This is a genomic window from Streptomyces erythrochromogenes (assembly GCF_040684695.1).
In the GTDB taxonomy this organism is placed as follows: Bacteria; Actinomycetota; Actinomycetes; order Streptomycetales; family Streptomycetaceae; genus Streptomyces; species Streptomyces erythrochromogenes_C.
In genome coordinates this window covers 57,414-112,775 of record NZ_JBFBGM010000010.1, presented here as the reverse complement: position 1 = coordinate 112,775, position 55,362 = coordinate 57,414, and the positions used below count along the sequence as shown (strand labels likewise).

Genomic DNA, 55,362 nt, shown 5'->3' with positions numbered 1-55,362 from the left:
GCGACACCGAAGGCCGTGGCCAGCGAGGCGTCGTCCGTCTGCTCACCGCGGACGATCTCCAGCAGCGGGAGGATCGCGACCGGGTTGAAGAAGTGGAAGCCGACCACGCGCTCCGGGTGCTGGAGCTTCGAGGCCATCTCCGACACCGACAGCGAGGAGGTGTTGGTGGCGAGGATCGCGTGCGCCGGGGCGACCGCCTCGACCTCCGCGAACACCTTCTGCTTGACGGACATCTCCTCGAACACGGCCTCGATGATGAAGTCCGCGTCCGCGAAGCCCTCGGCCTTGTCCAGGACACCGGTCACCAGGGCGGTCAGGCGGTTGGCCTTGTCCTGGTTGATGCGGCCCTTGCCGAGCAGCTTCTGGATCTCGGCGTGGACGTAGCCCACGCCCTTGTCCACGCGCTCCTGGTCGATGTCGGTGAGGACCACCGGCACCTCCAGGCGGCGCAGGAAGAGCAGCGCCAGCTGCGAGGCCATCAGGCCCGCGCCGACGACGCCGACCTTGGTGACCGGACGGGCCAGGGACTTGTCCGGGGCACCGGCCGGGCGCTTGGCGCGCTTCTGGACCAGGTTGAAGGCGTAGATGCCCGAGCGCAGCTCGCCGCCCATGATGAGGTCGGCCAGGGCCGTGTCCTCGGCGTCGAAGCCGGCCTGCAGGTCGCCGTCCTTGGCCGCGGCGATGATGTCCAGGGCGCGGTAGGCGGCCGGAGCGGCGCCGTGCACCTTGGAGTCCGCGATGAAGCGGCCCTTGGCGACGGCCGCGTCCCAGGCCTCGCCGCGGTCGATCTCCGCGCGGACGACCTCGGTGGTGCCGTTCAGGACGTTCGCGGTCCACAGGAGCGACTGCTCCAGGAAGTCCGCGCCCTCGAAGATCGCGTCGGCGATGCCGAGCTCGAAGACCTGCTTGCCCTTGAGCTGGCGGTTCTGGTTCAGCGAGTTCTCGATGATGACCGAGACCGCGCGCTCGGCGCCGATCAGGTTCGGCAGGATGGCGCAGCCGCCCCAGCCCGGAACCAGGCCGAGGAAGACCTCGGGCAGCGAGAACGCCGGGATGGCCTTGGAGACGGTGCGGTAGCTGCAGTGCAGACCGACCTCGACGCCGCCGCCCATCGCCGCGCCGTTGTAGTACGCGAAGGTGGGGACCGCCAGCGCGGAGAGGCGCTTGAAGACGTCGTGGCCGCCCTTGCCGATGGCGAGCGCCTCGTCGTGCTTCTTCAGCAGCTCGACGCCCTTGAGGTCGGCGCCGACCGCGAAGATGAACGGCTTGCCGGTGATGCCGGCGCCGACGATGGTGCCGGCGGTGGCCTCCTGCTCGACCTGGTCGATCGCCGCGTTCAGGTTGGCGAGGGACTGCGGGCCGAAGGTGGTCGGCTTGGTGTGGTCGAAGCCGTTGTCCAGCGTGATGAGCGCGAAGCGCCCGGCGCCGAACGGCAGGTCCAGGTGGCGGACGTGCGCGGACGTGACGACCTCGTCCGGGAACAGCTCGGCCGCGCCCTTCAGGAGCTCAGCGGTGGTGCTCACTTGGAGTCTCCCTCGGCGTTGAAGTTCGGGTTCTCCCAGATGACCGTGGCGCCCATGCCGAAGCCGACGCACATGGTGGTCAGGCCGTAGCGGACGTGCGGCTGCTCCTCGAACTGGCGGGCCAGCTGCGTCATCAGGCGCACGCCGGAGGAGGCCAGCGGGTGACCGAAGGCGATGGCGCCGCCGTACTGGTTCACGCGGGTGTCGTCGTCGGCGATGCCGTAGTGCTCCAGGAACGCGAGCACCTGGACCGCGAAGGCCTCGTTGATCTCGAAGAGACCGATGTCGTCGATCGTCAGACCGGCCTGGGCCAGGGCCTTCTCGGTGGCCGGGATCGGGCCGTAGCCCATGACCTCCGGCTCGACACCCGCGAAGGAGTACGAGACGAGGCGCATCTTGACCGGGAGGTTGTTCTCGCGGGCGAAGTCCTCGGACGCGATGATCGCGGCGGTGGCACCGTCGTTGAGACCGGCGGCGTTGCCCGCGGTGACCCGGCCGTGCGTACGGAACGGGGTCTTCAGGCCGGCCAGGTTCTCCAGCGTGGTGCCCGGGCGCATCGGCTCGTCGGTGGTGACCAGGCCCCAGCCCGTCTCGCCCGCGGCCTCGTTGGTGTTGCGCACCGAGATCGGGACCAGGTCCTGCTGGATCTTGCCGTCGGCGTACGCCTTGGCGGCCTTCTCCTGCGAGCGCACGGCGTACTCGTCGGCGCGGAGCTTGGTGATCGTCGGGTACCGGTCGTGCAGGTTCTCGGCGGTCATGCCCATGAACAGGGCGGACTCGTCGACCAGCTTCTCGGAGACGAAGCGCGGGTTCGGGTCGACGCCCTCGCCCATGGGGTGGCGGCCCATGTGCTCGACACCGCCGGCGAGGGCGACGTCGTACGCACCGAAGGCCACACCGCCCGCGACGGCGGTCACGGCGGTCAGCGCGCCGGCGCACATGCGGTCGATGGAGTAGCCCGGGACGGACTGCGGGAGGCCCGCGAGGATGCCGGCCGTGCGGCCCAGCGTCAGGCCCTGGTCGCCGATCTGCGTGGTCGCGGCGATGGCGACCTCGTCGATCTTCTTGGGGTCCAGGTCCGGGTTGCGGCGCAGCAGCTCCCGGATCGCCTTCACGACGAGATCGTCGGCGCGGGTCTCGTTGTAGATGCCCTTCGGGCCCGCCTTGCCGAACGGGGTGCGGACGCCGTCGACGAAGACGACGTCCCTGACGGTACGAGGCACGTTGGCTCTCCTCCAGGTGCGGGATGGCACTGCTGCGCGGGGGCGCGTTCGGCATACGTTGCTGAGCGCCCGCTCACCCGACCATGCTACTTGCGGGTAACCAATGTGCACACCCCCTCCCCGAGGAGCGGCGAAGGTCACACTCGGCCCGCGCCGCCGTGGCGGGCGACGCAAGAGCCCCCGGCCGGGGGCCGGGGGCTCTCGTGCTGCGCGGGAGGGGGTCAGGCCGTGGCCGCCAGGGCCGTGACCAGGACCGGGGTCACCTGCTCGATCTGCCACGGACGGGCGCCGTGCAGGGCCAGGGCCTGGGCCACCGCGTCCGCCTCGGGCCGCTGCGGGGGCTCCCAGCACAGGCGGCGGACCGTGTCCGGGGTGATCAGGTTCTCCTGGGGCAGGTTCAGCCGCTCGGCCAGCGCCGAGACGGCCGTGCGGGCCGCGGCCAGCCGGGCCGCGGCGGCCGGGTCCTTGTCGGCCCAGGAGCGCGGCGGGGGCGGGCCGGCCGGGGTCGCACCCGGCTGCGGCAGCTCGCTCTCGGGCAGCGCCTTCGCCCGGTCCACGGCGGCCATCCACTGGTCGAGCTGGCGGCGGCCCATTCGCTGCCCGTAGCCGGGCAGGGCCGACAGGGTGTGCACGTTGGTGGGCAGGGCCAGCGCGGCCTCGACGATCGCCGCGTCGCCCAGCACCTTGCCCGGCGACACGTCGCGCCGCTGCGCGATCCGGTCCCGGGACTCCCACAGCTCCCGTACGACGGCCATCTGCCGGCGGCGGCGCACCTTGTGCATGCCGGACGTACGGCGCCAGGGGTCCTTGCGGGGCGGGGCCGGGGGAGCGGCGGCGATGGCGTCGAACTCCTGGTGGGCCCACTCCAGCTTGCCCTGCCGGTCCAGCTCCTCCTCCAGGGCGTCGCGCAGGTCCACCAGCAGCTCCACGTCCAGGGCGGCGTAGCGCAGCCACGGCTCGGGCAGCGGGCGGGTGGACCAGTCGACGGCGGAGTGGCCCTTCTCCAGGGCGTAGCCGAGAACGCTCTCGACCATCGCGCCGAGGCCGACCCGCGGGAAGCCGGCGAGCCGGCCCGCCAGCTCGGTGTCGAACAGGGAGGTCGGGACCATGCCTATTTCGCGCAGGCACGGCAGGTCCTGGGTGGCGGCGTGCAGGATCCACTCGGTGCCGGAGAGGGCCTCGCCCAGTGCGGACAGGTCGGGGCAGCCCACCGGGTCGATCAGGGCGGACCCGGCACCCTCGCGGCGCAGCTGCACGAGGTAGGCGCGCTGGCCGTAGCGGTATCCGGAGGCGCGTTCGGCGTCGACGGCCACGGGGCCGGTGCCCGCGGCGAAGGCCGCGACCACTTCGGCGAGGGCGTCCGCGTCGGCGACCACCGGTGGAATCCCCTCGCGGGGCTCCAGCAAAGGAATCGGCACCCCACCGGGCGGAACAACGACGTCGTCCGGGGGGCCGCCCCCGGTGGTGGTGCGCAGGTCTGCTGCGGTCTCTTGGGCGTCGGTCACCGGTCAAGGGTATCCGTGTATACGACGCGCCCGTCGCCGGAACGTTCCGTCGACGGGCGCGATCAGTATGCGGGGTGTTTTCCGGGGGTATCCCGGACGTCTATCCGGGCGCTCCGGCCCGTGCTCAGTGGATGATCCCGGTCCGCAGGGCCACGGCGACCATTCCCGCGCGGTCACCGGTGCCCAGCTTGCGGGCGATGCGGGCGAGGTGGGACTTGACGGTCAGGGCGGACAGGCCCATCGAGACGCCGATGGCCTTGTTGGACTGGCCCTCCGCGACGAGGCGCAGGACCTCGACCTCGCGGCCGGAGAGCTCGCGGTAGCCGCCCGGGTGGCTCGGGGCACCCGGGGGGCGGCGGTGCATACGGGCGGCTGCAGCGCCGATGGGGGCGGCGCCGGGCCGGGTGGGGAGCCCGATGTTGGTTCGCGTACCGGTGACGACGTAGCCCTTCACGCCGCCCGCGAGGGCGTTGCGCACGGCGCCGATGTCGTCGGCGGCGGACAGGGCCAGGCCGTTCGGCCAGCCTGCGGCACGGGTCTCGGAGAGCAGGGTGAGACCGGAACCGTCGGGCAGGTGTACGTCGGCCACGCAGATGTCGCGCGGGCTGCCGACGCGGGGGCGGGCCTCCGCGATGGACGACGCCTCGATCACGTCACGGACTCCGAGGGCCCACAGATGGCGGGTCACGGTGGAACGGACGCGCGGGTCGGCCACGACGACCATGGCCGTCGGCTTGTTCGGGCGGTAGGCGACCAGGCTTGCGGGCTGCTCGAGAAGAACGGACACCTAGGCCTCCTGGGGGAGTGGCGGGACGGCCGGCTCGGGGAAGGGAAGCCGGTGCGAACCGTGCGGATGGTCACTGACTCCTTCGGCACGTCACCCGCCCGGCTTTAGAGAATGATCACGATTTGGTGAGTAACAATTCGGGCAATTCGGACGCACGATCGATCATCGGGTGATCAGAAGCCCGCAACGGAGGCCGGGTTGTGACACTCCGTTGCGGGCTTCGGCCGGGCGTTCCCCGTCCCGGCGGGGCCGTACGGCCCCGTGCCTACGGGTGGTGCGGACCGCGGCGCTGTGGCAGGGAGACCACACCCGTCGCCGTGTCCGTCGGACCCACCGGCGGCAGCCCCGCGATCTGGCAGATCAGTTCGCACCACGCCGACAGGTGCGCCGGGGTGTCCGGCACCCCGCCCACGCCCTCGCGCGGCGTCCAGGAGGCCCTGATCTCGATCTGCGTCGCGGGCCGCCGCTCCGCGAGCCCGCCGAAGTAGTGCGAGCTCGCCATGGTCACCGTCCCGCTCGCCTCGCCGTAGGCCAGCCCGCGTGCCTCCAGGGCCCCCGTCAGCCAGGACCAGCACACCTCGGGCAGCAGCGGGTCCGCGGCCATCTCGGGCTCCAGCTCCGCGCGTACGAGCGTCACCAGCCGGAAGGTCCCGTGCCAGGCGTCGTGCCCGGCCGGATCGTGCAGCAGGATGAGCCGGCCGTCGGCCAGGTCGTCCTCCCCGTCCACCACCGCGGCCTCCAGCGCGTAGGCGTACGGGGCCAGCCGCTGGGGCGGCTTCGTCGGATCGATCTCGACCCCCGGGCGCAGCCGGGCCTTCTTCAATCCTTCGACCGCCCGGCGGAACGGGAGTGGGACGGAGCTCTCCTTCGCACTGTCCGTACCGTCGGCGCCATCTGAAAATCGTCCCTGAGCCGCAGCCATGCGGGGAAGACTAGGCGGTATGTGCGGCCGTACGGCGCAGGGACACCCGTGCCGGGACGGGCACTTCTTCATACGTGCGAAGATTTGGGTCGTGAGCGCCAACGACAGCCCCCAGGGCCAGCCGAGCCAGACGTACGATTCCGCCTTCCTGAAGGCGTGCCGGCGGGAGCCGGTGCCGCACACGCCGGTGTGGTTCATGCGGCAGGCCGGGCGCTCCCTCCCCGAGTACCGCAAGGTCCGCGAGGGCACCGCGATGCTGGAGTCCTGCATGCGGCCCGACCTGGTCACCGAGATCACCATGCAGCCGGTGCGGCGCCACAACGTCGACGCGGCGATCTTCTTCTCCGACATCGTGGTCCCGCTCAAGGCCATCGGCGTCGACCTGGACATCAAGCCGGGCGTCGGCCCGGTCGTCGCCCAGCCGATCCGCCGCCGCGAGGACCTCGCACAGCTGCGCGACCTCACCCCTGAGGACGTCTCGTACGTCACCGAGGCGATCGGCATGCTCACGGGTGAACTGGGCTCCACGCCGTTGATCGGTTTCGCGGGCGCGCCCTTCACCCTCGCGAGCTACCTGGTCGAGGGCGGCCCCTCGAAGAACCACGAGCACACCAAGGCCCTCATGTACGGGGACCCGCAGCTGTGGGCCGACCTGCTCGACCGCCTCGCGGAGATCACCTCCGCCTTCCTCAAGGTCCAGATCGAGGCCGGCGCCTCCGCCGTCCAGCTCTTCGACTCCTGGGTCGGCGCGCTCGCCCCGGCGGACTACCGCCGCTCGGTCATGCCCGCCTCGGCGAAGGTCCTGCAGTCCGTCGCCTCCTACGGGGTCCCGCGCATCCACTTCGGCGTGGGCACCGGCGAGCTCCTCGGCCTGATGGGCGAGGCCGGCGCGGACGTCGTGGGCGTCGACTACCGGGTCGCGCTCGACGAGGCTGCCCGCCGCGTCGGTCCGGGCAAGGCCCTCCAGGGCAACCTGGACCCGGCCGTGCTCTTCTCCACCACGGAGGCGGTCGAGGCCAAGACGGACGAGGTCCTCGCGGCGGCCGCCGGCCTGGAGGGACACGTCTTCAACCTCGGCCACGGAGTCCTGCCGACGACCGACCCCGAGGCGCTGACCCGCCTGGTGGACTACGTCCACACCAAGACGGCCCGCTGAGCGGAAAACCGCACCCGAGCAAGATCGAAACGTCGGTACCGTGCCCTGCATGACATGGCACGGACCGACGTTTCGCATATCCGACGGAGAACACATCGACGGGGCCTGGTGCCTCGTCCGGCGCAGGCACGACCTGCTGGACGAGCACTTCGTCGAGCACCTCTTCGTCTACGCGGACGGCCTGATCACCCGCGGCGGGTACGAGGCGACCGACCTCGCCGGGCTGGAGCGGCTGCTCGCCACGGGGAGGCTCGCCCTGGACCCGCCGCACGCGCGCGAGCGGCACGACGAGCCGCCGAAGCCGCCGAAGCCGCCGCAGCGGTCGAAGTGGGAGACCCGGTACCCCGAGCCGCGGACCGACGAGAGCTTCCTCGCCGAGGTCGCCGACAAGATCTCGGAACTGGCGGGCCGGCCGAGGGCCCGTGACCTGCTGTGGGACGCCCTCGGCGCCTGGTGGCGGGACCCGGCGGAGGCCACCCTGGCATCGCTCCGGGACGCCTACCTCGCCGTCCCCGCCCACATGCGCGTCTACGTCCTCGGCGACATGGACCAGCAGGACCGGCCGCTGCGGATGCTGCTGACCGGCCTCGGGGAGGCCGTGGACGGGGACGGTCCGGTGGCCACCGAGAAGGGGCACGAGTGGGCCCGTGCCTACTTCGCCGGCCTCTTCGAGGGCGAGTCCGCCGCCCTGGAGCGGCAGGCCGTTCTCCACGCCGACGACCCCGAGGGCGCACCGCGGCCCCCCGTCGTCCTGTACGAGGCGGTCCACCCGGGCGGATGGCCGGCCGAGCCCGGTGACTTCGTCCTGCGCAACGACTACGACGCGCCCTTCACGTACGCGGGGCGAACCTGTCCCACCGTGGCGCACGGCTACTGGGCGCTGTCGGCCGCCGACCCGGCCGACCACGATCGGATCCTCGGCGCCGCCGGTGCCCGTGAGGCGCAGGAAGCCGGCGGGCGCGCGGCCCGGCGGGCCGACTGGCCCGGCGTGCGGCTCGCCGTCATGGCCGGGCTGCTGCGGGCCAAATTCGACCAGCATCCCCGCCTCGCCGAGGTCCTGCTCGCCACGGGAGAGGCTCCGATCGTCTACACGGGGTCCTCCGATGCCCGCTTCTGGCGCGACGAGGGCCGCGGGGGCGGCCGCAATTGGATGGGCCGCCTCCTGGAACTGGTCCGCTCGGAACTGCGCGCCGCGGGCACGGTTCAGACGCCCGCCGCGCGGACCGCGGAGACCGCCTTGCGGGCCGCCACCAGGACCGGGTCCCAGACCGGGGAGAACGGCGGCGCGTAGCCGAGGTCGAGGGAGACCACCTGCTCCACCGTCATGCCCGCCGTCAGGGCCACCGCCGCGACGTCCACCCGCTTCGCGGAACCGGCGCCGCCGACGATCTGCACGCCCAGGAGGCGGCCCGTACGCCGTTCCGCCAGCATCTTCACCGTCATCTCCACCGCGCCCGGGTAGTAGCCCGCCGTGTTGGTCGAGGTGATGGTGGCCGTCACGAAGCGCAGGCCCGCCTCCAGGGCGTCCCGCTCGCGCAGCCCCGTACGGGCGATCTCCAGGTCGCAGACCTTGCTGACCGCCGTGCCGACCACCCCCGGGAAGGTGGCGTAGCCGCCGCCCGCCCCGGAGCCGATGACCTGGCCGTGCTTGTTGGCGTGCGTGCCCAGCGGGATGTGCCGGGTGCGGCCCGCGACCAGGTCGAGGACCTCCACGCAGTCGCCGCCCGCCCAGATGTCCTCGTGACCGCGCACGCGCATCGACAGGTCCGTGAGGATCCCGCCCGAGGGGCCGAGCGGCAGGCCGGCGGCGCGGGCCAGCGCCGTGCGCGGCTCCACGCCGATGCCGAGCACGACCACGTCCGCCGGGTACTCCGCGCCGGCGGACGTCGCCACCGCGCGGGCCCGCCCCTCCTCGTCGGTGAGGATCTTGGTGACCTCGGCGCCCGCCACCGTGACGATCCCCATGCGGTTCATCGCGGTGTGCACCAGACCGCCCATGTCGGGGTCCAGCGTGGCCATCGGCTGCTCGCCCCGGTGCAGGACGGTCACCTCGTAGCCCCGCAGCACCAGGGCCTCGGCCATCTCCACGCCGATGTAGCCCGCGCCGACGACCACCGCCCGCCGGCCCCGCGTGCGCTCCAGCGAGTCCATGAGCCGCTGGCCGTCCTCCAGGGTCTGCACGCCGTGCACCCCGTGCGCGCCGATGCCGGGCAGCCGCGGGCGCACCGGCCGGGCGCCGGTGGCCAGGACGAGCTTGTCGTAGGGCGTCCAGTATTCGGATCCGCCGTCCAGATCGCGGGCGCGGACCCGCGACCCGGCCGGATCGATCTCCACCACCTCCGTGCGCGTGCGCAGGTCGATGTCCCGCGCCCGGTGCTCCTCGGGCGTGCGGGCGACCAGGTCGTCGCGCTCGGGGACCAGGCCGCCCACCCAGTACGGGATGCCGCACGCCGAGTACGAGGTGAAGCGGCCGCGCTCGAAGGCGACGATCTCCAGCTCCCGCGGACCCTTCAGCCTGCGGGCCTGCGACGCGGCGGACATCCCCGCCGCGTCGCCCCCGACCACCACAAGTCGTTCCGTCGCCATCACCCGTACCGCCCCTTCACCGCCGTCGAATGGTGAACACGCTACGGGCGAACGCGCGTTCAGTCCCGCACGTCGGCCCCGGCGTCCCCGGCCGGGGCGGCGGCAGCGGCTCCGGCCTGCTGCGCCTTCCGGGCCGCCGGCACCGGCACCCGCTTCGGGGTCAGGCCCGTCTTCGGCCGCGCCGGCCGCCACCGCCGGTACAGCCGGACCAGCAGTACCACCACCGCGGCCGTCAGCAGGAACGGCAGCAGCGCCCCGAGCGCCACCAGCAGGTAGCGCAGGATCTTCGTGAAGACCTCCCAGCCGCTGCTCAGCGCACCGAGGAAGGTGGGCTCCTTCTTCTTCGCCTCCTCCGCCGCGGGGGCCGGTTCGGAGACCTCCAGCGTGATCGTGCCCATCGAGGTCTGGTCCTTCAGCGCCGTCTGCTGCGCCAGCAGCGACTCCAGGTCCGACTGACGCCGGCTCAGCTCGCCCTCCAGCATCACCACCTCGCTCAGCGCCGAGGCCTTGCCCATCATCTCCCGCACCCGGGCCACGCTCGCCTGCTGCGAGGAGACCCGGCTGTTGATGTCGGCGACTTTCTCGGTGACGTCCTGCGCGTCGACCTTGCGGTGCAGCAGCTTCCCGCTGCCCTCCATCGCGCCGAGCACCGCGTCGTAGCGATCGCCGGGCACCCTCAGGATCACCGTCGAGGTCATCCGGCCGCTCTCGCCGCGCTTGGTCGACTCGCTGCCGACGTAGCCGCCCGCCCCGTCGGCCGCGCTGCGGGCGGCCGCCAGGGTCTTCTGGACCTCGGCCGTCTCGATGCCGAGCGTCGCCGTACGGATCACGTTCGGGCGGACCGCGACCGGCGCCCCGTCGTTCTTGGCGGCCGCCCCCGCCGACCCCGCCGGTGCCGGGGCCGCCGCGGCGCCCGCCGCTCCCTCCGGGGCCTTCCCGTCCGCCGCGGGCGGCGCCACCGCCGCCTTGTCGGCCGCCGCGCCCTGTCCGTCCGCGCCGCAGCCGGTGAGCGCGAGCACCCCCACGAGGGAGAGGGCGGCCAGGGCCGCGGCGGAACGCTGTCTGCTGATGCTGTGCATCGCTGTGAAACCCCCCAAGATCGGCTGGTGTTGCCGTTTCGACGTACGCAGGCCCGTCGCGGGTTGCGCACGCCCGGTTCCGAGCCGGTCCCGATGCGGTCACGGTCCGGCCTCGGTGATCGGTCTGAGACGATGTGTCCATGCACGAAGCGGACATGCGTACGGACCGGCCGGGGAGCCCCACCCGGCCCGCCGGCTCCCCGGGCCACGTCGTGGTCGTCGGCGGCGGCATCGCGGGCCTCGCGGCGGCCCACCGGCTGCTCGCCGAAGGCGCCCGCGTCACCCTGCTGGAAGCCGGACCGCGGCTCGGCGGAAAGCTGTACTCCGGCGAACTCGCCGGCGCCCCCGTGGACCTCGGAGCCGAGTCCATGCTCGCCCGCCGCCCCGAGGCCGTCGCCCTCGCCGAGGCCGTGGGCCTCGCCGACGCCGTGCAGCCGCCCGCCACCGCCACCGCCCACCTGTGGACCCGGGGCGCGCTGCGGCCGATGCCGCGCGGCCACGTCATGGGCGTCCCCGGCGACCTCGGACCGCTCGCGGCCTCCGGGGTCCTCTCCGCCGAGGGCCTGGCCCGCATCGAGGCCGAGCGGACGCTGCCGCCCGCCGAGATCGGCGAGGACGTCGCCGTCGGGGAGTACGTGGCCGCCCGCCTCGGCCGCGAGGTCGTCGACCGGCTGGTGGAACCGCTGCTCGGCGGGGTCTACGCGGGCGACGCCTACCGCATCTCCATGCGCGCCGCCGTGCCCCAGCTCTTCGAGGCCGCGCGCACCCACGCCCTGCTGGGCGACGGCGTACGGGAACTGCAGCGCAGGGCGCAGAGCGCGCCCCAGCAGGCCGGACCGGTCTTCGCCGGCATCGACGGGGGCATCGGACGCCTCCCGCTCGCCGTGGCCGAGGCCTGCCGCACGGCCGGTGCGCGGATCGTCACCGGCGCCCCCGTGCGCGAGGTCCTCCGTACGGCCGGGGGCTGGCGGGTCGTGGCCGCCGCGGAGACCTTCGAGGCCGACGGCGTCGTCCTCGCCGTCCCGGCCGGTCCCGCCGCCCGGCTGCTGGACGCCCTCGCGCCGGCCGCCGCGGCCGAACTGGACCGGGTCGAATACGCCTCCATGGCGCTGGTCACCATGGCCTTCCGGCGCCGCGACCTGCCGGCGGCCGTCACCGGCGGCGGCGCCAGCGGCTTCCTCGTACCGCCCGTCGACGGCCGGACCATCAAGGCGTCCACCTTCTCCAGCAACAAGTGGGCCTGGGCCGGGCGCGACCCCGACCTCTTCCTGCTGCGGACCTCCGTCGGCCGGTACGCCGACGAGCGCGACCTGCAGCGCGAGGACGGCGAACTCGTCGAGGTGTCCCTCACCGACCTCGGCGAGGCCGTGGGACTCGCGGCCCGGCCGGTCGCCTCCACCGTCACCCGCTGGGACGGCGGCCTGCCGCAGTACCCGGTCGGCCACCTCGACCGGGTGGCCCGGATCCGCGGCACCGTCGAGGCCCTGCCCGGCCTCGCCGTGTGCGGCGCGCTCTACGACGGGGTGGGCATTCCGGCCTGCGTCGCGAGCGCCGGCCGGGCCGCGGACGCGGTGCTCGCCTCGCTCGGTGCGCCTACGGCACCCCTGGCTCCGACCACTGATCAGCGCACGGGACAATAGGCACATGACTGCACCAGAGAAGATTCCCAACGCGGGGAAGAAGGCGAAGGACCTCAACGAGGTCATCCGCTACACCCTGTGGTCCGTCTTCAAGCTGAAGGACGTCCTGCCGGAGGACCGCGCCGGTTTCGCCGACGAGGTCCAGGAGCTGTTCGACCAGCTGGCCGCCAAGGACATCACCGTCCGCGGCACCTATGACGTCTCCGGCCTGCGTGCCGACGCCGACATCATGATCTGGTGGCACGCGGAGACCGCGGACGAGCTGCAGACCGCGTACAACCTGTTCCGCCGCACCAAGCTGGGCCGCGCTCTGGAGCCGGTGTGGTCGAACATGGCCCTGCACCGCCCGGCCGAGTTCAACAAGTCGCACATCCCGGCCTTCCTGGCCGACGAGGTCGCCCGCGACTACGTCAGCGTCTACCCCTTCGTCCGCAGCTACGACTGGTACCTGCTGCCCGACGAGGACCGCCGCCGCATGCTCGCCGACCACGGCAAGATGGCCCGCGGCTACCCCGACGTGCGCGCCAACACCGTCGCCTCCTTCTCGCTGGGCGACTACGAGTGGCTGCTGGCCTTCGAGGCGGACGAGCTCTACCGCATCGTCGACCTCATGCGTCACCTGCGTGCCTCCGAGGCCCGTATGCACGTCCGTGAAGAGGTGCCCTTCTACACCGGGCGCCGCAAGTCCGTCGCCGACCTGGTGGCCGGGCTCGCCTGATACCTCCCCTGGGGGGAAGGACCGGAGGACGACCACACCGTCAGGTGAGTGCCTCCGGTGGATCGGGAGGCACAGCCCCCGAAACGACGCAGCCGGAGACCCCGCCCGGAAGTTCAGACGACCGGCGGCAGCAGCGCCCTGCGGGCGCCCGCCGCCCCGTCGTCCAGCGACACCGGTGCGGGCTCCGGATGCGGCGCGCATCCCACGCGCCACCCCGGGGTGGCGCCCGTCAGCAGATACCGCTCCACGTGCCGGTCCACGCAGCCGTTGCGTCCGCCGACCACGCCGTGGGAGCCGGCCACCGTCTCCGTCACCAGTGACGCCCCGGTGCCGAGCCGCCGCTGCAGTTCCAGCGCGCCCGCGTACGGGGTCGCGCCGTCCCGTTCCGCCGCCACCACGAGGGTCCGCGGCAGCCGCTCCGGCTGGGACCCGACCGCCACGGGCGTGCGCCGCCCGGCTGCCGGCCAGGACGCGCACGGCAGGTTGAGGAAGGCGTTGGCCCAGGTCTCGAAGGGTGCCGTGCGGGCCAGTTCGGTGTTGTCGCGGTCCCAGGTCTCCCAGTCGGCGGGCCAGGGGGCGTCGTTGCACAGCACCGCCGTGTAGACGGCCGTCGCGTTCTCCGCCTCGGCCGCCGACGCCGGGTCGGGCGCGGCCTGGGCGGCCAGCAGCGAGGGGTCGCCGCGCAGGAACGCGGCCAGGGCCGCCGCCCGGTCCGGCCAGACGTCGTCGTAGTAGGCGGCCTGGAGGAAGGCGGCCCGCAGCTCCCCGGTCCCGACGGTCCCGCCGGCCGGGGTACGGGCCACCGCGTCCCGGACCCGCTCGTAGCCGGCCTGCACGGCCGCCGGGGTGGTGCCGAGCCCGTACGTGTCGTGGTGGCGGGCCACCCAGGCGCGGAAGTCGTGCCAGCGGCCCTCGAACCCGCGTGCCTGGTCGAGGTTGTTGCGGTACCAGACCCGGCGCGGGTCGGGATCGACCGCTGAGTCGAGGACCATCCGGCGGACGTGGCCCGGGTACAGGGTGGCGTAGACGGCACCCAGGTAGGTGCCGTACGAGGCGCCCATGAAGGTCAGCTCGTCCTCGCCGAGCGCGGCGCGCAGCACGTGCAGGTCGCGGGCGTTGTTCAGGGTGGTGTAGTACGGCAGGGCGGCGCCGGCCCGGCGCGCGCAGCCGTTCGCGTACTCCCGGGCCTGCGCGCGCCGTTCCGCCTTGTACGCGGGGGAGGGGCGGACCGGCTCCTGCACGGGGCCCTGCGGGCGCGCCGCCGGGTCCGCGCAGGACAGCGGGGCGGAGCGCCCGACCCCGCGCGGGGCGTAGCCGACGAGGTCGTAGGCGGCGGCGATCCGCTCCCAGCCGGGGAGGCCGGCGACGAGTGGGAAGGACATCCCGGAGGCTCCGGGGCCGCCGGGGTTCTGGACGAGCGCGCCCTGGCGGGCGGCGCCGCCGGCCCCGGTGGCGGCGGCACGGCTGACGGTCAGGGAGAGCTGCGGGCCGTCCGGACGGGCGTAGTCGAGCGGAACGCGCAGGGTGGCGCACCGGACGCGGGACGGCAGGTCCTCCACGGCGGGGCAGGCCCGGAAGTCGAGACCGGAGGCGCCGCCGCCCCGGGAGGCGGCGGCGAGGGCCGCCCGGCGGGCGACGAGCGCGGCTCCCGCGCTCTCGGCGGCGTCGGCTTCGTCGGCGGTGTCGGCGGTGTCGGCGGTGTCGGCCGTGCTGGGGGTGCGCGGGACGGGTGCGGCCACGGCGGTGGGCGCGCACAGGGCGAGGAAGAGCGCGGCCACGACGGGGCCACGGCGGGCGGTTCTCGTTCGCATGGCACCCCTGCCTCTCATCCGATGAACCGATGAGAGGCCTGGGCGCCGCACTTGTAAAGGATCACCGGCCGGTGTCGGCGGCCATGACCCGGTTGCCGTATCAGGAACTGCTGGAGCAGCTGGAACTGCTCGAACTCGAACAGCTGGAGCCGCTCGAACCGGAACAGCTCGAGCTGCTCGAACCGCAGCTGGAGCCGGAGGAGCCACCACAGCTCGAACCGCTGCTGCCCGAGCAGCCGGAGCCGCCCCCGCAGCTGCTGCCCGAGGACCCGCAGCCCGAGCCGCTCCCGCCGCCCCCGTCACTCGCCGCACACCACATCACCGGCAGCAGCTCGGGAGAGGAGTCGGAGGACGACGAGTGGGTGTGCGGGCGGTGGTGGCGCGCACCCGACTGGGCCGCGGCGAGCCGGGTGCCGCGCGCGGCGGGCACCAGCTGCCGGCGCAGGAAGGGGTCCCGCAGGCCGCGCAGGCCGAAGAGCGCGGTCTGCACGTGCGGGGTGCGGTCGTTGACGTACGCGGAGCGCAGCGCGAGCAGCGCCCGCCGCCCGGCCCGGGTGACCCGGTTGCCGGCGCGGGACATGCAGATCAGGCCCAGGACGATGCCCGCCAGCAGCACGGGCGCCACCATCGCGATGAACGGCACGCCGGGGTCGGGGTCGAGGGCGAGGCCCACGATGGTCAGCGGGATCGACGCCACCAGCCAGACCACGCACGCCACGGCCTGGACCAGCCCCCAGCGGCGCCCGCGCCGGGCGCTGCCGGGCGGGGCGATGAGCCCCCGGTCGGCCAGGGCGTCCCCGATCTCCTGGACGGCGGGGTCGCACATGGCGCCGTAGCGCACCTGGTAGAGCCAGCCCGAGGGAGCCGCGGCGTGGGCCTGGAGCACGGCGCGCTCGGCCGGGTCGGCGGCCCGCGCTCCCGGGCGCACCTGGACGATGCCGGGACCGCCGACGACCAGGCGGCCGTCCCCGAGCATCGAGACGAGTGCGGCGTCCACGACGGTGCCGGGGCCGCCGACCAGGAACGCGGCCTCGGACAGGTCGTGGAGGGCGGCCGACGCGGCAGCGGCTCCGGGGCGGGCGCGGCGCAGCCTGAGCAGGAGCAGGACGGAGGAGACGGCGACGGCGATCCAGATCGCGACGGCGAGGATGTTCACGCGGCCCTCCCCGCGAGCGTCCGGGCCCAGCGCACGATGCGGCGTGGTGGCCTGGCCCCCGCCCGCTCCCGCCACCATGCGGTGAGCCGGCGCCGGGCGGCCGGGTCGGCCGGCAGGTCCTGGATCAGCAGGTGCTCGGCGAAGTCCAGCGCGTCCCTGCGGTATCCGGCGGTCATGGGGCGGCCCTTCGCGTAGGCGAGGAACGCCGTGCGGTAGGGGGTGCGGCCGCCGAGGATCCCGGGCAGCTCGGGAGCCACCTTGGCGACCACGTCGGCCCGCTTGGCCGCCAGCGCCCGCACCTGCACCCGGATGCGCGCGCGGTCGAAGCCCTCGGGCACGGGGGTCCCGGCCACGAGCGCCGACAGCAGCGCGGCCTGCCCGAGCGCCACCCGAGTCCGAGCCCCCTCCCCGGCTTCGGGTTGCGCCCCGGCTTCGGGCTGGGCCCCGGCCGGCGCCCCGGCGTCGGCTCGTGCCCCGGGCTCGGTCCGTGCCTCGGGCTCGTGCTGCGCCCCGGCCTGGGCCTCGGTCCCGGCCTGGGCCTCGGCCCCGGTCTTCGGCTGTGCCCCGGCCCCGGCCCGCGCCTCGGCTCCGGCCTCGGCCCGTGCCCCGGCCCCGGCCCCGGCTTCGGGCCGTGCCTCGGCTCCGTCTCGTGCCCCGGCTTCGGGCAGCGGCGCTGCCTTCGGCGCGCTCGGCTTCGGGCGGGCCGCCGCCGTGCCGCCGGCCGTGACGACCTCGCGGATCGCGGCCAGTTCGCCCGCGAGTTCCGCCTCGGGCGGGAAGTCGTCGTCCCGCTCCAGCAGGACGCCCGCCGGCTCCACCCGCGAGCGCAGCTCGGCCAGCAGGTCGAGCACGACCGGCGGTACGGGGTGCGCGTGCGTGTCGTGCCAGACGCCGTCCCGCTCGACGCCGCCCGCGACGTGGACGTACGCCAGTGCCTCCAGCGGGATCGCGTCCAGGACGGCCGCCGGGTCCTCGCCCCGGTTGACCCGGTTGGTGTGCAGGTTGGCCACGTCGATGAGCAGCCGGACCCCGGTCCGCTCGACCAGCTCCGTCAGGAACTGCCCCTCCGTCATCTCCTCGCCCGGCCACGAGAACAGCGCGGCGATGTTCTCCAGCGCCAGCGGCACGGGCAGCGCGTCCTGCGCGATCCGCACGTTCGCGCACAGCACGTCCAGCGCGTCACGGGTGCGCGGCACCGGCAGCAGGTGCCCGGCCTCCAGCACCGGCGAGGAGGTCCGTACGAAGGCGATGTGCTCGGTGACGAGCGGCGCCCCCAGCGCCACCGCCCGCTCCCCGAGCTCCGCCAGCTTCTGCGGATCCGGCCGGTCGGCGCCGCCGAGGCCGAGCGAGACCCCGTGCGGCACGATGCGCGTGCCCCGCTCGCGCAGCCGCCGAAGGGCCTCGGGCAGGTGGCCCGGGCAGATGTTCTCGGCCACCACCTCGACCCAGTCCAGGCCGTCCAGCCGGTCGACCGCGTCCGCGATCTCCGGCCGCCAGCCGATGCCCACCCCCAGGTGTGCCATGGGCTTCATGTCCCCTCGCCCCCTCTCAAAGCACTGTGTGCGGATGTCATGCACCCGACGCGGTCACGCCAACCCGCACGAGGGGACGTTCAGAGCAACATTTGAGGTTCCCGGCAGGTCGGAGGTGGCTGCCGAGCCGCCGCCGGGCAGGCGTCGGGCAGGCACCGACCAGGCGTCGGGGCAGCCGTCAGAGCCGGGCCCGCAGCGCCGGGTGGTCGGCCACGACCGTCGCGCTGCCCGGGGCGATCTCGGTGAACCCGGCGTCGCGGACCACCGGCAGCCCGCTCCCGCTCAGCTCCGCCCACCGCTCGCGCGGGGCGGTCCGTACGGCCAGGCGGAAGCCCGACTCCTGCCAGGCGGCCCGCTCCGCTCCCGTCAGCTCCCACCACGCCAGCTGGGCCGCGTGCCCGGCCTGGGCCATCGCCTTGCCGGCCGACATCTCCAGAGCGGGGTTGAGCCACAGCACCGGCAGGGCGGAGCCGTCGGCCGCGGGGACCGGTTCCGGGTCGTCGAGGTCGGTGCCCGACACCTGGAGCTTGGCCAGCTCCTTGGGCCAGCCGTCGAGGGGCACGGGCGGGAAGACCCGTACCTGTGCGGCGTCGCCGCCGACCGTGATGCCGGGCAGGGTCTCCGCCTTGCGCCACTCCGCCCCGCGCGCCCGCCGGACCACCTTGCGGATCCGCGCGTCCTGCCAGTCCCGTACGGCCTGCGCCCACTCGCCGTCGCCGTGCGCCCGTTCGTCGGTGAGCAGGACCAGTACGGCCCGGGCCGCGGTCTCCAGGGCGTCGGTCCGGGCCGGCGGCTCCGCCTTCTCGATGCGTACGACCAGCGGCAGGACGAACTGCGGGGCCTCGTCGCGCAGTACGTGCTCCCGCCGGAAGGCGCTGTCGGCCCCGACCGCGGGTACGCCTGAGGTGTCGTTCGTGTGCTGGCTGCTCATCCCGCCAAGGATGCCAGGCTCCGCCCTGAGGAGGATGTCCCGGGTGGCCGGCCCGGGTGAGGATCGGGGCCATGAAGAGTGATCTTTTCGCGTCCGAGAACCTGGCGCAGGCCGCCGCCACCCCCGGCATGAGCCTGCAGAACGCCAAGTCCGTGAAGTACAACGTCAACGGGGAGATGCTGGCCCGTCAGGGATCGATGGTCGCCTTCCGCGGCAATCTGCAGTTCGAGCGCAAGGGGCAGGGCATAGGCGGCATGCTCAAGCGCGCCGTCACGGGCGAGGGCCTGGCGCTGATGTCCGTACGCGGCCAGGGCGAGGCCTGGTTCGCCCACCAGGCGGGCAACTGCTTCATCATCGACATCGAGCACGGGGACGCCCTCACCGTCAACGGGCGCAACGTGCTGTGCTTCGACCCGACGCTGTCCTACGAGATCAAGATGGTCAAGGGCGCCGGCATGACCGGCGGCGGCCTCTTCAACAGCGTCTTCACCGGCACCGGCAGGCTCGCCGTCGTCTGCGACGGTCACCCGATCATCATCCCGGTCACCCCGCAGGCCCCCGTCCACGTCGACACGGACGCGGTCGTCGGCTGGAGCGCCCAGCTGGAGACCGGCCTGCACCGCTCCCAGTCGGTCGGCTCCATGATCCGCGGCGGCTCCGGCGAGGCGGTCCAGCTGAAGCTGAGCGGCGAGGGCTTCGTCATCGTCCGCCCGAGCGAGCTCACCGAGACGGCGGCCGCGCACTGAACCTCACCGGAGTGGGCCGCCGCTACGGCCGGCGCCGGCCCTGGGTGCTGCGCGGCGTCTGCCTGGAGGTGCCGCCCGGCGCGCTCGTCCGGGTCGAAGGCGGCAACGGGGGCGGGAAGTCCACGCTCCTGCGGCTCGTCGCCGGGATCGACGCACCCACCGAGGGGCGCGTCCGCGGACGGCCCCGCCGTACGGCCTACGTCCCGGAGCGCTTCCCGGTGGCGCTGCCGCTGACGGCCCTGTCCTACCTGACGCACCTGGGGCGGGTGCACGGGCTCGGGCGGGCCGAGGCGGCCCGGCGGGCGGCCCATTGGCTGGAGCGGTTCGGGGCCGCCGGGCACGCCCGCACCCCCATGGCCGAACTCTCCAAGGGGACCAGCCAGAAGGTCGCCGTCGCCCAGGCGCTGCTCGCCGGACCGGAGCTGCTGGTCCTCGACGAGGCCTGGACCGGACTGGATGCCCCCGCCCGGCGCGAACTCGACCTCGCGGTGGCCGAGCGCACCGCGGCCGGGGCCGCCGTGGTGTTCGTGGACCACGACCCGGCGCGGCTCGCGGGGGCCCCCGACGCGCACCACCGGGTCGAAGGAACGTCACTGGTGCCGGTCGCGCCCCCGCCCCGGACGCCCCCGGCCCCGGCGGGCCCCCGCGTACGGATCCGGGCCGCCGCCGCGCCCGGCACCGTCCTGCCGCCGGGCCTGCCCGGCCGGCCGGGCCCCGACGGCGTCGTGGAGCTGACCGCGGACGCCGCCCGCTCCGACGAGGTCCTGCGGACCCTGCTCGGCGCCCACCCGCCCTGGCACGTGCGGACCGTGGAGGAACTGCCGTGACCGCCCTGCTCCGCTACCGGGCCGCGCTGCTGCTGCGCTCGCAGCGGTGGCTCGCCCCCTTCGTCGCGTACGCGGCCTTCGTGGCCGTCGGGATCCGGCCGGGCGATCCCGTGCTGGACTCGCTCGGCTACGCGGCCGCCGGCCTCGTTCCGTTCGCCGCCTGGCTGGTCCGTGTCTGCGTCACGGCCGAGCCCGCCGCCGCCCGGGACTGCGCTGCCGCCGCGGCCGGTCCGGTACGGGTGCACGCGGCGGCCCTGCTCACCGGCCTCGCCGGGGCGCTCCTCACCGGAGCCCTGGCGGCCGGCGCGGCGCTCCTGGTCTGCGACCGGGCCGCGGCCGGCCCCGCCGCTGCCGCCGGCGCGGGCGGGCTGGTGACGGCGGTGTGCGCCCTGACCGGGGCCACCGTCGGCGCGCTGTGCGCCCGGCCCCTGGTCCGGCGCCGGGGCCACGGGGTCCTGGCCGCGGCGCTCGGCTCCCTGCTCGCCCTGGTCCTCGCGCCCTCACCGGCCCACGGCGCGGTGTCCGCCCTGGTCACGGCAGGGCGATCGGGCCCGGCACCGCTGCCGTTCACGGCCCTGGCGGCCGCGCTCGCGCTGGCCGCCGCCGCGGGCACGGCAGCCTCCCTGGCTGCCGCCCGGCGGAAGTGATGTGAATCACACGGGAGATCCGTCGATTCTTTGCCGTTCGGGTGCCCGGCCGGGCCAAAGGAGTAGGACCCGAATCGACGAACGGCAAGGAACGATCATGATCACCCTGAGGTCTTCGCGGCTGTGCCTCGACTGCCTGCCCCGGCCGGTGCCCGCGGATCCGGGCCTGTCGGAGCATCTGCTGAGCCTGTTCCACTTCTGGCACCAGACACAGGGCGAGGCCTTCACCTCCGCGACGGTCAGGGCGTTGGGCCGCATCTCGGCCGCGGCCGCCGAACTCGTCCCGCTGGAGCACCCGGAATGCCCCACCTGCCGGCGTGCTTGGGCGACCCCCTTCGCCTGCATCCTGCTGGACCTGGCGGAGGAGCTGCGGCACTGCATCTGCTGGCCGGACCGCTCTGCCATGAGGTCGGCGTTAACGGCCCGGAACGCCGCGATCGAAGGGGACAGGGTGGAGGTCGACACCTTCAGCCGGCTCTGGCTGAGGCTGGACAGGCCGGCCTCGTGGCGCCCGGCGGTGGAGATGGCCCTGCTGGGGAACTGGGTGAGCACGCTGGGCGACGGCACCGCCGACACCCACGCCCTGATCGGCCGACTGGTGCCCCGGGTGCAGGCCGAGCACCGGGACCTGCAGCCGCTGTGGGACCGCAAGGTGCGAGGAGCCCGCACGATCCTGCTCGGCAGTCCGGTGGGTGACGGCCTGGTCCTCGGTGATCTGCTCGTCACCTCGACGACTCCGGAGCACGTCGTGCTGGCGGAGGAGTTCACCGACCTGCGGATCCCCGCCGTTCTGCGGCAGCTGAGACCTTCGGAGCGGCTCGTCGCCCTTCACTGGGCCCGTCCCGGCAGCACGAGCTGGTCCGAGGCGGCGGCCCGCGTGATCGCCCTCGATGCGGACCGGCTTCGCGGCACGGCCCCCTTCGCCCTGGGGGAGCGCGTGCGCCGCAAACTGAAGAGGCTCGGGGCCCGGCACACCGAGCGGACCTCGGCCGGGTCGGGTACGGCGCGATGAGCGCGGTGCTCCACGCGATGCTGCCCGAGTTCCTCGGCAGCATCGGCGCCTCCGCCACCCTGATCGTCGGAGCCCGGATCCTCCGGCGGGTCCGAGCGGCTCTCGCCGCGTGGCGACAGGGGCGTCGGCCGGTCCGCCGGCCCCTCGACCACGACGGGGCCGACGCCCCCGGGCCGCCGGCGGGATGAGCCGCCCGGGCCTGCGCCGGACCGCCCTCCGACCGCATGCGGGCACTGGGCCCGAGGGGTTACGTACCGATCAGCTCGGACACCTTCACGAACCGGTAGCCGCGCTTGCGCAGTTCCGGGACGATCTTCTGGATGGCCTCCTCGGTGACCGGGGCGGCGCTGCGCGTGCAGTGCATCACCACCACCGAGCCGGGCTTCACCCCGGCGAGGACCTGTTCGGCCACCGCGTCCGGGTCCGAGGCGAAGGCGTCCCCGCTGACCACGTCCCACTGCACGGCCGTGACCTTGGCCGTGGACAGGGCCCGCAGCGCCGGGTCGTCGTAGCAGCCGCCGGGGAAGCGGAAGTACGGGACGGTGTTGACGGCGCCGGCCCGGTGGAAGGCGGCGAAGGCCCGGTCCACGTCGGCCCGGGCGGCGGCGCCGTCGAGCGCGGGCAGTCCGTAGCAGGGGGACTTGAAGGCGTGGTGGCTGTAGGAGTGGTTGGCGATCTCGAAGTTCGCGTCGGTCCCGATGGCCTTGGCCTGGTCCGGGTACTCCTCCGCCCAGCGGCCCGTCATGAAGATCGTCGAGGGCACCTTGAGGGTGCGCAGGGTCGAGATCAGCTGCGGGTTGTCGAAGCGCTCCCCGCCGGCGGCGCGCGGCCCCTGGTCGGAGGTCATGTCGGCGTCGAAGGTCAGCGCCACGGTCTTGTCCGTCCGCTGCTTCGCCCGCTCGAAGACGGGGGTCAGGCCGTTCGGGCCGGGTGCCAGGGTCGGAGCCCTGCCGGGCGCGCCGGCGAGCGGGGCGCCCGGGGCGCCGGGGGAGGAACTCGGGGAGGAGCTCGGGGAGGAGCTTGCGGAGGCGGCCCCGGCGCCGGGGGCGGAAGCCGCTGGGGCGGAGGCCGCGGGCGTGCCCAGGCGGGCTTCACGGGCGGCGTCCTTGGTGCCGGAGCCGCCGCCGCAGCCCGCGAGGGAAGCGGTCAGGGCGGCACTGAGTGCGGCGGCGGCCGCAACCTTGCGCACAGAAATGGTCACGCACGCAAAATATATGACTATGTGACAAGTGGACGTCTGCGGCACTCCTCCGCGTGCCGCAGGCCCCCGGTCAGTGCCGCCAGGGGCCGCTCACGGCGAAGGTGGTGCCCGGCGCGTAGGCGTTGACGTACATCGTCCGCCCGTCGGGGGAGAAGGTCACCCCGGCGAACTCCCCCCACTCCGGGGCGCCCGGCCCGCCGATGTCGTCGGCGTTGCGGGCCACCGGATAGACCTCGCCGCCCGCCGTCACCCCGAACACGTACTGCGCCCCGCCGCCGTCCTCGCACACCATCAGCCCGCCGTCCGGGGCCAGGCAGATGTTGTCGGGGGAGTCCCCGGGCAGCCGGACGTCGGTGGCCGGCCCGAAGAGCACGTCCAGGCGGAGCCGGGACCGGCGCGGATCGTAGAACCACACCTGTCCGTGGTGGTCGGCGGGCGCCCCCTCGCCCCTGCGGGCGTAGCTGGACACGAAGTGGACGCCGTCCCCGCCCCAGTAGCAGCCCTCCAGCTTCTGCGCGTGGGTGATGCCGCCCGGCCCGAAGTCCTGGTGCCGGATCGGGGTGACGGCCGCCGAGGGGTCCGGTACGGGCACCCACTCCACCGGGAACTCCGCCCCGGGCTCGTCCACCGCGGCCAGGTCGGCCAGGCCGGGGACCCTCAGGGCCTCCAGGGCGCCGCCGGCCCGCAGCGAACCGGTGCCGCCGAGCGGGCGCTGCGGCAGGAAGCGGTAGAACAGCCCGAAGGGCCGCACGAAGGCGTCCTCGGTCTCGTAGACCACCCCGCGGTACGGGTCCACGGCGACGGCCTCGTGCGCGAACCGGCCCATCGCGGTGAGCGGGACCGCGCCCGTGCGCCGCGGGCGGGCCGGGTCCACCTCGAAGACGTAGCCGTGGTCCCGGTCGTAGCCGGAGGTGCCGGCCCGGTCCTCGGTCTCCTCGCAGCTCAGCCAGGTGTTCCAGGGGGTGCGGCCGCCCGCGCAGTTGACGGCCGTGCCGGCGAGGGCGACCCGCTCGCCGGTGAGCCGCCCGTCCGGGGCGAGGTCGAGGGCCGTGCAGCCGCCGAGCGCCCCCGGGTCGTACGTCAGCCCCGCCACGGCGGGGACGCGCAGGGCGGCGGTGGCCCGGTTCTCGTGGTTGCGCACCAGCCGGACCCGGCCGCCCCCGGCGTCGAAGGCGGCCATGCCGTCGCAGTTGGCGGGTACGGGGCCCTCACCGGAGCGCAGTGGTTCGCCCGCCCGCGAGAGCACCCGGTAGGTGAACCCGGCGGGCAGATCGAGCAGCCCGCGCGGGTCGGGGAACAGCGGCCCGTACCCGCCCCCGGCCCGGGCCGCCCGTGAGGAGGCGGGGGAGCCGCCGGCGAACAGTGCGCCCAGCGCTCCGCTGAAGGCGATCGCGCCGGCGGCGAGCAGGCTGCGTCGGGTGACGGACATCGGCGGCTCCGGAGGACGTCGGGCCCCGTGGGGCGTGTCCCGCCGATCATGCCGGTCCCGCCGCGGCCCGGCCGTCAGGACACAGCCGCCGGAAGACCCTTACGGCCGGGTGGTGCCGGGGAGGCAGGTCACCGCCTGGTTGAAGGTCTCGTGCAGGCCGCGGGGGTTCTTCTTCCAGAGCCACAGGTGCAGGGCGTAGTGGACCGGCTGGCCGGGGAAGTTGCCCGGCTTGGGGCCCTTGAAGGCCGTGCCGAACATCGTGGGGCGGTCGTCGTCCGTCGTCAGCTTCTGGTCGCGGTCGTAGACCAGCCACTGCACGCCGACGAGGCGCTTGCCGCCGCGCCCGTCGTCCTCGTAGTACAGCGCGGCGGGCTTCGTCGGGTCGACGGAGTTGTCGTAGGCGTGGTTGAAGTGCGGGTAGCCGAGCGCTCCGGTCTTCCCCACCCGGTCGTACACGCAGTACTTGTCCGGCACGTAGCCGGCCGCCACCGCGTTGGCGTGCACCTGGAACCGGGCGGTCGCGGCGTACGCGGCCGCCCGGTCGGCCAGGGCCCGGCCGGCGTCCGGGCCGTGGCCGGCGGACGCCGGCGGCGCGGCGACGGCCGCCAGGACGAGCGCGGCGGCTGCGGTGAGGGCGGGGGCGAGACGTCGGGCCATGCGCGGGCTCCTCGTGACGGGCTGGCTGGTGGCACAGCAGCCCTTCCCGCGGGCCGCCGCGCCCGCCCCGCGCCCGCCCCGTACACGGCACGGACGGGCGACCGCCGATCGGCCGACGGCGGGCGGGCGGGCGGCTCACCCGAACGGGAGCCGGGCCGTTTCGCGGTGCACCGGCACGGGGAACCGGTGAGTCCGCAGACGGCCGTTGCGACGGCCACGGCCACAGCCACGGCGGAGTGCGACGGAGGGTGCGGAACATGGCGCAGCGGGATGCGGCACCGAACGGCGACGGAGAACTGCACGACATCGTGTCGGCGGTCTCCAGGGGCGCGCCGGAGTACCGGCAGTGCCCCCACCCCCTGTACGCGGCCCTGCGCGAGCAGGCCCCGGTGTGCCGGCTGACCCCGCCCCACGGGGTCGACACGTACCTGATCACCCGCCACGACGACGCCCGCGACGCCCTGTCGGACCCCCGTTTCAGCAAGGACATGCGCGGCGCCATCGACACCTACCACGCGGTGTACGGCAGCTTCTTCGACGCGCTCGACGACAACGTCCTCTTCTCGGACCCGCCCCGGCACACGCGGCTGCGCCGCATCCTGCGCAGCGCCTTCACCCCCCGGCGGGTGGAGCAGATGCGTCCCCGGATCACCGAGATCGCGGAGTCGATCCTCGCCGAGTGCCGCCGGGCCGGCACGGTCGACCTGATGGCCTCCTTCGCCTTCCCGCTGCCCGTCGCGGTCCTGTGCGAACTGATGGGCATCCCGCCGGAGGACCGCCCGGAGATCCTGGAGCAGTTCGCGGTGGTGACCCGCTCGCGGTTCGACCCCAGCCGCAGGGCGGAGCTGAAGGCGGCCGAGGAGCGGCTCCAGCACCGGCTGGAGCGGCTGATCTCGGACACCCGCGACAACCCCTCGGACACCTTCCTCAGCGACCTCCTCCGGGCGGAGGAACGGCTGGAGGACCCCGAACTGGTCGCGTCGCTGTGGGTCCTGTTCTTCGCCGGGCACAAGACCACCGCCTACCAGATCGGCAACTCCGTCCTCAACCTGCTGCTCCACCCCGACCAGGCGGCCAGGCTCCGCGAGGACCCCCGGCTCATCCCGGGGGCGGTCGAGGAGATGCTGCGCTTCGAGGGCTCGGTGGAGACGTCGACCTTCCGGTACGCGGCCGAGGAGGCCCGGATCCGGGACACGGTGATCCCCAAGGGCTCCCTGGTGCAGATCGCGATCTCCTCGGCCAACCGCGACCCGGAGAGGTTCGACGCGCCCGACGAGTTGGACGTGACCCGCGAGGGACTCCAGGGCACCCACCTGGGCTTCGGCCACGGCACCCACTACTGCCTGGGGGCGCCGCTGGCGCGGCTCGAACTCGAGATCGCGCTCGCCTGCCTGCTGCGGGAGTTCCCGGACATGGAGCCCGCCGACCTGGAGGAGACCCGGGGCGCCTGGCTCAAGGGTCCGGTGCCCGCCTTCCGGGGACTCGAACACCTCAGGATCGTCCTGGAGCCCTCGCGAACGCGCCCGGACGCGGCCTCCGACGCGGCCCCCGACGCGGCCTCCGACGCGGACCCGGACGAGCCGACCCTGGCCTCCGTGGCCTCCGGAAAGTAACCAGAGCCGATGGGCGGTGGATTGGCATGACGGATTCCGTGAGTACCCCGGCACTGCGCCTCCTGGGGACGCCGGCGGACGAACTGCGCATCGCCGCGGTGGGCACCAGCGAGGTCATCCGGATCGCCCGGGGTCCCTCCGCGCCTGCCGCGGACACGGCGGGCACGGTGCACTCGAAGATCGACATGCACCATCACTTCTGCGCCCCGGAGTGGCGCGAGTGGGCCGTGCACCACGGTCTGATCAAGCCGGAGCAGCTGCCCCCGTGGACCCGCCTCGACACCGCGGCGGCGATCCGCTTCATGGACGGCGCGGGCATCACCACGGCCGTCCTCAAGCCGATGCTGCCGGCGCGCTACCGCTCCTCGGCCCAGCTGCGCGAGGCCATCAACATCACGCTGCGGTCGATGATCGAGGTGGCGGCCTCGCACCCGGGACGGTTCTCGTACTACGTGCCGCTCTTCCTCGACGACCAGGAGGCCTCGTCCTGGGCGGTGCGCCGCGGTCTCGGGCAGCTCGGCGCCGTCGGCGTCAACGTGACCGCCAACTACGGGGGCGTCTACCTCGGGGACCCCGCCTACGACCGGCTCTTCCACGAGCTGAACGAGCACTCCGCCGTGGTGGACACCCACCCGCACAACCTCCCGGGCGGCCCGCCCGGCCCGCCCGGCGCCCCGACCGTCCCGGGCATCCCGAACTTCATGTGCGACTTCCTGCTGGACACCACCCGGGCCGCGGTGAACATGATCAGCCGCCGGACCCTGGACCGCTTCCCGGACATCTCCGTGGTCCTGCCGCACGCCGGGGGCTTCCTGCCGTACATCGCGACGCGCCTGCAGGCGCTGGGGCGGTTCTGCGAGCCGAGTGTGGAGCCCGCCGCCGTCCGCGACCACCTGAGCCGCTTCTACTACGACACCGCCGGTCCCATGGCGCCCGCCGCGACGCTGCTGGAGCACGTGCCGGCCGATCACGTCCTGTTCGGCACGGACTGGCCCGCCGCTCCCGCCGACACGGTCATGGACCTGGCCCTGCCCGCCCTCGACGCGGACCCGGCCTTCACCCCGGAGCAGCTGCGGGGGATCTACCACGACAACGCCATGCGGCTGATCCCGCAGCTGGCGACGGCCTGACGGCCCGAGGGACACGCCGAGGGGGTGCGGACCGCGCAGTGCGGCCCGCACCCCCTCGGCGGTGCCGGTGTGATCCCGCGGTCAGACGAGCTTGGCGCTCAGGGTGATCGTGGTGCCCGTCAGGGCCTGGCTCACCGGGCAGTTCTTCTTGGCGTCCTCGGCGGCGGCGAGGAAGGCGGCCTCGTCCAGACCCGGGACCGTGCCCTCGACGGACAGGTGGATGCCGGTGATGCCCTCACCCGGCTGGAAGGTGACGTCGGCCTTGGTCTCCAGGCGGGTGGGCGGGTTGCCCGCGCCCGCGAGGCCGTGCGAGAGCGCCATCGAGTAGCAGCTGGAGTGGGCGGCGGCGATCAGCTCTTCCGGGCTGGTCTTGCCGTTCGCGGCCTCGGAGCGCGCGGGCCAGGAGACGTCGTACGAACCGATGCCCGAGGAGTCGAGGCTGACGACGCCCTTGCCCTTCAGCAGGTCGCCTTCCCAGACGGTGTGCGCGTGACGCGTGGTGGCCATGGTGATCCCTTCGCAGAGGTGGGGAAACGGCCGGGCTCCCGAAAGGGTGCCCGGCGCTCCCAAACCTACTGGGACACCAGGGGTTTCGCGTCGCGCGCCAGCGCGGTGAGCCGCGATATGGCGCGGAAGTACTTCTTGCGGTACCCGCCGTTCAGCATGTCGTCGCTGAACAGCTTGTCGAAGGGGACCCCGGAGGCCAGGACGGGGACCTCGCGGTCGTAGAGCCGGTCCGCGAGGACCACCAGCCGCAGCGCCGTGGACTGGTCCGGCACCGGGCCGACGTCGGTCAGGCAGACGGCCGTGATCGAGTCGGTCAGCGCGCCGTACCGGCTGGGGTGCACCCGGGCCAGGTGCTCCAGCAGGCCGGGGAAGTCGTCCAGGCTCGCGCCCTCGGTCGCGTACGCGGCCTTGGTGACCTGCTCGTCCGAGAACGGCGCCGGAGCCTCGGGCAGGCCGCGGTGGCGGTAGTCCTGGCCGTCGATCCGCAGCGGCCGGAAGTGCGCCGACAGCCCCTGGATCTCCCGCAGGAAGTCCGCGGCGGCGAAGCGGCCCTCGCCGAGCTTGCCGGGCAGCGTGTTGGAGGTGGCGGCCAGTGCCACGCCCTGCTCGACGAGACGGCTGAGCAGGGAGGACACCAGCACGGTGTCGCCCGGGTCGTCCAGCTCGAACTCGTCGATGCACAGCAGGCGGTGCCCGCCGAGCGTCTGCACGGTCTGCTGGAAGCCGAGCGCGCCCACCAGGTTCGTGAGCTCCACGAAGGTGCCGAAGGCCTTGAGCGCGGGCTCGGCCGGGGTGGCGTGCCACAGGGAGGCGAGCAGGTGGGTCTTGCCGACGCCGTAGCCGCCGTCGAGGTAGACCCCGCGGGGAGCGGCGGGGGCCGCCGGCTTCTTGGAGAACCAGCGCTTCTTGCCGGAGCCGCTCGCGTGCGCCCCGCCCAGGCCCGCGGCGAAGCCGCTCAGCACGGTGACGGCCTCGGCCTGGCTCGGCTGGGCCGGGTCGAGGTTGTAGGTGTCGAAGCGGACGGAGTCGAACCGCGGCGGCGGCACCATCTCGGCCACCAGCCGCTCGGCGGGAACCCGCGGCTCGCGCGCGCACAGGGCCTGCGGCCCGGCGTCGGCTATCGGGGGCCGGCCTGAGCTGTAACCGGAGGTGGAGAGTGATGTCGACACAGCCCTTAACTCTACGGGGCGTGGCACACTGCACCGATGCGACGCCTGTTCCCTGTGACCGATCAGACATCAGCCCGCAGCCAGGAGGGGGCGGACCGGGAGTGGTCGCTCGACGAGCTCGCGGACGCCTACGCCTACCCCGCCCTGGCGGCGGACGGGCACTGGCTGCGGGCCAACATGGTCTCCACCCTGGACGGCGCGGCCCAGCACGAAGGCCGCTCCCAGCCCATCTCCGGCGAGACCGACATGCGGATCTTCGGCACCCTGCGGGCGCTGGCCGATGTGGTGGTCGTCGGCGCGGAAACGGTTCGCCAGGAGGGCTACCGCCCGGCCCGCGCCCGGGAGGCCTTCGCGGCCCGCCGCGAGGCCGCCGGACAGGGCCCGGCCCCCGCCGTCGCCGTGGTCACCGCCGGCATGGACCTGGACTTCTCGCTGCCCCTGTTCACCTCCCCGCTGGTGCCGACCCTGGTGGTCACCGGCGCCGCGGCGCCCTCCGACCGGGTGGCCGCGGCGAAGGCCGCCGGCGCCGAGGTGGTGGTGGCCGGCGAGGGCGCGGCCGTGGACGCGGCCCGGGCCGTACGGGAGCTCGCCGCGCGCGGGCTGCGCCGCCAGCTCACCGAGGGCGGGCCCCGCCTGCTGGGCCAGTTCGTGGCCGCCGACGTGCTGGACGAGCTGTGCCTGACGATCTCCCCGACGCTCACGGCGGGCGGTGCCCAGCGCATCGCCGGAGGCCCTTCCGTCACGGTTCCGCACCGGCTCGCGCCCGCCTGCGTACTGGAGGAGGCCGGGTTCCTGTTCACGAGCTACCGTCGGATCTGACAAGGGGCGGAATTTCTCGTTCCGCTTTGCTTCCGCTGGGCACATATACCTGCGCAGGCCCCGTGCGAGAGCGGGGCAGGATGGTTTCCGCAGGGGCCGGCCGGCCGGCCTCGGCCCATGAAGGAGAGGGCGTCCGTGTTCACGAGCGTATTGATGATCGAGCAGCCGCTGACCACGGTGGACGTGGACTTCGTCACCAGCCTCCACGGAGACGACCCGGTCTCCTTCGTCGTCCTCATGCAACCCCGTGGTGACCAGGACCGACTGCTGCGCGCCATCGACGACGTAGCGCTCGGTGAGCTGCCCGAAGCCATCCGTGAGGGTGACGAGCCCGAGGGCGAGGACGCGCTCGGCCCCGCCGCGCACGCCCTCGCGCACTCCCTGAACGCCCTGCGCCAGAAGGGCGCCAAGGCCGTGGGGCAGATCGTCGGGAAGCACCCGCTCGACAAGCTGCAGTCCGTCGTGGACGAGACCGGCGCCGACGAGGTGATCGTCCTGACCTCCCCGCACTTCGTGGAGGAGTTCTTCCACCGGGACTGGGCCTCCCGGGCGCGCCACAAGGTGGGCGTTCCCGTGCTCAAGCTCTTCGCCCACAACGAATAGGCTTGGGTCCCGCAGCCCCACAGCCCGACGTACACAAGCACCGCACTCGATCCTGGAGCGACCTGAATGAAGCCCGGCCTGCCGACCGCCATGGAACGGCCCCACTTCATCGGCATCGGCGGCGCCGGAATGTCCGGCATCGCGAAGATCCTGGCCCAGCGCGAGGGGAAGGTCGCCGGCAGCGACGCCCGCGGCGACTCCGAGACCGCCGAGGCGCTGCGCGCCCACGGCGTCACGGTCCACGGCGGGCACGCGGCCGGCAACCTCGCCGCCGACTCCACCTGCGTGGTCGTCTCCAGCGCCATCCGCGCCGACAACCCCGAGCTGGCCCGCGCCGCCGAGCTCGGCATCCCCGTCGTGCACCGCTCCGACGCCCTCGCCGCGCTGATGGACGGGCTCCGCCCGATCGCCGTGGCCGGCACGCACGGCAAGACCACCACCACCTCGATGCTGGCGGTCTCCCTCTCGGCCCTGGGCCTGGACCCCTCCTACGCCATCGGCGGCGACCTGGACGCCCCGGGCTCCAACGCCCACCACGGCGAGGGCGACATCTTCGTGGCCGAGGCCGACGAGAGCGACCGCTCCTTCCACAAGTACGCCCCGCAGGTCGCGATCATCCTCAACGCCGAGCTCGACCACCACGCGAACTACGCGTCGATCGAGGAGATCTACGAGTCCTTCGAGACCTTCGTCGGCAAGGTCGTGCCCGGTGGCACCCTGGTCGTCGCCCACGGCCAGGAGGGCGCCGCCGAGATCGCCCGCCGCGTCGCGGGCCGGGAGGGCCTGACCGTCGTCACGTACGGCGAGGAGGAGGGCGCCGACATCCGGATCACCAAGGTCACCCCGCGGGGCCTGACCAGCGAGGTCACCGTGGTCCTGGACGGCCGGATGCTCACCTTCACCGTCTCCGTCCCCGGCCGCCACTACGCGCACAACGCCGTCGCGGCCCTCGCCGCGGGCGTCGCCCTCGGCATCCCCGCGCACAACCTGGCCTCCGCCCTCGGCAAGTACACCGGCGTCAAGCGCCGCCTCCAGCTCAAGGGCGAGGCCGCCGGCGTGCAGGTCATCGACTCCTACGCGCACCACCCCACCGAGATGAACGCCGACCTGGAGGCCATCCGCGGAGCCGCCGGGGACTCCCGCATCCTGGTCGTCTTCCAGCCGCACCTCTTCTCCCGCACCCAGGAGCTGGGCAAGGAGATGGGCCAGGCCCTGGCCCTCGCCGACGCCTCCGTCGTCCTGGACATCTACCCCGCCCGCGAGGACCCGATCCCCGGCGTGACCAGCGACATCATCATCGACGCCGCCCGCGCCGCGGGCGCCGACGTCAGCGCCGAGCACGACAAGGCGGCCGTCGCCGACGTCATCGCGGGAATGGCCAAGCCCGGCGATCTCGTTCTCACCATGGGCGCGGGCGACGTCACGGACCTCGGTCCGGCCATCCTCGCCCGCCTTTCCAGCTGACGGAACGAGGGAGCGGAAGAGTCATGTCGTACGAGGTCGAGAAGACGGACGAGCAGTGGCAGGCGGAGCTGACCCCGTCCGAGTACCAGGTGCTGCGCCTCGCCGGCACCGAGCCGGCCTTCCGCGGTGAGTACACCGACACCAAGACGGAGGGCGTCTACTCCTGCCGCGGCTGCGGGGCCGAGCTGTTCCGCTCCTCCGAGAAGTTCGAGTCGCACTGCGGCTGGCCGTCCTTCTTCGACCCGAAGGACACCGACGCCGTCGAGCTGCTCGCCGACACCTCGCACGGCATGGTCCGCACCGAGGTCCGCTGCGCGAAGTGCGGCTCCCACCTGGGCCACGTCTTCGAGGGCGAGGGCTACCCGACCCCCACGGACCAGCGGTACTGCATCAACAGCATCTCGCTGCGCCTGACCCCGGCCCCGGACGCGGGCTGACGGCCGGACGCACCGGGGCCGCTCGGGGCGGATCCGAGCCGCACGGGACATCGGTGGGCCCTCCCGGCCCCGCACGGGGCCGGGAGGGCCCACCCCTGTGTGCGCTCAGCCGCTGCACTGGGTCAGTTCGCCGCCCTGGCGGACGCTGTACTGGCCGGGCGGCACGTTCATGACCTGGAAGCCGCCGTTCTGGGCTATCTCGACCGTCCCGCCGAAGCCGGCCGACCCGTACACGTAGGCCGGGCCCGGGGTGAAGCCGCCGCCCGACAGGTGCACCTTCCCGTTCTCCAGCACCCCGGAGGTCGAACACGACGCGGCCGGGACGGCTGCCGGCGGGGCGTCCGGGACCGCCGCGAGGGCGGCGGGAGCGGCGACGAAGGAGGCGGCCACGAGGGGGCCGAGGACGAGGAGCCGTGTGCGCCGGTTCATGAGTCTTCCTTACTCGGGAGGAAACACCGAGGCCACTCGGGAGGAAACACCGAGGCCGCGGACCGCGGGCGCAGGCCGCGAGGACCTTGCTTCCATCGTCACCCCGCCCCCTGCCCGGTGCGACCGGAGCGGCGGCTGGCCGGAACCGGACGGGGATGGTGTCGAGGACGTCGCGTTTCGATTCCGATCCGGTCTCTGGCCTGGGGTGATCCGACGGAGATAGCACGGTCGGCGTGTGAAGACACCTATCCGTTTCTTCCGTCTGTCTGGTTATGATCGGCCCCTCACATCCCGTCACAACCACACCGGTTGTGACCGTCCCCTCCGCAGTGCCGTGCCCGGTCCGGCCGTTCGGCCACCCCTGACGTCCCCACGCCCCCGCTCCCGAGGACCGATGTCTCCCATAGAACCCGAAGGCGAAAGAGGGCGGTCGACGCCGCGTCGGTGGCGCAACGTGCGCCTGCGCACCCTCCTCATCTGGCTGGCCGTGGTCCCCACCGTGGCGATGGGCGCCCAAGTCACGGTGACCGCGCAACGGTTGCTGGAGCAGTCGGCCCAACTCCGGGCCGACGTGGAGGCCGCCGAACGGGTCGGCGCCCCGCTCTACACGCTGATGGTCGACATGCAGGCGGAGCGGACGGCGACCGCCTCCCTGTGGGCGGGCACCGACGGGTCCGAGGGCGAACTGCGCGTGCGGCGCGCCGCCACGGACTCCGCCGCGGCCGAGTTCCGCGCACTCGCCGACGATCCCTCGCGGTCCTTCACCGAAGTGACCCGGCAGCTCGACAAACTGACCGCCCACCGCCAGCGCGCGGACACCCGCAGCGGCGCCGCCGACAGCACCCTCGCCTACTACTCCGAGGTCATCGGCAAGGTCATCCAGGTCTACCAGCAGGAGTTCAGCCACGCGGAGGACGCCGAACTCGCCCAGGCGAGCCGCCCCGTCGTCTCGATGCTCCAGGCCACCGAGATGGTGGCGCGCGAGGACACCGTCCTGGCCCTCGCCGGGCCGTCCGGAGAACTGAGCTTCGTCGGCTACGACCAGTTCGTCAGCTCCCTGGGAGCCCAGCGCTACCTCCACGAAGCCCTGATCGTGCCGCACCTGACGGCGCGGGACGAGCGCTTCTACGAGCGGGTCGTCGGCTCCGAGGACTGGCAGGAGAAGACGCGCATCGAGAACGCCGTCCTCTCCGGGCACAAGGACACCGTCTCGGGCATCAAGCTCCCCGGCGAGGTCAGCGGCTGGTCGTCCGCGCACGCCAACTTCTCCGTGCAGATGACCACCCTCAACATCGACCTGGCCCGCTCGGTGCTCGCCCGCGGCGAGGCCAAGGCGGCGGAGCTGCAGGCCGAGGTCGCCTGGCTGATAGCCGGCAGCGGCGGCGGGCTGCTGGCCGTCGTCGTCGTGGTCTTCTTCACCACCCGGTCGGTCCTGCGCCGCCTGCACGACCTGCACGAACGCACCGTCACCGTGGCCGAGCAGACCCTCCCGGACGTCGTCGCCCGCCTCCAGCGCGGACAGACCGTCGACCCGCAGGCCCTGCCCGCCGTGAGCGGGGACCGGGACGAGGTCGGCCGCATCAGCGACGCGTTCGCCCGGGCCGTCGCCGTGTCGGTCGACGGACACCGTCAGCTCGCCGCCGAGCGCCACGGGTTCGGCCTGTTCGCCTCGGGCATCGCCTCGCGCACCGGAAACCTCGTCAGCCGCCAGCTGAGCCTCACCGAGGACCTCCAGGACACCTTCGGCCACGACGAGGCCCTGCTCGCCCAGCTGATGCGGTCCGACCAGCTGACCGTCGGCATGCGGCGGCAGATCGAGAACCTCCTGATCCTGGCGGGCGGAGAGGTCCCCGACCCGCACACCGAGCCCATGCGCGTCGCCGACCTGCTGCGCGAAGCCGCCGCGGAGGTCGAGGACTTCCGGCGCATCGAGCGCCAGGCCCTGGACGAGACCAGCGTGGAGCCCAGCGCCATCAGCCAGATCAGCCACCTGCTGGCCGAGCTGCTGGACAACGCCACCCGGTTCTCCCCGCCCAGGTCCAAGGTGGTCATCCGCGCCGAACTGGTCGCGGACGGCCTGTCCGTCGAGATCGAGGACCGCGGCCCGCGGGTCACCCCCGAACGCTACGAGGAGATGAACGGGCGCCTGCACCAGGCCCCGCCGTACTCCGTCCTCGCGCAGAACGCCCACCGGCTCGGCCTCTTCGTGGTGGGCCACCTCGCCGACCAGCTCGGCGCCACGGTCACCCTGCGCCGCTCGGTGTACGGGGGCACCTGCGCCGTGGTGGTCCTGCCCGCGCAGCTGCTGCTGCCGGGGGAGGGGGAGGCCCCGCGCGAGCCCGCCCGCCGCGAACCCGCGCTCGTGGCCGCCGTACCGGCTCCTGCCGCGGCCCCGGCAGCCGAGTCCGCTTCCGCTGCGGCAGACCCCGTACCGGTCCGCGCGCAGGAGCCGGAGCCCGAGCCGGAGCCCGAACCGGCCCCCGAGCCGGAGCCGGTGGCCCACACGAGCGCCGGACTGCCCAGCCGCCGTACGAAGACGCCCCGGCACGCGCCCGCCACCGCGCTCGCGGCCCGGCCGGCCCCGACGGCCGCCCCCGCGCGGCCGGCCCTCCCCGAGCGCGTCCCGCAGACCCACATAGCCGACGAACTGCGCGCGCCCCACGCGCCGGAAACACAGGTCCCCCAGGACACCGCGACACCCGAAGAGGTCGCCGACGCCTGGGCGGACTACGAACAGGGGACCCAGACAGTGGAAGAAGAGCTCCGACGGGATCAGCCATGACCACCTCATCGAACACCGCGGCCAACGACGCCATCTACAGCGTCCTCGACAACAACCTGAGCAGGATCGCCGGCATCCAGGGAGCCGTGCTCCTGTCCAACGACGGCATCCGGCTCAGCGACTACCTGCTGGACCAGCCCCAGGCCGAGCGCATGGCGGCCGCCGCCTCCGGCATCGCCTCCACGATGAAGGCGATATCCCGGGAGATCGACGGCGGCCGCGTCATCCGCCAGCTCGTCGAGATGGACGACAGATACCTGTGCATCGTCGGCTGCGGCGAGGGCAGCACGCTCATCGTCGTGACCTCCCGCAAGGCGCGCCTCGGCGAGCTGGGCGGCGAGGCCGTACGCACCGCGCAGGCGCTCGGCGAATGGCTGGGCACCCCCGAGCGCGGCCAGGCGCCGAACTCGTAATGCCGCAGGACGAGCCGCCACAGCCCGCAGGCCGCCGCCGAACGCGGCTGTACGCCCTCACCGACGGCCGTACCGCCGCTGAGCAGACCGTCCTGACCATGGACACCACCATCACGGCGGCGGTCGCCGGCGACGCGCACGGGGGACTGCCCACCGAGTGGCAGGAGATCCTCGTCATGTGCGCGCCGCCGGGCGGGCGCGCGGTCGCGGAGATAGCGGCGCGGATGAACATCCGCCTCACACCGATGACGCTGCTCCTCGGCGAACTCGCCGACCGCGGACTGATCACCCACCGGCCGCCGCTGGCGGCGTCCGACACCACCGACGTCAACCTGCTCATGAGAATCAGGGACAACCTTGCCCGGATATGACACGCCCGCCCCGCCCTCCTCCCGGGAACCGGCCCCGGTCAAGATCCTCATCGCCGGCGGCTTCGGAGTCGGCAAGACCACCCTGGTGGAGACGATCTCCGAGATCGAGCCGCTGCGGACGGAGGAACGGCTGACGGCCGCGGGCGTCGGCGTCGACGACCTGGGCGGCATCGAGTCCAAGACCCTCACCACCGTCGCGATGGACTTCGGCCGGATCACCCTCACCGACGCCGGAGTCGTCCTCTACCTCTTCGGCACACCGGGCCAGGAACGCTTCTGGTTCATGTGGGACGACCTCCTGGGCGGCGCCCTCGGGGCGATCGTGCTCGTCGACACCCGGCGCCTCGACCGCAGCTTCCCCGCCGTCGACTTCTTCGAGAGCCGCGGCCTGCCCTTCGTCGTCGGCGCGAACTGCTTCCACGGCGAACAGCCCTACACCGCCGAGGAGATCGGCGCGGCACTGCACCTGCGCGACCCCGACACCCCCGTCCTCATGCTCGACGCGCGCTCGCGCACGGACGTCCGCGCGTCCCTGCTCTCCCTCCTCGACGTGCTCATCGACAAGGCGGAGCACCCGCGGGCGGCCGTCACCGGCTGACCGCCCCCGGCCCGCCCGGCAGCGCCGCCGTACGGGCCGGCCGCAGCGGCAGGTGGGGGATGAGGGCCCGGACACGCGCGCCGTCCGTTCGCCAGGTGTACGGCGCGGCGTCACGAGGGCATCTCCGTCCGGTACCCGGGGGCCGCTGTCCTTGGGGCGCCCCTCGACTCCTCCCCTCACCCCCAGAGGTCGTCACCCCATGGCAGAACTCAACCGCCGCCGGTTCCTGCAGATAGCCGGCGGCACGGCCGCCGTCGCGATGCTGAACGAGAGCATCGCGCGGGCCGCCGCCATCTCGGCGCAGGGCACCACCGGAACGATCCAGGACATCGAGCACGTCGTCGTCCTCATGCAGGAGAACCGGTCCTTCGACCACTACTTCGGGGCCATGAAGGGCGTTCGCGGTTTCGGCGACCCCCGGCCGGTGCTCCAGGACAACGGCAAGACGATCTTCCACCAGTCGAACGGGACGAAGGACGTCCTGCCGTTCCACCCGCAGATCGCGGACCTCGGGATGCAGTTCCTGGAGGGGCTCAACCACGACTGGGCCGGCGGCCACCAGGCCTACAACAACGGCAAGTACGACAAGTGGATCCCGGCCAAGACGGCCACGACCATGTCGTACATGACGCGGAACGACATCCCGTTCCACTACGCCCTCGCCGACGCCTTCACGGTGTGCGACGCCTACCACTGCTCCTTCATCGGTGCCACGGACCCGAACCGCTACTACCTGTGGACGGGGTACACCGGCAACGACGGCGTGGGCGGCGGCCCGGTCCTCGGCAACCAGGAGCTCGGCTACGGCTGGAAGACCTACCCCGAGCGGCTGGAGGCGGCAGGGATCTCCTGGAAGGTCTACCAGGACGTCGGCGACGGCCTCAACGCCGCCGGCTCCTGGGGCTGGATCAACGACGCCTTCCGCGGCAACTACGGCGACAACTCGCTGCTCTACTTCAACAGCTACCGAAACGCCCAGCCCGGCAGCCCCCTGTACGAGAAGGCCCGCACCGGCACCAACGTCAAGGCGGGCGACGGCTACTTCGACCGGCTGCGGGCCGACGTGACGGCCGGCACCCTGCCCCAGGTCTCCTGGATCGCCGCCCCCGAGGCGTTCAGCGAGCACTCCAACTGGCCGACGAACTTCGGCGCCTGGTACATCTCGCAGGTCCTGGACGCGCTGACCGCGAACCCGGCGGTCTGGGCGAAGACCGCCCTGTTCATCACCTACGACGAGAACGACGGCTTCTTCGACCACGTCGTCCCGCCGTACCCGCCGGCCTCCTCGGCCTGGGGCCTGTCCACCGCCGACGTCTCGAAGGACCTCTACGCCGGTGGCGGCGGCTACGCGGCCGGACCGTACGGGCTCGGCCCGCGCGTCCCGATGATCGTGGTCTCCCCGTGGAGCAAGGGCGGCTACGTCTGCTCCGAGACCTTCGACCACACCTCGGTGATCCGCTTCATGGAGAAGCGCTTCGGGGTGCAGGAGCCGAACATCTCGCCGTGGCGCCGCGCCGTCTGCGGCGACCTGACCTCGGCTTTCGACTTCACCCGGGCCGACGCCGCGCCCGCCGCGCTGCCGTCCACGGCCGGCTACGTCCCGCCGGACAAGGACCGCCACCCCTCCTACCACCCGACGCCGCCCGCCACGGGCGCCCTGCCGCCGCAGGAGGCCGGGTCCAAGCCCACCCGCGCCCTCGGCTACGTCCCGTACGTGGACGGCGCCCGCACCGTCTCCACGGGCAGGTTCACCCTTACCTTCGCCTCCGGCCCGACCCTGGGCGCCCACTTCCACAGCACCTCGGGCAACCGTACGGACGGCCCCTGGCCCTACACGGTCGAGGCGGGCAAGACCCTCTCCGACACCTGGTCCACCAGCAGTTCCACCGGCAACCAGATCAACCTGACGGTGTGGGGCCCCAACGGCTTCCTGCGCACCTTCAAGGGCCCGGCGAAGAAGGCCGGACCCGAGGTCACGGCCCGCCACGCGAGCGCCACCGGAGACCTGGCCCTGACCATGACCAACTCCGGCACGGCCGCGGTCAACCTCACCGTGACCAACTCCTACGGCGGCGCGGCCCAGACCTTCCGGGTCGCCGCCGGCGGCACGCTCACCCACACCGTGAGCCTCGCCGCCACGGGCCGCTGGTACGACGTCAGGGTCGTCTCCGACCTCGACACCACCTTCCTGCGGCGCTTCGCGGGGCACGTGGAGACCGGCGCCCCGGGCGTCTCCGACCCGGGGATCAGGACCGCTTGATCCGGTCCTCCGGCGCGCGCAGCAGCCGCCGTTCCAGGACCGCGAGGTCCCCGGGGCGGTGGCTGCGGGCGTGCCGGAGCAGCAGGTCCCGGGCGGTGTCCGGGACCCGGCGCCGCTTCGGGTGGCGGGTGGTGAACTCCTCGCCCGCGAAGAACCGCACGGCTCCCTCCAGCCCGGCGCGGTCCGACTCCCGCACCGCCCAGGCCAGTTCCGCGGTGGCGGCCCCCGCCAGCAGCCCCATCGGGGCCCGTTCGGCGAGCAGCCACGCCGCGTCGCGCGGCTCCTTGCGTACGGCGCCCAGCCAGCCGAAGGCCACGCTGAGCGGCACCCCGCGCGGCGGCGCCGGCTCCCCGGCGCCCGCGGCGAGGGCCCCGGCGTACGCGCGCAGCGCCCCGGGGGCCGCGGCCACCCAGCGGGCACGGTGGCGGGCCGGGATCCCGTCCGGGGACAGCGGGTCCAGCAGCCGGTTCGACTCGGGGGTGGCGTGCCGGGTCCCGTCGTCGTCCCCGCACGAGCAGCCGAACACGTCGTCGCCGGCCGCGGCGGCGAGGCTGCGGCCGAGTTCCCTGACCGCCCGGACCTCACCTGCCTCGGCGGGGTCGGTGATCTCGTAGGTGCGCGGGTGGTGGGGGTGCCGGGCCCCGTCCGGCCGCGAGAAGTCCCCCATGACCAGCCGGTCCGTGCGCGATGTCGGGCTCACGGTGTGATGGTAGGCGCGGTGGGCATTGCTTACGGCGTCGGTAGTCACCAGCCCCGTCACCGAGGGAGAACGCATGGCCATCGCCCACCGCCGGATCGGCACCGGACCCGTCCGCGTCATCGTGCTGCACGACTGGTTCGGCACGTCCGCCAACTGGGGCTCGGTGCTGGACCACCTGGATCCGGAAGGGTTCAGCTACGCCTTCCTCGACTACCGCGGCTACGGCGAACGCCGGGACGTCGCCGGCCGCCACACCCTTCCCGAGATCGCCGACGACGTCCTCGAACTCGCCGACCAGCTCGGCTGGGACACCTTCTCCCTGCTCGGCCACTCCATGGGCGGCAAGGCCGCCCAGCAGGTCCTCGTCCGCGCCCCCGAACGGATCGAGAAGCTCGTCGGGATCAACCCGGTCCCCGCCGCGCCGTACGAGATGGACGACGCCGCCCACGCGCTCTTCTTCGGCGCCGCCGAGAGCCCCGAGCACCGGCGCGCCATCCTCGACCTCGTCACCGGCAACCGGGCGAGCGCCCACTGGATCGACCGGATGGTCGCCCACTCCCTGGAGGTCTCCCGCCCGGAGGCCTTCGCCGACTACCTCGCCAGCTGGCAGTCCCTGGACCTGTCCGCCGCCGTCAAGGGCAACACCGTCCCGGTGCTCGTCCTGGTCGGGGAGTACGACCTCGCGCTCACCGCCGACGTGATGCGCGCCACCTGGCAGGTCTGGTACCCGAACTGCCGCATCCGCACCCTCCCCGGCGCCGGGCACTACCCGCCGCACGAGACCCCCGTGGCCTTCGCCACCGAGGTGGAAGCCTTCCTCCGCGACTAGCCGCGGGGGACGGAAGGGGGACGGAAGGGGGACGGAAGACACGAAAAACCCCGGGGTACGAGGAGACCTCGTACCCCGGGGGATCAGGGTGAGTGACGGGACTTGAACCCGCGGCCACCTGGACCACAACCAGGTGCTCTACCAACTGAGCTACACCCACCACGAGGGGCGGCGGACCGCCCGTCGATGTGCATGCACAGCATAGCCGATCTGCGGGGTGGTCCTGCGACGCGTTATCCGGCCGCGACCCCGTCGGCGCGGGCGGCGGCGTGCGCCACGGCCGCCACGGCGAGGGCCCTGATGATCGGGTGGGGCCGGGTCCCGTCGCCCTGGAGCTCCGGCTGGAAGAGCGTGGCCAGGAAGAAGGGGTGCCCGGGCAGCTCCGCGATGCGCACCTGCCCCTCCTCGTCGTGCCCCGACAGCCGCAGCCCGTGCGCGGTGAGGACCGGCAGGTGCCGCGGAGCGGGCCCGTAGGTGCAGTGGTAGTGCTCCGTCGACCGCTCCGCGCCGAGCGCGGTCTCGGCGAGCGACCCCGGCTCGGCCCGTACGACGCCCTCGTGGCCGACGAGCGAGCAGGCGAGCGGCGCGATCAGCAGGTCGGCCGCCCGGGGGTCGTTCTCGGCGTGCGCGACCCCGGCCAGCCCGCACACCGTCCGGGCGTACTCCAGCAGCGTGTGCTGGAAGCCGCCGCAGGTCCCGAGGAAGGGGATGCCCGCCTCGCGCGCCACCCGGATCGCGGCCAGCGCCCCGGCCTCGCTGGCGTACGGGCTGCCCGGCAGCACCCACACGGCGTCGAAGCGGGCCAGGGTCCCGGCGGCGGCCTCGGCCTCGGCATCGGAGGTGGGGATCCAGTAGGCGTCGAGGACCAGGCCGTCGCGGGAGGCGAGGGCGTCGAGGAGGAGCGGGATCCGGGAGTGGGACTTCACGTGCGGGGAGCGGTCGCCGACGAGGGCGATCCGCGCCACCTGCGTGCGGGCGGCGGATGCGGCAGGTACGGCGGCTGCGGCGACTTCGGCGGCTGCGGCGACTTCGGCGGATGCGGCCTGGGCGGCGGGTGCGGTGGTCATGCGGATCATCTTGTGACCGCCATCGGCTTCAGCGCCAACGATTGTTCGTGCACCTGCGATAAGTGATCCTGATGACCATGGATCCGCACCTCCTGCGCACCTTCGTCGCCGTGGCCCGGCTCGCCTCCTTCTCCGGAGCCGCCCGCGAGCTGGGCTACACCCAGTCCGCCGTCTCCCAGCACATCGCCGCGCTGGAGGGGGACCTGCGGGCGGAGCTCCTCACCCGCCGGCCCGTCGCACCCACCGCGGCCGGGGGGCGGCTCCTGGAGCACGCCGGACCGCTGCTCCTGCGGCTCGATGCCGCGCGGGCCGACGTGCTGCGGCTGGCCGCCGCCCCGCCCGGGCGCGTCACGCTCGCCGCGTCCCCGCTCGCCGTCGGCCCCCGGCTGCTCGCCGCCCTGCCCGCCACCGGGGTCACCCTGCGCGTACTGCCCCCGGCCGAGGTCCCCGCCGCCGTGGCCACCGGCGGCTGCGACCTCGGGCTGGTCGACGGCCCGGCCGCGCCGAGCGACCCGCTGCGGCTGCCCGACGTGGCCCCGCTCACCGTGACCGGCGCGGGCGAGGAGGAACTGGCCGTGCTGCTTCCCGGGGGACACCCCCTCGCCGGGCGGGCCGCCGTCCGCCTGGACGACCTCGCCGACGCCCGCTGGATCGACGCCCCCGGCATCGGCCTGCCGCTCACCGCCGCCCGGGCCTCCGTCCGCTACGAGGGCACCGACCTGCACGCCCTGTGCGCACTGGCCACCGCCGGGCACGGCCTCGTCCTCCTCCCGCGCCGCGTCGCCGAGGCCGCCGGCGCGGGCGTCGCCGTACCGCTGTCCGCCCCGCGCCTGGTGCACCGTACGGAACTGCTCTCGCCCGGCGCCCCGACCGGCGCGGCCGCCGCCCTCGCCGCACGGCTCACGGCAGGATCCCCCGTATGACCGATGACACCGGCGCCGCCGGCCCCGCCCCCTTCACCGCGGCCGACTACGCGGCCCGCATGGCCGCGGCCGCGCGGAGCGCCGCGGAGGCGGGGCTCGCCGGGCTGCTGATCGCCCCCGGACCCGACCTCACCCACCTCACCGGATACCGCCCCACCGCCGAGACCGAACGGCTGACCCTCCTCGTCCTGGCCGCCGGGCAGGACCCCGTGCTCGTCGTCCCCGCCCTGGAGGCGCCCGACGCGGCCAAGGCCCCCGGAGCCGACGCGCTGACCCTGCGCGACTGGGCCGACGGGAACGACCCCTGCGCCCTGACCGCCCCGCTGCTGGACCGCCGCGGGCGCTTCGGGGTGAGCGACAACACCTGGGCCCTGCATCTCCTCGGCCTCCAGCGGCAGTTGCCGGACACCTCCTACGCGGCGCTGACCGACTGCCTGCCCATGCTCCGCGCCGTGAAGGACGCGCGGGAGCTGGAGCGCCTCGCAGCGGCCGCAGCCGCCGCCGACGCCGCCTACGCCCAGATCCTCCACCTGCCCTTCGCCGGCCGCCGGGAGACCGACGTCGCCGCGGACCTGGCCGCCCTGCTGCGCACGCACGGCCACTCCCAGGTCGACTTCACCGTCGTCGGATCCGGGCCCAACGGCGCCAACCCGCACCACGAGGCCGGCGAGCGCGTGATCCGCCACGGGGACATGGTGGTCCTCGACTTCGGCGGCCTGCGCTTCGGCTACGGCTCCGACATCTCCCGCACGGTGCACGTCGGCGAGCCCACCGCGGAGGAGCAGCGGGTCCACGACATCGTCCGCGAGGCCCAGCAGGCCGCCTTCGCGGCGGTCCGGCCCGGCGCCGCCTGCCAGGACGTGGACCGGGCGGCCCGTGCCGTGATCACCGAGTTCGGGTACGGCGACCGCTTCATCCACCGCACCGGCCACGGCATCGGCGTCACCACCCACGAGCCCCCGTACATGGTCGAGGGCGAGGAGCGGCCCCTGGTCCCCGGCATGTGCTTCTCCGTCGAGCCGGGCGTGTACCTCCCGGGCCGGTTCGGCGTCCGCATCGAGGACATCGTGACCGTCACCGAGGACGGCGGGCGCCGCCTGAACGGCGCCCCGCGCGAACTCGCCGTCGTCGAGTAGCCCCTGCGCGGACCCGGCCGCGCGCTCAGGGGCCCAGGACCACCGCCGACTCGCCCGGCAGGTGGATCCGCCCGTCGGGACCGGGGTGTTCGAGGGGCTCCCAGGCCGCCAGCACCCGCACCCCGTTGCGGCCCAGCGCGATCGTCACCGGCTCGGCGGACAGGTTCACGGCCACCCGTACGTCGCCCCGCCGGAAGGTCAGCCAGCGCCGCTCCTCGTCGTGGGCGACCCGGACCGCCGCAAGGTCCGGGTCGCGCAGGTCCGGGTGGGTCCGGCGGAGCGCGACCAGGGTGCGGTACCAGTCCAGCAGGCGCGCGTGGGGCGGCTGTTCGGGCTCCGACCAGTCCAGGCAGGAACGGTCCCTGGTCGCCGGGTCCTGCGGGTCGGGGATCTCCTCGGCCTTCCAGCCGTGCGCCGCGAACTCCCGGCGCCGGCCGCTGCGCACCGCCTCGGCGAGCTCCGGGTCGGGGTGGTCGGTGAAGTACTGCCACGGGGTGCGGGCGCCCCACTCCTCGCCCATGAACAGCATCGGCACGAAGGGCCCGGTCAGCGCCACCGTCGCCGCGCAGGCCAGCAGCCCGGGGGAGAGCGAGGCCGAGAGCCGGTCGCCGAGGGCCCGGTTGCCGATCTGGTCGTGGGTCTGGGTGTAGCCGACGAACCGGTGGGCCGGGGTGCGGCGGTGGTCCACGGGCCGGCCGTGCGTGCGGCCCCGGAAGGAGGACCAGGTCCCGTCGTGGAAGAAGACCCGGCTCAGGGTCTTGGCGAGGGCGGCCAGCGGGGCCTCGGCGAAGTCGGCGTAGTACCCCTGGGACTCACCGGTCAGCGCGCAGTGCAGGGCGTGGTGGAAGTCGTCGTTCCACTGGGCGTTCAGGCCCAGGCCGCCGGTGGCGCGCGGGGTGGTGGTGCGCGGGTCGCAGCGGTCGGACTCGGCGATCAGGAAGAGCGGCCGGCCGGTCTCGGCGGCGAGCCCCGCGACGGCCGCGGACAGCTCCTCCAGGAAGGTCAGCGCCCGCCCGTCGGCCAGCGCGTGCACGGCGTCCAGCCGCAGGCCGTCGATTCCGTAGTCGCGCAGCCAGGCCAGCGCGCTGCCGATGAGGTACGCGCGCACCTCGTCGGAGCCGGGCGCGTCCAGGTTGACCGCGGAGCCCCACGGGGTGTGGTGGGTGTCGGTGAAGTACGGTCCGTAGGCGGGCAGGTGGTTGCCGGAGGGCCCGAGGTGGTTGTGGACCACGTCGAGGACCACGCCCAGCCCGGCCGCGTGCGCGGCGGCCGTGAACCGGGCCAGGCCGGCCGGGCCGCCGTACGGCTCGTGCACCGCCCAGGGCGCGACCCCGTCGTAGCCCCAGCCGTGCCGGCCGGCGAAGGAGCACACCGGCATCAGCTCCACGTGCGTGACCCCGAGGGAGACGAGGTGGCCGAGGCGGGCCGCGGCCGCGTCGAAGGTGCCCTCGGGGGTGAAGGTGCCGACGTGGAGCTCGTACAGGACCGCGTCCTGGAGCGGCACGCGCGGCGCCGGGGCGGGCGCGGGCGCGTGGTGCGGGGCGAGGGCCTCGAAGTCCACGACGGCCGACAGGCCGTCGGGCCCGTCCGGCAGCCGCCGGCCGCGCGGGTCGGGCCGCGGGGAGGCCTCACCGTCCAGGAGGAAGCCGTAGCGGCTCCCGTCCCCGGCCGGGGCCTGCGCGGTCCACCAGCCGTCCCGGTCCGGATCGCGTGCCATGTCGTACGTCACGTCGTCGAGTCGCAGGGCGACCCGGCCCGACAGCGGTGCCCACACCTCGAACTGCACGGGCGGTCCCCTCGTCTCCGGCGGTGTCCAGCATGCTTATCGTGCCCATCATTCCGGGCGTGGCGGGGGAGTTCTGGACACTCCGCCCCCGACGGGCCGACAATCACCCTGTGACGTCGAGTTTCGAACTTCCTGCCTTCCCCGCGCCGCGGCTGTCGGACGCCGAGCGAGACCGTGCGCTGGGCCAGCTCAGGGAGGGTGCGGCCCTGGGCAAGCTGTCCCACGACACCTTCCTGCGCCGCATGGAACTCGCCCTGGTGGCCCGCCGTTCCGAGGACCTCGCGGTCCTCACCGCCGACCTCCAGTCCAGGGAGGCCGCCGAAAGCCCGTGGACCCGTCGGCTGTTCGGCTGGGTCGGCCGGGTCTCGGCGGTGTCCGCCGGTGTCCGGCGCGCCTGGAACGCCGAGCGGCTGCCCAAACTGCTGTTGCCGCACCCGAGCGCGGCGGCCCTGCGGATCGGCCGCGACCCCGGCAACGGGCTGCGGCTCAGCCACGAGACCGTCTCGCGGATGCACGCGGAACTGAGCCTGCGTGACGGGGTGTGGGTGCTCAAGGACCTCGGCTCCACCAACGGCACCAGCGTCAACGGACGCCGTGTGACGGGCTCCGCGGTCGTCCGCGACGGCGACCAGGTCAGCTTCGGAAACATGACCTTCCGCCTCTCGGCGGGCTGAGGGCCGTAGCCGTGGGGCCCGCCCGGGGTGCCGCGGCGGGTTCGGGGCGGCCCCGCCGGTCGGGCTGCGGGAGGGGGCGCGGAGGATGGCGGGTATGGAACACACGCCTGTCGTCCGCCGCGCCCGGGTCGGGGACCTGCCCCGGCTGGTCGAACTCATCCACGAGCACGTCGCCTACGAGAAGTCGGCTCCCCGCCCCGCGGACCTCGCCGCGCGGCTCGGGCCGCGGCTGTTCGCCGAGGACTCCCGGCTGTGGGTGCTGCTCGCCGAGAACGCCGACGGCGTCGTCGCCGGATACGCCGCCTGCTCGGCCGAGTTCGCCTTCTGGGACGCGCGCGACCACCTCCACATGGACTGCCTCTACCTGGCGGCGGCCGCCCGCGGCCAGGGCCTCGGCGCCGCCCTGATGGACGGCGTCACGCAGCTGGCCCGCGAGCTGGGCCTGGAGCAGGTCCAGTGGCAGACCCCCGACTGGAATCCGGTTGCTCCAGACTTCTACTTCTGGAGTGGGCTACGTGGCAACCGCGACGCTGACCAGGGACGATGCCGGGAACCCCCCGCCCTCTACAGGGGGCATGACCACCGCAGTACGTAACCCACTCGCAGGAACGGCCTTCCACCAGACGCTTCGGGGCGTGCGGTGTGTGCGCCTGTCGGTCTTGACCGATGAAACGACCAGCCCCGAACGGCAGCGCGAGGCAGGCGACATAGCCGCCGCGTCACTAGGTATCGACTTCACCGAGGGAACCACGACCCGTGAAGCGGTAGACCTCGACGTAAGCGCGTCTAAATTTTCACCCTTTGATCGCCCCGAACTCGGAGCTTGGCTAAATCGCCCCGATGATTTCGACGTGCTTGTCTGGTGGCGTTTTGACCGGGCCATCCGGTCTATGAGCGACATGCACGATCTCGCCAAGTGGGCGAAGCGGCATCACAAGATGCTGGTATTCGCCGAGGGTATCGGCGGCGGCCGTCTTGTATTCGACTTTCGCAATCCGATGGATCCCACGTCGGAACTCATGATGATGATGCTTGCCTTTGCGGCTCAAGTGGAAGCGCAGAGTATCAAGGATCGTGTTACGGGGGCGCTTGCAGCCCTACGTAAAATGCCGCTCCGTTGGGCGGGTGGCGGCAAACCCCCATACGGCTACATGCCGGTACCTATGCCGAAGGAATTCGGGGGAGTGGGATGGACGCTCGCACCTGATCCGGATGCCGTATCTGTGATTGAGCGCATTATCCGTGATCTCGTCAACGGGCTGAAGGTTGCCGTTATTGCGCTCGCCCTCAACGCAGAGAACGTTCCTACGCCCCGGGACCACTGGTCACTTAAGAAGGGCCGGAAGACAGGTGGATGCGTGGGCGGGAAGTCTCGGGCGGTCCGCAGCAAGTTCCGCTGGACGTACACCGTGATTACTCGACTCCTGAAAAATCAAGTTCTCCTTGGTTGGAAAATGCACCAAGGTAAGCCGGTGCGCGATGCGCAGGGCAACCCTGTCATGTGCAGTGAGACCCCAATTCTGACGCGCGAAGAGTTTGACCGCGTGGGCGCAATATTGAAGCCAACGCCCAAGTCTCGGCAGCATGGGGAACGCGTGGACACAAATGCCGCGCTACTGGGCGTCATCCATTGCTCGGGATGCGGCGAGCGGATGTATCTGGACATCCGCACCACTCACAAGACGGGAAGGCCGCGCTATGTTTGTAACGCGCGATCTAGGGGATTGGAATGCATTTCCCCGACTTACGTTAGGGCCGACTGGGTGGAAGAGTATGTGCGGGACGAATTTCTAAAGCTGGTTGGCTCCATACAGACAACGCGAGTTACGGAAATCCCTGGATACGACCCCGAGCCGGAACTATTGGAAACGCTCGCAGAATTCGCGGAGCATCAGGAGCAGCGAGGGCGTCAAAAGTCAAACCACGCGCGGAAAGCGTGGCAAGAGCGGGCCGATGCCTTGGACGCCCGGATTGCCGATCTTGAATCGCGGGAAAAGAGGGAACCGCAGCGCGTTACTACACCCACCGGTTTGACGTTCGCTGATGAATGGTCGTCGGATTCCAACAAGCAACGCAGGATGCTGACTGAAGCGGGCGCACGTTTGGAGGTGAAGCCGGGTACCCGCGGGGGCTGGCGACGCTTGGACGTACGACGGGTGACGTTCTCGATGTCCGGGGAGTTGGATCCGGCCGTGGATGCGTGGACAACGGCTGACCGAGACCTAGAGGCAGAGAACCGGGGCGATGCACCCCCGTCCCCCGGTTCGCGGATGAAGCTTGCCGCCACGTTGGCCGCGTAGTCCCCGGTACGCTGCCCTTGCCCCGCGCCGACATGGAGCGTGCGGGGTAGGGCTGGAGCACTACGGTCCCAGAGCCCGGAAATGCAGTACACCCGGCCCGCCCCGCCCCGGTAGTCCCTTTGTGACCGCCGGGGCTTTCTCATGCCCGTCGATGGGCGCTCAGCCGTCCTCGCGGGTCCACACGTCGGGCCCCTCGCGCTGCCAGCGGATCAGCGGGTCCCGGCGGTCCACCAGCGCTTCGGCATCGTCTAGCCCCGCGGCACCGAGGAACACCACCAGGTCCCGGCTGCTGTACGCGGTACCGAGGGGTGTGTCCTGCCCATGTACGTGCACGGTGACCGCCCGTCCGCCCGTGGGACCTACGGGGTGCACCACTACTTCTGCGCGGTCCGCCATGGGTCCACCCTCGGGCCCCGCCCCGCAGTACGCATCCGGAGCCCGCCGGCTCGGTCGAGCTGCCCCACAGCGGGACGGTGGTGTTGGAGTGACGGTTTACACCACTTTTTTAGAACACGTAGAAAAAATAGGAGAGAAGAGAAGCCGGGGTCACGTTCGGCACTGCATCACTGTGCGGCCCCGGGAAACCTTCGTCCTCCACTACTGCGAGCCCGGAAGTATCCAGAACGGATACTGACCGAGCGGGAAACCTTCGCCCTCCACAGTGGGGGAGAACGAAATATCCGACCGACTGAACGGTGCGGGAAACCTTCGCCCTCCACTACGGGGGAAGCAAAGAGTCCTAAAGCCCGAAAGGGCTGTGGGAAACCTTCGCCCTCCACTACTTCCGAGACCGGGATTACCGCGCACCCACCCAACACGGGGGATTCGGCGGACTGAGTACCCGCTCTCGGAGAAAGCGTTGCCCGTGCACCACGCACCCTCCCGTTACGGGGGTGGCCGCGGGGGTCGTGCGGCAACGTGCGGGGACCACACCGCCCATGAGTAACCGCCCTTCGGGGTGCCGAAAGGGGTCGTAAGCGCGTGTGGTCCCCACCCTGTCCGGACCGGCCCCGAGCCGGCGAGGACGATCCCTTGCCCGCTGACCCAACGGCAGAGGTGCGCGGTACCGGCCCCCTCGGGGAGATCCGGGATCACTCCGCAGAGTTCCCCGGTTCGAGCCCGGGGGCGGGCACGACAACGACCAGGCCGACGACCACCAGGGGCCGCACATGCGCTGTATCGACTGCACCGAGCCCGCGACCCATCGGGGCCGCTGCAAGGCTCACCACACCATCTACGAGGGACGACCGAGCGTCCGTTCCCGCCGGGCACGGAGCCGACGACGAGCGGCCCGGTTCGACGCTGCCGCACGGCTCCGCAGTCGGGTTCAGGAACGGGGCACCGCATGGTGTGACTGGTGCCTTGACGACTTCCCCGCGGACGGGGTGGACGTGGACCACGTGCGGCCCCTCGCCCTCGGTGGTGAGGACACAGATGGCAACGTGCAGGTGCTCTGCCACGGCTGCCACCAGCTCAAGACCGCTACCGAGTTCGGGCCGGGTGTCCACGCTCCCTGTCAGAAGGAATAGCGGCCCCATCCTTCCGGGGCCCACGGGTCCTTGCGTCGTCCGTCAAACGGCCGGTCGTCGAGTTTGTGAGCCCAGCGCATTAGCTCGCTCCACGCTGCATCTGCTTCGCGGGACCATAATTCGGGTGCGTTCTGCACGATGTCCAGCGCTACGGCGATCCGCTGTTCCAATACTTCGAGCTGGTGCCGAGTGCTTGGGGGAAGGAAGTCGTCCCCACGTGCGTCTATACGTGCTGTGAGTGCTGCTACGCAGTGTGCGAGACGGTCGCCCATTGCTGTGATGTTCTCTTGTGTGGGTCGGGGCGGTACGCAGCGTTCCAGCATTTCGCCCCTTGCAAGCTGGATGAACTGTGCTGCTTCACGGAAAAGGTTCCTTCGATCGGATTGGGATAATTGCGAGTAGTAGACGGGGCGTTCACCATTCTGCTTTGCGTTCTCTCGGGCTTTCTGGACCCATCGCTTGACTAGGTCTTCGGTTTCCGAGATGGGAAAGCCGCTCATGTCGTAGGACCCTTCCTGCTGGTTGTGGTCAGTCTTGGCCATCGGTCCGCACTCCACTGTTCCGCAGGCACACAAGACCTGTTGCCCCCGTCACACATCCCCCTGTCTGGAGGTGACCTCCGTGCCGCGACGACCACGCCCCCCGTGCTCCGTACCCGGGTGTCCTGAGCTAACCCCCCGTGGGGGCCGCTGTGCCGACCACGAGCGGGAAGCGACTGCGCAGCGGGTGACCCCAGGGACGAGCGCGTACGGGCCCCGTTGGCCGTACATCCGCCGTGCGTACCTGTACCGGCATCCCTGGTGTCTGTTGTGCGGCAGGCCGGCCACGGTGGCCGACCACTTCCCGGAGTCGCGCCGGGCCCTGGTGGCTCGCGGTGTTGCCGATCCGGACGTTGCCGCTCGTTTGCGCCCGCTGTGCCTGTCGTGCCACAGCAGGGAGACGGCGAGGCATCAGCCCGGAGGGTTCGCCGCGGAGCGCCGTTCGCACCGTGAGGCGACCGAGCGTCCGCCGTTCTGACCCCACCCCAGGGGGGTGACCCCTGCTCCTCCCGCGATTGCACGGCAGGGAGGCAAAAAACTCGCATGGCTCATTGGGCCGTTTCGGTGGAGGTGAATTCCATGGCAGTTCCGGGGCAGAAACCCAAACCCCACATTCAGGCGGTGCGCGAGGGTACTTTCCGCGCTGACCGAAATACTGAGGGCGCGAAGTTCGCCCCTATGGCTCCTGTCGAGCCTGACTGGTCGGACCGGCTGCCCGGTACTGGTTCCGCGGACGTGCGGCGCGCTGCTGCCGATGTGTGGGCGAGGACGATTCCCGCCCTGGTGCACTCCGCTGGTCTCACTGACCCGCAGCGAGAAACCGCCATCGAGTATTGCGTAACGGTCGCCCGACTCTGGCAGGCCGAAAGGGAGTTGAGCCGTAGCGGCCTGGTGGTCGAGACGGAACGCGGGAACGTGAAGTCCCCGTGGGTGACGATTGCTGGTCAGTACCGGTCGCACTTCCGGTCACTGGTCGGCGAACTCGGGCTTAGCCCCGCGTCAGCCACGCGGATTACCCCGCCGGAAAGCGGGGGCGATGATGACGGAGTCTTTGACTGACGGGCTGCCGGTCCCGTATGACGCGCTGCTAGAACTCGGGGTGACTCCCGAGGAGATATCCGCAGCGCTCGACTCGCGGCCCCTGGTGGTCGCTGCACAAGCCTCGCAGGCTCCGGGCGCATACTTCGACGTTGCTTCCGCGCGGCGCGCTCTCGATGCCGTACAGAGCTTCCGGCACACAAAGGGCCGATGGGGCTCTACTCGGCTCAAGCTGGACCCGTGGCAGGTCGTTTGGGTGATCGCCCCCGTATTCGGTTGGCTCGCCTACGACCCCGAGTTGGGGCGCGCTGTGCGGGTTATCCGCTCGGCGTGGATCGAGGTACCCCGCAAGAACGGCAAGAGCACGCTTAGCAGCGGTATCGGGCTGGTGCTGCTGCTCGCCGACCGCGAGATAGGCGCGGAGGTTTACGCGGCTGCCGGCTCACTGCCGCAGGCGGAACGCGTTTTCGATGACGCTAAGCGCATGGCGCTCACTTCCCGCGCCGTACGGGGCCGCGTAGAGGTCCTGCGGGGGCTCATCCGCGTGCCGAGGACCGGCGGTGTTTTCCGGGCCCTCTCCAAAATCGCCGAGACCGCCCACGGGCTGAACGTGAGCGGGGCGATTGTGGATGAAGTCCACGTGCACAAGCGTCGTGACCTTATCGACGCTATCGAGACCGGTACAGGTGCCCGAGATCAGCCGTTGGTCATCTTCATTACGACTGCCGACGAGGGTATTGAAGGTTCGATTTACGACGAGAAACACACGTACACCCGCCGTTGTGCGGACAGCGTGGTTTCCGACCCCGGGCACTACGGGGTTATCTGGGCTGCCGAGGAAGGAGACGACCCCTACGCCGAGGCCACTTGGCGTAAGGCAAATCCCGGGCTCGGTGCGTCCCCTTCACTCGCCTACATGCGGCGTGAGGCCAATAAGGCTAAATCCACGCCGAGTTACTTCCCGACGTTCTGCCGGCTGTCGCTCAACCGCCGTATGCGTTCGTCCTCGCGGTGGCTGCCGCTTCCGCTGTGGGATGCCAACGCTGGTGCAGTCGAGGAGAAACGTTTCCGCTATCGGCGGGCTTGGGGCGGGGTGGACCTGTCCGCGGTTTCCGACCTGACGGCATGGGTGCTCGCTGTGGAATCTCGGAAACCCGGGGTTGAGCTGGAACTCATCGCGCGCTTTTGGTTGCCCGAGGAGCGAATAGACGAGCTGGAGCAACAGCTACAGGTGCCATTGAAGCAATGGGCTGCCGATGGGTTTCTGACCCTTACCGAGGGGGACGCGATCGACTACGGGTCCATTGAGAAACAGATCATCGCAGACTGTCGCCGGCTGGATGTTCAGCGAATCAGCTACGACCGGATGTTTGCCGGTCAGCTCGTTCAACGTATCGAGCAGAAAACCCGCGGCGTGGACGTGGTGCCGGTCGCGCAGACCTATCTAGGAATGAGCCCCGGTAGCAAGGAACTTGAAAGGCTGCTGCGAGAGGGGCGGATTCATCACGGAGGAAATCCGGTCCTCCGTTGGCATGCAAGCGTGGTCGAAGTTTACCGGGACGGAAACGACAACATGCGTCCGGTCAAGCCGGACCGTGGAAAGTCCAGCGCTCGAATCGACGGGATCGTTGCCGCGGTTATGGCGCTGGACGGGTATGTCCGGCGTCCGCTGAAGCGGGCCCGTGCTGCGAGTGCGTGAGCTTACGTCCCCCGTAGCTGGATGCTGCGGGGGTCGCAAATTACATATTTCGCCACATGGCCTGTAGCCCGACGACCGCGAGAAGCAGGGTGATGAACCCGCCGCCCGTGGCGCTTACTGCTGCGGCAAATCCTAGCCCCATTGCGTATACCACGATGCCGGTCAAAAGACCGCCGATGACAGCTACGGCCAAAGTTAGCAGCATTGCCAGGACCTTGCTGTTCACTGGGGTGGGGTTTTGCGTCTGAGTACTCAAAGTATTTCTCCTATTGGTTAAATTTCTGCCATATATCACGTCCCTGTCTTGGCTGACGGAGTCGGGGGCATCGGCCGCCCGCCTCACTTGTCAATGCCTGGGACTAAGGGCCGTTGCGCATGTTTTCTCTCTCCTCTTGAGGGCTGGTCTCCTGCGGATACTCCTGCTTCCAGTGCCAGCCCATGGGATTAGACGAAGGCGCGCGCATATGCGGCTTCGCAGGGGAAACGCTAGCGCCCAACTGCCCGCAGTGTCACGGGTTCTGATGGATCATCCGACCGAAACGGGGTCTTTCACGCCCTATATTCCAAACTTCCAGTATGGGGGGATAGATGGCGGAAACTCCGCTGGAGATGACCGAGCGGCTGCGGCGCAAGATTGAAGCTCGTAAGGTGCGGTCCCAGGTGTGGGGCAGCTACTTCGATGGTGACCAGCCGCTTAAGTTCGCGAGCCCCGAGTTCCGCGCGCAGACAGGCGGGCTTTTTGACGAGTTTTCCGACAACTGGTGCTCGACCATCCCCACGGCCATGGTTGAGCGAATGTCTCCGCTGGGCTTCCGGTTGGAGGACGGATCGCTTGATAGGGCTGCTGCACGGGCATGGAAGTCCAGCGAATGTGATGTAGAGATCGGGCTGTCCATGCTGGAAAGCCTGGTCTCTGCCCGGTGTTATGCCCTGGTCTGGAAGCCAGACGGGGTGAATACTGAAATCACCTTTGAACCCGAGGGTCAAGCGATTGTTGAATACGTCCCGGGGCGTCGGCGGGTTCGTGCGGCTGGTCTCAAGGTGTGGCGTGATGGCGAGCTAGAGTTTGCGACTCTCTTTCTCCCTGAGATGGTGTATCGCTGGGAACGGCGTGTTAACGGGGGCGAGTGGCTAGAGCGTTCGTCTGGTCTGCGGCGCTCTGAAAGCGCGCACTTTAAGAACCCTATCGGGGTGGTGCCGCTGGTGGAGATTCCGAACCGAACGCGCCTTGTGTCCTCGCCTGTATCCGAGATCAAGAACGTGATCCCGCTACAGAATGCCGTGAACACGCTGTGGTCCCACGTACTCACTGCCGCGGATTCGGTGGCACTTCCGGCGCGTGCTGTGCTCGGGATGGACCGCCCGGTCCGGGAAATCGTGGATCCCGAGACGGGGGAAGTCGTCGGCGAGGAGGACTTGCCGATCGGCCGTTTCCGCTCGGACCGTCTGCTGTGGCTTG

At 72.3% G+C, this 55,362-nt stretch carries 53 protein-coding genes and 1 tRNA gene (2 of these 54 running past the window's edge); 30 read left to right on the top strand and 24 right to left on the bottom strand.

Annotated features, from left to right (window positions below):
• The 5 genes from AB0O53_RS17450 to AB0O53_RS17430 all read right to left on the bottom strand — a co-directional run.
• On the bottom strand, positions 1-1,523 hold the 5' portion of the coding sequence (locus AB0O53_RS17450) for a 3-hydroxyacyl-CoA dehydrogenase NAD-binding domain-containing protein (RefSeq protein ID WP_350993907.1). 607 nt of this gene lie to the left of the window's left edge; 1,523 of the gene's 2,130 nt are visible here — the first part of the coding sequence; the start codon lies at positions 1,521-1,523; the stop codon falls past the left edge of the window.
• The gene (locus AB0O53_RS17445; RefSeq protein WP_365196464.1) at positions 1,520-2,746 is read right to left on the bottom strand and encodes a thiolase family protein; all 1,227 of its coding nucleotides are present in this window, start codon (positions 2,744-2,746) and stop codon (positions 1,520-1,522) included. The genes AB0O53_RS17450 and AB0O53_RS17445 overlap by 4 nt, the downstream gene beginning before the upstream one ends.
• Before the next feature lie 221 nt (positions 2,747-2,967).
• The gene (locus AB0O53_RS17440) at positions 2,968-4,251 is read right to left on the bottom strand and encodes an HRDC domain-containing protein (RefSeq protein WP_350993903.1); all 1,284 of its coding nucleotides are present in this window, start codon (positions 4,249-4,251) and stop codon (positions 2,968-2,970) included.
• Between the two features lie 124 nt (positions 4,252-4,375).
• Positions 4,376-5,038: a helix-turn-helix transcriptional regulator gene (locus tag AB0O53_RS17435; RefSeq protein WP_007267191.1), complete on the bottom strand. Its 663-nt coding sequence runs from the start codon at positions 5,036-5,038 to the stop codon at positions 4,376-4,378.
• A gap of 265 nt (positions 5,039-5,303) precedes the next feature.
• Complete coding sequence (locus tag AB0O53_RS17430; RefSeq protein ID WP_030651584.1) at positions 5,304-5,960, bottom strand: DUF3000 domain-containing protein; 657 nt, start codon at positions 5,958-5,960, stop codon at positions 5,304-5,306.
• Between the two features lie 91 nt (positions 5,961-6,051).
• On the opposite strand from AB0O53_RS17430, the gene hemE reads away from it, so the two are divergent.
• Both hemE and AB0O53_RS17420 read left to right on the top strand, forming a co-directional pair.
• Positions 6,052-7,116, top strand: coding sequence for a uroporphyrinogen decarboxylase (hemE, locus tag AB0O53_RS17425; protein ID WP_350993901.1), 1,065 nt, complete (start codon positions 6,052-6,054; stop codon positions 7,114-7,116).
• A gap of 49 nt (positions 7,117-7,165) precedes the next feature.
• Positions 7,166-8,407 carry a DUF7639 domain-containing protein gene (locus tag AB0O53_RS17420; protein WP_365196460.1) on the top strand — a complete coding sequence of 414 codons (1,242 nt, stop codon included), beginning with the start codon at positions 7,166-7,168 and terminating at the stop codon, positions 8,405-8,407.
• Here the strand turns inward: AB0O53_RS17420 and AB0O53_RS17415 are convergent.
• Both AB0O53_RS17415 and AB0O53_RS17410 read right to left on the bottom strand, forming a co-directional pair.
• On the bottom strand, positions 8,320-9,702 hold the full coding sequence (locus AB0O53_RS17415; protein ID WP_350993898.1) for an FAD-dependent oxidoreductase: 1,383 nt from the start codon (positions 9,700-9,702) through the stop codon (positions 8,320-8,322). The genes AB0O53_RS17420 and AB0O53_RS17415 overlap by 88 nt on opposite strands.
• A gap of 59 nt (positions 9,703-9,761) precedes the next feature.
• The gene (locus AB0O53_RS17410; RefSeq protein WP_365196458.1) at positions 9,762-10,781 is read right to left on the bottom strand and encodes a DUF4349 domain-containing protein; all 1,020 of its coding nucleotides are present in this window, start codon (positions 10,779-10,781) and stop codon (positions 9,762-9,764) included.
• 140 nt (positions 10,782-10,921) lie between these two features.
• Between AB0O53_RS17410 and hemG the strand changes: the two genes are divergently transcribed.
• Together hemG and hemQ are read left to right on the top strand one after the other, a co-directional pair.
• Positions 10,922-12,421 carry a protoporphyrinogen oxidase gene (hemG, locus tag AB0O53_RS17405; protein ID WP_403140669.1) on the top strand — a complete coding sequence of 500 codons (1,500 nt, stop codon included), beginning with the start codon at positions 10,922-10,924 and terminating at the stop codon, positions 12,419-12,421.
• 4 nt (positions 12,422-12,425) lie between these two features.
• Positions 12,426-13,139 (top strand): hydrogen peroxide-dependent heme synthase, encoded by a 714-nt coding sequence (gene hemQ, locus AB0O53_RS17400; protein WP_030651599.1) that lies wholly within the window; start codon positions 12,426-12,428, stop codon positions 13,137-13,139.
• A 113-nt stretch (positions 13,140-13,252) separates the two neighbouring features.
• On the opposite strand, the gene AB0O53_RS17395 is transcribed toward hemQ, so the two are convergent.
• The 4 genes from AB0O53_RS17395 to AB0O53_RS17380 form a co-directional block, all read right to left on the bottom strand.
• Positions 13,253-14,950, bottom strand: coding sequence for an alpha/beta hydrolase (locus AB0O53_RS17395; RefSeq protein WP_365196456.1), 1,698 nt, complete (start codon positions 14,948-14,950; stop codon positions 13,253-13,255).
• Between the two features lie 100 nt (positions 14,951-15,050).
• Complete coding sequence (locus AB0O53_RS17390; RefSeq protein ID WP_350993893.1) at positions 15,051-16,106, bottom strand: TIGR04222 domain-containing membrane protein; 1,056 nt, start codon at positions 16,104-16,106, stop codon at positions 15,051-15,053.
• The gene (locus tag AB0O53_RS17385; RefSeq protein WP_365196604.1) at positions 16,103-17,629 is read right to left on the bottom strand and encodes an MbnB/TglH/ChrH family RiPP precursor modification enzyme; all 1,527 of its coding nucleotides are present in this window, start codon (positions 17,627-17,629) and stop codon (positions 16,103-16,105) included. Before AB0O53_RS17385 ends, AB0O53_RS17390 begins: the two co-directional genes overlap by 4 nt.
• 187 nt (positions 17,630-17,816) lie before the next feature.
• On the bottom strand, positions 17,817-18,569 hold the full coding sequence (locus AB0O53_RS17380) for an aminoacyl-tRNA hydrolase (protein ID WP_365196453.1): 753 nt from the start codon (positions 18,567-18,569) through the stop codon (positions 17,817-17,819).
• A 71-nt stretch (positions 18,570-18,640) separates the two neighbouring features.
• On the opposite strand from AB0O53_RS17380, the gene AB0O53_RS17375 reads away from it, so the two are divergent.
• The 5 genes from AB0O53_RS17375 to AB0O53_RS17355 all read left to right on the top strand — a co-directional run bounded on the left by AB0O53_RS17375 (position 18,641) and on the right by AB0O53_RS17355 (position 21,989).
• Entirely contained in the window at positions 18,641-19,315 is a 675-nt protein-coding gene (locus AB0O53_RS17375) for an AIM24 family protein (protein WP_365196451.1), read from the top strand.
• Positions 19,312-20,142, top strand: a complete 831-nt coding sequence (locus tag AB0O53_RS17370) for an ABC transporter ATP-binding protein (protein ID WP_365196601.1) — start codon at positions 19,312-19,314, stop codon at positions 20,140-20,142. Before AB0O53_RS17375 ends, AB0O53_RS17370 begins: the two co-directional genes overlap by 4 nt.
• Entirely contained in the window at positions 20,139-20,789 is a 651-nt protein-coding gene (locus tag AB0O53_RS17365; RefSeq protein WP_350993887.1) for an ABC transporter, read from the top strand. Before AB0O53_RS17370 ends, AB0O53_RS17365 begins: the two co-directional genes overlap by 4 nt.
• 97 nt (positions 20,790-20,886) lie before the next feature.
• On the top strand, positions 20,887-21,801 hold the full coding sequence (locus tag AB0O53_RS17360; protein WP_350993885.1) for a hypothetical protein: 915 nt from the start codon (positions 20,887-20,889) through the stop codon (positions 21,799-21,801).
• A complete protein-coding gene (locus AB0O53_RS17355) occupies positions 21,798-21,989 on the top strand; it encodes a hypothetical protein (protein ID WP_365196447.1) in 192 nt (63 codons plus the stop codon). The genes AB0O53_RS17360 and AB0O53_RS17355 overlap by 4 nt, the downstream gene beginning before the upstream one ends.
• A 59-nt stretch (positions 21,990-22,048) precedes the next feature.
• Here AB0O53_RS17355 and AB0O53_RS17350 read toward each other — a convergent pair whose 3' ends face one another.
• The 3 genes from AB0O53_RS17350 to AB0O53_RS17340 form a co-directional block, all read right to left on the bottom strand.
• Complete coding sequence (locus AB0O53_RS17350; RefSeq protein ID WP_403140684.1) at positions 22,049-23,002, bottom strand: polysaccharide deacetylase family protein; 954 nt, start codon at positions 23,000-23,002, stop codon at positions 22,049-22,051.
• A gap of 70 nt (positions 23,003-23,072) precedes the next feature.
• Positions 23,073-24,431 (bottom strand): alkaline phosphatase PhoX, encoded by a 1,359-nt coding sequence (locus AB0O53_RS17345; RefSeq protein ID WP_350993881.1) that lies wholly within the window; start codon positions 24,429-24,431, stop codon positions 23,073-23,075.
• Between the two features lie 99 nt (positions 24,432-24,530).
• Positions 24,531-25,088 carry a hypothetical protein gene (locus AB0O53_RS17340; RefSeq protein ID WP_350993879.1) on the bottom strand — a complete coding sequence of 186 codons (558 nt, stop codon included), beginning with the start codon at positions 25,086-25,088 and terminating at the stop codon, positions 24,531-24,533.
• A gap of 257 nt (positions 25,089-25,345) precedes the next feature.
• Here AB0O53_RS17340 and AB0O53_RS17335 point away from each other — a divergent pair, with 257 nt between their 5' ends.
• Entirely contained in the window at positions 25,346-26,701 is a 1,356-nt protein-coding gene (locus tag AB0O53_RS17335) for a cytochrome P450 family protein (RefSeq protein WP_350993877.1), read from the top strand.
• A 38-nt stretch (positions 26,702-26,739) separates the two neighbouring features.
• A complete protein-coding gene (locus AB0O53_RS17330; protein ID WP_350993875.1) occupies positions 26,740-27,831 on the top strand; it encodes an amidohydrolase family protein in 1,092 nt (363 codons plus the stop codon).
• Between the two features lie 81 nt (positions 27,832-27,912).
• Here the strand turns inward: AB0O53_RS17330 and AB0O53_RS17325 are convergent, their stop codons facing one another.
• Positions 27,913-28,338 carry an OsmC family peroxiredoxin gene (locus AB0O53_RS17325; protein WP_030847731.1) on the bottom strand — a complete coding sequence of 142 codons (426 nt, stop codon included), beginning with the start codon at positions 28,336-28,338 and terminating at the stop codon, positions 27,913-27,915.
• A gap of 65 nt (positions 28,339-28,403) precedes the next feature.
• Positions 28,404-29,459, bottom strand: a complete 1,056-nt coding sequence (gene zapE, locus AB0O53_RS17320) for a cell division protein ZapE (protein ID WP_381895550.1) — start codon at positions 29,457-29,459, stop codon at positions 28,404-28,406.
• Positions 29,460-29,543: 84 nt separating this feature from the next.
• Here zapE and AB0O53_RS17315 point away from each other — a divergent pair, with 84 nt between their 5' ends.
• The 4 genes from AB0O53_RS17315 to msrB all read left to right on the top strand — a co-directional run bounded on the left by AB0O53_RS17315 (position 29,544) and on the right by msrB (position 32,830).
• A complete protein-coding gene (locus tag AB0O53_RS17315; RefSeq protein WP_350993871.1) occupies positions 29,544-30,326 on the top strand; it encodes a pyrimidine reductase family protein in 783 nt (260 codons plus the stop codon).
• Between the two features lie 135 nt (positions 30,327-30,461).
• A complete protein-coding gene (locus AB0O53_RS17310) occupies positions 30,462-30,929 on the top strand; it encodes an indole-3-glycerol phosphate synthase (protein ID WP_350993870.1) in 468 nt (155 codons plus the stop codon).
• Between the two features lie 66 nt (positions 30,930-30,995).
• Positions 30,996-32,393 carry a UDP-N-acetylmuramate--L-alanine ligase gene (murC, locus tag AB0O53_RS17305; protein WP_365196442.1) on the top strand — a complete coding sequence of 466 codons (1,398 nt, stop codon included), beginning with the start codon at positions 30,996-30,998 and terminating at the stop codon, positions 32,391-32,393.
• Positions 32,394-32,416: 23 nt separating this feature from the next.
• Positions 32,417-32,830: a peptide-methionine (R)-S-oxide reductase MsrB gene (gene msrB / locus AB0O53_RS17300; RefSeq protein ID WP_030651645.1), complete on the top strand. Its 414-nt coding sequence runs from the start codon at positions 32,417-32,419 to the stop codon at positions 32,828-32,830.
• A 105-nt stretch (positions 32,831-32,935) separates the two neighbouring features.
• Here the strand turns inward: msrB and AB0O53_RS17295 are convergent, their stop codons facing one another.
• A complete protein-coding gene (locus AB0O53_RS17295) occupies positions 32,936-33,259 on the bottom strand; it encodes a hypothetical protein (RefSeq protein ID WP_350993866.1) in 324 nt (107 codons plus the stop codon).
• A gap of 454 nt (positions 33,260-33,713) precedes the next feature.
• Here AB0O53_RS17295 and AB0O53_RS17290 point away from each other — a divergent pair, with 454 nt between their 5' ends.
• The 5 genes from AB0O53_RS17290 (at position 33,714) to AB0O53_RS17270 (ending at position 39,683) form a co-directional block, all read left to right on the top strand.
• The gene (locus AB0O53_RS17290; RefSeq protein ID WP_350993864.1) at positions 33,714-36,041 is read left to right on the top strand and encodes a sensor histidine kinase; all 2,328 of its coding nucleotides are present in this window, start codon (positions 33,714-33,716) and stop codon (positions 36,039-36,041) included.
• Positions 36,038-36,454: a roadblock/LC7 domain-containing protein gene (locus AB0O53_RS17285; protein WP_350993862.1), complete on the top strand. Its 417-nt coding sequence runs from the start codon at positions 36,038-36,040 to the stop codon at positions 36,452-36,454. Before AB0O53_RS17290 ends, AB0O53_RS17285 begins: the two co-directional genes overlap by 4 nt.
• Positions 36,454-36,825, top strand: coding sequence for a DUF742 domain-containing protein (locus AB0O53_RS17280; protein WP_350993860.1), 372 nt, complete (start codon positions 36,454-36,456; stop codon positions 36,823-36,825). The genes AB0O53_RS17285 and AB0O53_RS17280 overlap by 1 nt, the downstream gene beginning before the upstream one ends.
• Positions 36,812-37,423, top strand: a complete 612-nt coding sequence (locus tag AB0O53_RS17275; RefSeq protein ID WP_350993858.1) for a GTP-binding protein — start codon at positions 36,812-36,814, stop codon at positions 37,421-37,423. The genes AB0O53_RS17280 and AB0O53_RS17275 overlap by 14 nt, the downstream gene beginning before the upstream one ends.
• Positions 37,424-37,622: 199 nt before the next feature.
• Positions 37,623-39,683, top strand: a complete 2,061-nt coding sequence (locus AB0O53_RS17270) for a phosphocholine-specific phospholipase C (protein ID WP_350993856.1) — start codon at positions 37,623-37,625, stop codon at positions 39,681-39,683.
• Here the strand turns inward: AB0O53_RS17270 and AB0O53_RS17265 are convergent.
• Complete coding sequence (locus AB0O53_RS17265) at positions 39,670-40,383, bottom strand: hypothetical protein (protein ID WP_365196437.1); 714 nt, start codon at positions 40,381-40,383, stop codon at positions 39,670-39,672. The two genes, AB0O53_RS17270 and AB0O53_RS17265, sit on opposite strands and share 14 nt — an antisense overlap.
• Before the next feature lie 73 nt (positions 40,384-40,456).
• On the opposite strand from AB0O53_RS17265, the gene AB0O53_RS17260 reads away from it, so the two are divergent.
• Positions 40,457-41,212, top strand: coding sequence for an alpha/beta fold hydrolase (locus AB0O53_RS17260; protein ID WP_350993852.1), 756 nt, complete (start codon positions 40,457-40,459; stop codon positions 41,210-41,212).
• Positions 41,213-41,299: 87 nt separating this feature from the next.
• Here the strand turns inward: AB0O53_RS17260 and AB0O53_RS17255 are convergent.
• Both AB0O53_RS17255 and AB0O53_RS17250 read right to left on the bottom strand, forming a co-directional pair.
• A tRNA-His gene (locus AB0O53_RS17255) sits at positions 41,300-41,372 on the bottom strand.
• 73 nt (positions 41,373-41,445) lie between these two features.
• Entirely contained in the window at positions 41,446-42,279 is an 834-nt protein-coding gene (locus tag AB0O53_RS17250; RefSeq protein WP_365196434.1) for a CTP synthase C-terminal region-related (seleno)protein, read from the bottom strand.
• 77 nt (positions 42,280-42,356) lie between these two features.
• Here AB0O53_RS17250 and AB0O53_RS17245 point away from each other — a divergent pair, with 77 nt between their 5' ends.
• The gene (locus AB0O53_RS17245; protein WP_365196431.1) at positions 42,357-43,202 is read left to right on the top strand and encodes a LysR family transcriptional regulator; all 846 of its coding nucleotides are present in this window, start codon (positions 42,357-42,359) and stop codon (positions 43,200-43,202) included.
• Positions 43,199-44,338, top strand: coding sequence for a M24 family metallopeptidase (locus AB0O53_RS17240; RefSeq protein ID WP_365196429.1), 1,140 nt, complete (start codon positions 43,199-43,201; stop codon positions 44,336-44,338). Before AB0O53_RS17245 ends, AB0O53_RS17240 begins: the two co-directional genes overlap by 4 nt.
• Positions 44,339-44,363: 25 nt before the next feature.
• Here the strand turns inward: AB0O53_RS17240 and treZ are convergent, their stop codons facing one another.
• On the bottom strand, positions 44,364-46,124 hold the full coding sequence (gene treZ, locus AB0O53_RS17235; RefSeq protein ID WP_365196426.1) for a malto-oligosyltrehalose trehalohydrolase: 1,761 nt from the start codon (positions 46,122-46,124) through the stop codon (positions 44,364-44,366).
• A 110-nt stretch (positions 46,125-46,234) separates the two neighbouring features.
• Here treZ and AB0O53_RS17230 point away from each other — a divergent pair, with 110 nt between their 5' ends.
• From AB0O53_RS17230 to AB0O53_RS17220, 3 genes are all read left to right on the top strand, one after another.
• Positions 46,235-46,798, top strand: coding sequence for a DUF1707 and FHA domain-containing protein (locus tag AB0O53_RS17230; protein ID WP_350993842.1), 564 nt, complete (start codon positions 46,235-46,237; stop codon positions 46,796-46,798).
• A gap of 94 nt (positions 46,799-46,892) precedes the next feature.
• A complete protein-coding gene (locus tag AB0O53_RS17225; RefSeq protein WP_365196423.1) occupies positions 46,893-47,393 on the top strand; it encodes a GNAT family N-acetyltransferase in 501 nt (166 codons plus the stop codon).
• Entirely contained in the window at positions 47,374-49,098 is a 1,725-nt protein-coding gene (locus AB0O53_RS17220; protein WP_365196421.1) for a recombinase family protein, read from the top strand. Before AB0O53_RS17225 ends, AB0O53_RS17220 begins: the two co-directional genes overlap by 20 nt.
• A gap of 159 nt (positions 49,099-49,257) precedes the next feature.
• Here AB0O53_RS17220 and AB0O53_RS17215 read toward each other — a convergent pair whose 3' ends face one another.
• The gene (locus tag AB0O53_RS17215; protein ID WP_365196419.1) at positions 49,258-49,431 is read right to left on the bottom strand and encodes a hypothetical protein; all 174 of its coding nucleotides are present in this window, start codon (positions 49,429-49,431) and stop codon (positions 49,258-49,260) included.
• Between the two features lie 836 nt (positions 49,432-50,267).
• Between AB0O53_RS17215 and AB0O53_RS17210 the strand changes: the two genes are divergently transcribed.
• Entirely contained in the window at positions 50,268-50,627 is a 360-nt protein-coding gene (locus AB0O53_RS17210) for an HNH endonuclease (protein WP_365196416.1), read from the top strand.
• On the opposite strand, the gene AB0O53_RS17205 is transcribed toward AB0O53_RS17210, so the two are convergent.
• A complete protein-coding gene (locus tag AB0O53_RS17205) occupies positions 50,615-51,169 on the bottom strand; it encodes a hypothetical protein (RefSeq protein ID WP_365196413.1) in 555 nt (184 codons plus the stop codon). The two genes, AB0O53_RS17210 and AB0O53_RS17205, sit on opposite strands and share 13 nt — an antisense overlap.
• A gap of 540 nt (positions 51,170-51,709) precedes the next feature.
• On the opposite strand from AB0O53_RS17205, the gene AB0O53_RS17200 reads away from it, so the two are divergent.
• Both AB0O53_RS17200 and AB0O53_RS17195 read left to right on the top strand, forming a co-directional pair.
• Entirely contained in the window at positions 51,710-52,225 is a 516-nt protein-coding gene (locus AB0O53_RS17200; protein ID WP_365196410.1) for a P27 family phage terminase small subunit, read from the top strand.
• Complete coding sequence (locus AB0O53_RS17195; protein WP_365196407.1) at positions 52,203-53,903, top strand: terminase large subunit; 1,701 nt, start codon at positions 52,203-52,205, stop codon at positions 53,901-53,903. Before AB0O53_RS17200 ends, AB0O53_RS17195 begins: the two co-directional genes overlap by 23 nt.
• A gap of 40 nt (positions 53,904-53,943) precedes the next feature.
• Here the strand turns inward: AB0O53_RS17195 and AB0O53_RS17190 are convergent, their stop codons facing one another.
• Positions 53,944-54,129, bottom strand: a complete 186-nt coding sequence (locus tag AB0O53_RS17190) for a hypothetical protein (RefSeq protein WP_365196404.1) — start codon at positions 54,127-54,129, stop codon at positions 53,944-53,946.
• 362 nt (positions 54,130-54,491) lie between these two features.
• On the opposite strand from AB0O53_RS17190, the gene AB0O53_RS17185 reads away from it, so the two are divergent.
• A protein-coding gene (locus tag AB0O53_RS17185) for a phage portal protein (RefSeq protein WP_365196401.1) crosses the window boundary here: on the top strand, positions 54,492-55,362 show its 5' portion. It continues 548 nt past the right edge of the window; only the first 871 of its 1,419 coding nucleotides appear in the window; its start codon is at positions 54,492-54,494; its stop codon lies beyond the right edge, outside the window.

What these genes read in the sequence shown, in the direction of transcription:
- AB0O53_RS17430 (WP_030651584.1), bottom strand. Translation starts at nt 5,960, where the DNA reads ATGGCTGCGGCTCAGGGACGATTTTCAGATGGCGCCGACGGTACGGAC.
- AB0O53_RS17420 (WP_365196460.1), top strand. Translation starts at nt 7,166, where the DNA reads ATGACATGGCACGGACCGACGTTTCGCATATCCGACGGAGAACACATC.
- AB0O53_RS17415 (WP_350993898.1), bottom strand. Translation starts at nt 9,702, where the DNA reads ATGGCGACGGAACGACTTGTGGTGGTCGGGGGCGACGCGGCGGGGATG.
- AB0O53_RS17410 (WP_365196458.1), bottom strand. Translation starts at nt 10,781, where the DNA reads ATGCACAGCATCAGCAGACAGCGTTCCGCCGCGGCCCTGGCCGCCCTC.
- hemG (WP_403140669.1), top strand. Translation starts at nt 10,922, where the DNA reads ATGCACGAAGCGGACATGCGTACGGACCGGCCGGGGAGCCCCACCCGG.
- hemQ (WP_030651599.1), top strand. Translation starts at nt 12,426, where the DNA reads ATGACTGCACCAGAGAAGATTCCCAACGCGGGGAAGAAGGCGAAGGAC.
- AB0O53_RS17395 (WP_365196456.1), bottom strand. Translation starts at nt 14,950, where the DNA reads ATGCGAACGAGAACCGCCCGCCGTGGCCCCGTCGTGGCCGCGCTCTTC.
- AB0O53_RS17385 (WP_365196604.1), bottom strand. Translation starts at nt 17,629, where the DNA reads ATGGCACACCTGGGGGTGGGCATCGGCTGGCGGCCGGAGATCGCGGAC.
- AB0O53_RS17380 (WP_365196453.1), bottom strand. Translation starts at nt 18,569, where the DNA reads ATGAGCAGCCAGCACACGAACGACACCTCAGGCGTACCCGCGGTCGGG.
- AB0O53_RS17375 (WP_365196451.1), top strand. Translation starts at nt 18,641, where the DNA reads ATGAAGAGTGATCTTTTCGCGTCCGAGAACCTGGCGCAGGCCGCCGCC.
- AB0O53_RS17360 (WP_350993885.1), top strand. Translation starts at nt 20,887, where the DNA reads ATGATCACCCTGAGGTCTTCGCGGCTGTGCCTCGACTGCCTGCCCCGG.
- AB0O53_RS17355 (WP_365196447.1), top strand. Translation starts at nt 21,798, where the DNA reads ATGAGCGCGGTGCTCCACGCGATGCTGCCCGAGTTCCTCGGCAGCATC.
- AB0O53_RS17345 (WP_350993881.1), bottom strand. Translation starts at nt 24,431, where the DNA reads ATGTCCGTCACCCGACGCAGCCTGCTCGCCGCCGGCGCGATCGCCTTC.
- AB0O53_RS17340 (WP_350993879.1), bottom strand. Translation starts at nt 25,088, where the DNA reads ATGGCCCGACGTCTCGCCCCCGCCCTCACCGCAGCCGCCGCGCTCGTC.
- AB0O53_RS17335 (WP_350993877.1), top strand. Translation starts at nt 25,346, where the DNA reads ATGGCGCAGCGGGATGCGGCACCGAACGGCGACGGAGAACTGCACGAC.
- AB0O53_RS17325 (WP_030847731.1), bottom strand. Translation starts at nt 28,338, where the DNA reads ATGGCCACCACGCGTCACGCGCACACCGTCTGGGAAGGCGACCTGCTG.
- AB0O53_RS17315 (WP_350993871.1), top strand. Translation starts at nt 29,544, where the DNA reads ATGCGACGCCTGTTCCCTGTGACCGATCAGACATCAGCCCGCAGCCAG.
- murC (WP_365196442.1), top strand. Translation starts at nt 30,996, where the DNA reads ATGAAGCCCGGCCTGCCGACCGCCATGGAACGGCCCCACTTCATCGGC.
- msrB (WP_030651645.1), top strand. Translation starts at nt 32,417, where the DNA reads ATGTCGTACGAGGTCGAGAAGACGGACGAGCAGTGGCAGGCGGAGCTG.
- AB0O53_RS17295 (WP_350993866.1), bottom strand. Translation starts at nt 33,259, where the DNA reads ATGAACCGGCGCACACGGCTCCTCGTCCTCGGCCCCCTCGTGGCCGCC.
- AB0O53_RS17285 (WP_350993862.1), top strand. Translation starts at nt 36,038, where the DNA reads ATGACCACCTCATCGAACACCGCGGCCAACGACGCCATCTACAGCGTC.
- AB0O53_RS17280 (WP_350993860.1), top strand. Translation starts at nt 36,454, where the DNA reads ATGCCGCAGGACGAGCCGCCACAGCCCGCAGGCCGCCGCCGAACGCGG.
- AB0O53_RS17270 (WP_350993856.1), top strand. Translation starts at nt 37,623, where the DNA reads ATGGCAGAACTCAACCGCCGCCGGTTCCTGCAGATAGCCGGCGGCACG.
- AB0O53_RS17260 (WP_350993852.1), top strand. Translation starts at nt 40,457, where the DNA reads ATGGCCATCGCCCACCGCCGGATCGGCACCGGACCCGTCCGCGTCATC.
- AB0O53_RS17250 (WP_365196434.1), bottom strand. Translation starts at nt 42,279, where the DNA reads ATGACCACCGCACCCGCCGCCCAGGCCGCATCCGCCGAAGTCGCCGCA.
- AB0O53_RS17245 (WP_365196431.1), top strand. Translation starts at nt 42,357, where the DNA reads ATGGATCCGCACCTCCTGCGCACCTTCGTCGCCGTGGCCCGGCTCGCC.
- AB0O53_RS17240 (WP_365196429.1), top strand. Translation starts at nt 43,199, where the DNA reads ATGACCGATGACACCGGCGCCGCCGGCCCCGCCCCCTTCACCGCGGCC.
- AB0O53_RS17225 (WP_365196423.1), top strand. Translation starts at nt 46,893, where the DNA reads ATGGAACACACGCCTGTCGTCCGCCGCGCCCGGGTCGGGGACCTGCCC.
- AB0O53_RS17220 (WP_365196421.1), top strand. Translation starts at nt 47,374, where the DNA reads ATGACCACCGCAGTACGTAACCCACTCGCAGGAACGGCCTTCCACCAG.
- AB0O53_RS17210 (WP_365196416.1), top strand. Translation starts at nt 50,268, where the DNA reads ATGCGCTGTATCGACTGCACCGAGCCCGCGACCCATCGGGGCCGCTGC.
- AB0O53_RS17205 (WP_365196413.1), bottom strand. Translation starts at nt 51,169, where the DNA reads ATGGCCAAGACTGACCACAACCAGCAGGAAGGGTCCTACGACATGAGC.
- AB0O53_RS17200 (WP_365196410.1), top strand. Translation starts at nt 51,710, where the DNA reads ATGGCTCATTGGGCCGTTTCGGTGGAGGTGAATTCCATGGCAGTTCCG.
- AB0O53_RS17195 (WP_365196407.1), top strand. Translation starts at nt 52,203, where the DNA reads ATGATGACGGAGTCTTTGACTGACGGGCTGCCGGTCCCGTATGACGCG.